This window comes from Acinetobacter sp. D009 (assembly GCF_038562025.1).
GTDB classification, from domain to species: Bacteria; Pseudomonadota; Gammaproteobacteria; order Pseudomonadales; family Moraxellaceae; genus Acinetobacter; species Acinetobacter pittii.
The window spans coordinates 2,592,546-2,649,103 of sequence record NZ_CP151886.1 but is presented as its reverse complement, the minus strand read 5'-3'; the positions used below and the strand labels follow the sequence as shown (position 1 = coordinate 2,649,103).

General features: G+C 34.7%; 69 protein-coding genes. 58 read left to right on the top strand and 11 right to left on the bottom strand.

Annotation, left to right across the window (positions count from 1 at the left end):
• Positions 1–431 precede the first annotated feature (431 nt).
• A complete protein-coding gene (locus AAC388_RS12705; protein ID WP_002163161.1) occupies positions 432–1,052 on the top strand; it encodes a TetR/AcrR family transcriptional regulator in 621 nt (206 codons plus the stop codon).
• 77 nt (positions 1,053–1,129) lie between these two features.
• Here AAC388_RS12705 and AAC388_RS12700 read toward each other — a convergent pair whose 3' ends face one another.
• Positions 1,130–1,852: a pirin family protein gene (locus AAC388_RS12700; RefSeq protein WP_014206180.1), complete on the bottom strand. Its 723-nt coding sequence runs from the start codon at positions 1,850–1,852 to the stop codon at positions 1,130–1,132.
• A gap of 604 nt (positions 1,853–2,456) precedes the next feature.
• On the opposite strand from AAC388_RS12700, the gene AAC388_RS12695 reads away from it, so the two are divergent.
• The 3 genes from AAC388_RS12695 to AAC388_RS12685 all read left to right on the top strand — a co-directional run bounded on the left by AAC388_RS12695 (position 2,457) and on the right by AAC388_RS12685 (position 5,441).
• Positions 2,457–2,684: a hypothetical protein gene (locus AAC388_RS12695; RefSeq protein WP_002163179.1), complete on the top strand. Its 228-nt coding sequence runs from the start codon at positions 2,457–2,459 to the stop codon at positions 2,682–2,684.
• Positions 2,685–3,006: 322 nt separating this feature from the next.
• Positions 3,007–4,326: an NCS2 family permease gene (locus AAC388_RS12690; protein WP_005070381.1), complete on the top strand. Its 1,320-nt coding sequence runs from the start codon at positions 3,007–3,009 to the stop codon at positions 4,324–4,326.
• Between the two features lie 116 nt (positions 4,327–4,442).
• Positions 4,443–5,441 (top strand): adenosine deaminase, encoded by a 999-nt coding sequence (locus tag AAC388_RS12685; RefSeq protein ID WP_069122646.1) that lies wholly within the window; start codon positions 4,443–4,445, stop codon positions 5,439–5,441.
• 44 nt (positions 5,442–5,485) lie between these two features.
• On the opposite strand, the gene AAC388_RS12680 is transcribed toward AAC388_RS12685, so the two are convergent.
• Complete coding sequence (locus AAC388_RS12680; RefSeq protein WP_005076999.1) at positions 5,486–6,043, bottom strand: cytochrome b; 558 nt, start codon at positions 6,041–6,043, stop codon at positions 5,486–5,488.
• 239 nt (positions 6,044–6,282) lie between these two features.
• Here AAC388_RS12680 and AAC388_RS12675 point away from each other — a divergent pair, with 239 nt between their 5' ends.
• Positions 6,283–6,672, top strand: coding sequence for a hypothetical protein (locus AAC388_RS12675; RefSeq protein ID WP_005076998.1), 390 nt, complete (start codon positions 6,283–6,285; stop codon positions 6,670–6,672).
• A gap of 70 nt (positions 6,673–6,742) precedes the next feature.
• Positions 6,743–7,309 carry a ribonuclease HII gene (gene rnhB, locus AAC388_RS12670; RefSeq protein WP_002163155.1) on the top strand — a complete coding sequence of 189 codons (567 nt, stop codon included), beginning with the start codon at positions 6,743–6,745 and terminating at the stop codon, positions 7,307–7,309.
• A 67-nt stretch (positions 7,310–7,376) separates the two neighbouring features.
• On the opposite strand, the gene csrA is transcribed toward rnhB, so the two are convergent.
• The 3 genes from csrA to alaS form a co-directional block, all read right to left on the bottom strand.
• The gene (gene csrA / locus AAC388_RS12665; protein WP_000906487.1) at positions 7,377–7,631 is read right to left on the bottom strand and encodes a carbon storage regulator CsrA; all 255 of its coding nucleotides are present in this window, start codon (positions 7,629–7,631) and stop codon (positions 7,377–7,379) included.
• A 246-nt stretch (positions 7,632–7,877) separates the two neighbouring features.
• Positions 7,878–9,158, bottom strand: a complete 1,281-nt coding sequence (locus tag AAC388_RS12660) for an aspartate kinase (protein WP_032004034.1) — start codon at positions 9,156–9,158, stop codon at positions 7,878–7,880.
• A gap of 65 nt (positions 9,159–9,223) precedes the next feature.
• Complete coding sequence (gene alaS / locus AAC388_RS12655; protein WP_069122647.1) at positions 9,224–11,860, bottom strand: alanine--tRNA ligase; 2,637 nt, start codon at positions 11,858–11,860, stop codon at positions 9,224–9,226.
• 269 nt (positions 11,861–12,129) lie between these two features.
• Between alaS and AAC388_RS12650 the strand changes: the two genes are divergently transcribed.
• The 6 genes from AAC388_RS12650 to AAC388_RS12625 all read left to right on the top strand — a co-directional run bounded on the left by AAC388_RS12650 (position 12,130) and on the right by AAC388_RS12625 (position 18,474).
• Complete coding sequence (locus AAC388_RS12650) at positions 12,130–13,149, top strand: type I glyceraldehyde-3-phosphate dehydrogenase (RefSeq protein WP_342370741.1); 1,020 nt, start codon at positions 12,130–12,132, stop codon at positions 13,147–13,149.
• A 165-nt stretch (positions 13,150–13,314) separates the two neighbouring features.
• Positions 13,315–14,400, top strand: a complete 1,086-nt coding sequence (locus AAC388_RS12645) for a hypothetical protein (RefSeq protein ID WP_342370740.1) — start codon at positions 13,315–13,317, stop codon at positions 14,398–14,400.
• Positions 14,401–14,589: 189 nt separating this feature from the next.
• Positions 14,590–15,756 carry an ATP phosphoribosyltransferase regulatory subunit gene (locus AAC388_RS12640; RefSeq protein ID WP_014206187.1) on the top strand — a complete coding sequence of 389 codons (1,167 nt, stop codon included), beginning with the start codon at positions 14,590–14,592 and terminating at the stop codon, positions 15,754–15,756.
• Positions 15,757–15,819: 63 nt separating this feature from the next.
• A complete protein-coding gene (locus AAC388_RS12635; protein WP_002121613.1) occupies positions 15,820–17,139 on the top strand; it encodes an adenylosuccinate synthase in 1,320 nt (439 codons plus the stop codon).
• A 122-nt stretch (positions 17,140–17,261) separates the two neighbouring features.
• On the top strand, positions 17,262–17,579 hold the full coding sequence (locus AAC388_RS12630; RefSeq protein ID WP_002121533.1) for a hypothetical protein: 318 nt from the start codon (positions 17,262–17,264) through the stop codon (positions 17,577–17,579).
• A gap of 115 nt (positions 17,580–17,694) precedes the next feature.
• A complete protein-coding gene (locus AAC388_RS12625; RefSeq protein WP_002121572.1) occupies positions 17,695–18,474 on the top strand; it encodes a M48 family metallopeptidase in 780 nt (259 codons plus the stop codon).
• A 54-nt stretch (positions 18,475–18,528) separates the two neighbouring features.
• Here the strand turns inward: AAC388_RS12625 and AAC388_RS12620 are convergent, their stop codons facing one another.
• Positions 18,529–19,578, bottom strand: coding sequence for an NADP(H)-dependent aldo-keto reductase (locus AAC388_RS12620; protein WP_342370739.1), 1,050 nt, complete (start codon positions 19,576–19,578; stop codon positions 18,529–18,531).
• A gap of 159 nt (positions 19,579–19,737) precedes the next feature.
• Positions 19,738–20,445: a cAMP-activated global transcriptional regulator CRP gene (gene crp, locus AAC388_RS12615; RefSeq protein ID WP_005070320.1), complete on the bottom strand. Its 708-nt coding sequence runs from the start codon at positions 20,443–20,445 to the stop codon at positions 19,738–19,740.
• Between the two features lie 240 nt (positions 20,446–20,685).
• Between crp and AAC388_RS12610 the strand changes: the two genes are divergently transcribed.
• The 3 genes from AAC388_RS12610 (at position 20,686) to AAC388_RS12600 (ending at position 21,826) form a co-directional block, all read left to right on the top strand.
• On the top strand, positions 20,686–20,805 hold the full coding sequence (locus tag AAC388_RS12610; protein ID WP_002121587.1) for a hypothetical protein: 120 nt from the start codon (positions 20,686–20,688) through the stop codon (positions 20,803–20,805).
• A gap of 78 nt (positions 20,806–20,883) precedes the next feature.
• The gene (locus AAC388_RS12605) at positions 20,884–21,306 is read left to right on the top strand and encodes an OsmC family protein (protein WP_005041936.1); all 423 of its coding nucleotides are present in this window, start codon (positions 20,884–20,886) and stop codon (positions 21,304–21,306) included.
• A gap of 94 nt (positions 21,307–21,400) precedes the next feature.
• A complete protein-coding gene (locus tag AAC388_RS12600) occupies positions 21,401–21,826 on the top strand; it encodes a GNAT family N-acetyltransferase (RefSeq protein WP_342370738.1) in 426 nt (141 codons plus the stop codon).
• On the opposite strand, the gene AAC388_RS12595 is transcribed toward AAC388_RS12600, so the two are convergent.
• A complete protein-coding gene (locus tag AAC388_RS12595) occupies positions 21,823–22,632 on the bottom strand; it encodes a M23 family metallopeptidase (RefSeq protein ID WP_017399357.1) in 810 nt (269 codons plus the stop codon). The two genes, AAC388_RS12600 and AAC388_RS12595, sit on opposite strands and share 4 nt — an antisense overlap.
• Before the next feature lie 299 nt (positions 22,633–22,931).
• Here AAC388_RS12595 and clpB point away from each other — a divergent pair, with 299 nt between their 5' ends.
• The gene (clpB, locus tag AAC388_RS12590; RefSeq protein ID WP_005070314.1) at positions 22,932–25,511 is read left to right on the top strand and encodes an ATP-dependent chaperone ClpB; all 2,580 of its coding nucleotides are present in this window, start codon (positions 22,932–22,934) and stop codon (positions 25,509–25,511) included.
• 50 nt (positions 25,512–25,561) lie between these two features.
• Here the strand turns inward: clpB and AAC388_RS12585 are convergent, their stop codons facing one another.
• Positions 25,562–26,056: a CinA family protein gene (locus AAC388_RS12585; protein WP_075382588.1), complete on the bottom strand. Its 495-nt coding sequence runs from the start codon at positions 26,054–26,056 to the stop codon at positions 25,562–25,564.
• A 268-nt stretch (positions 26,057–26,324) separates the two neighbouring features.
• Here AAC388_RS12585 and AAC388_RS12580 point away from each other — a divergent pair, with 268 nt between their 5' ends.
• The gene (locus AAC388_RS12580) at positions 26,325–26,741 is read left to right on the top strand and encodes a hypothetical protein (RefSeq protein WP_005070310.1); all 417 of its coding nucleotides are present in this window, start codon (positions 26,325–26,327) and stop codon (positions 26,739–26,741) included.
• A gap of 18 nt (positions 26,742–26,759) precedes the next feature.
• Here the strand turns inward: AAC388_RS12580 and rlmKL are convergent, their stop codons facing one another.
• Positions 26,760–28,970, bottom strand: a complete 2,211-nt coding sequence (rlmKL, locus tag AAC388_RS12575) for a bifunctional 23S rRNA (guanine(2069)-N(7))-methyltransferase RlmK/23S rRNA (guanine(2445)-N(2))-methyltransferase RlmL (protein WP_017399354.1) — start codon at positions 28,968–28,970, stop codon at positions 26,760–26,762.
• Between the two features lie 239 nt (positions 28,971–29,209).
• Here rlmKL and AAC388_RS12570 point away from each other — a divergent pair, with 239 nt between their 5' ends.
• The 5 genes from AAC388_RS12570 to AAC388_RS12550 all read left to right on the top strand — a co-directional run bounded on the left by AAC388_RS12570 (position 29,210) and on the right by AAC388_RS12550 (position 34,445).
• Positions 29,210–29,554 carry a hypothetical protein gene (locus AAC388_RS12570; RefSeq protein WP_309167601.1) on the top strand — a complete coding sequence of 115 codons (345 nt, stop codon included), beginning with the start codon at positions 29,210–29,212 and terminating at the stop codon, positions 29,552–29,554.
• A gap of 124 nt (positions 29,555–29,678) precedes the next feature.
• Positions 29,679–30,695 (top strand): aspartate carbamoyltransferase catalytic subunit, encoded by a 1,017-nt coding sequence (locus AAC388_RS12565; RefSeq protein ID WP_101663786.1) that lies wholly within the window; start codon positions 29,679–29,681, stop codon positions 30,693–30,695.
• A 12-nt stretch (positions 30,696–30,707) separates the two neighbouring features.
• Positions 30,708–31,943 (top strand): dihydroorotase, encoded by a 1,236-nt coding sequence (locus AAC388_RS12560; protein ID WP_342370737.1) that lies wholly within the window; start codon positions 30,708–30,710, stop codon positions 31,941–31,943.
• A 213-nt stretch (positions 31,944–32,156) separates the two neighbouring features.
• A complete protein-coding gene (locus tag AAC388_RS12555; RefSeq protein ID WP_342370736.1) occupies positions 32,157–33,572 on the top strand; it encodes an OmpA family protein in 1,416 nt (471 codons plus the stop codon).
• A gap of 93 nt (positions 33,573–33,665) precedes the next feature.
• A complete protein-coding gene (locus AAC388_RS12550; RefSeq protein ID WP_342370735.1) occupies positions 33,666–34,445 on the top strand; it encodes a DUF2520 domain-containing protein in 780 nt (259 codons plus the stop codon).
• Between the two features lie 13 nt (positions 34,446–34,458).
• On the opposite strand, the gene AAC388_RS12545 is transcribed toward AAC388_RS12550, so the two are convergent.
• A complete protein-coding gene (locus AAC388_RS12545; protein ID WP_342370734.1) occupies positions 34,459–35,085 on the bottom strand; it encodes a glutathione S-transferase in 627 nt (208 codons plus the stop codon).
• 282 nt (positions 35,086–35,367) lie between these two features.
• Between AAC388_RS12545 and AAC388_RS12540 the strand changes: the two genes are divergently transcribed.
• From AAC388_RS12540 to AAC388_RS12365, 36 genes are all read left to right on the top strand, one after another.
• On the top strand, positions 35,368–35,976 hold the full coding sequence (locus AAC388_RS12540; protein ID WP_342370733.1) for a hypothetical protein: 609 nt from the start codon (positions 35,368–35,370) through the stop codon (positions 35,974–35,976).
• Between the two features lie 82 nt (positions 35,977–36,058).
• On the top strand, positions 36,059–36,568 hold the full coding sequence (locus AAC388_RS12535; RefSeq protein WP_342370732.1) for an ankyrin repeat domain-containing protein: 510 nt from the start codon (positions 36,059–36,061) through the stop codon (positions 36,566–36,568).
• A gap of 240 nt (positions 36,569–36,808) precedes the next feature.
• Positions 36,809–37,234, top strand: a complete 426-nt coding sequence (locus AAC388_RS12530; protein WP_342370731.1) for a tetratricopeptide repeat protein — start codon at positions 36,809–36,811, stop codon at positions 37,232–37,234.
• Between the two features lie 20 nt (positions 37,235–37,254).
• Positions 37,255–37,806, top strand: a complete 552-nt coding sequence (locus AAC388_RS12525; RefSeq protein WP_342370730.1) for a DUF1629 domain-containing protein — start codon at positions 37,255–37,257, stop codon at positions 37,804–37,806.
• A gap of 149 nt (positions 37,807–37,955) precedes the next feature.
• The gene (locus AAC388_RS12520) at positions 37,956–38,360 is read left to right on the top strand and encodes a hypothetical protein (protein ID WP_342370729.1); all 405 of its coding nucleotides are present in this window, start codon (positions 37,956–37,958) and stop codon (positions 38,358–38,360) included.
• A 416-nt stretch (positions 38,361–38,776) separates the two neighbouring features.
• On the top strand, positions 38,777–39,616 hold the full coding sequence (locus tag AAC388_RS12515; protein ID WP_342370728.1) for an ADP-ribosylglycohydrolase family protein: 840 nt from the start codon (positions 38,777–38,779) through the stop codon (positions 39,614–39,616).
• A gap of 164 nt (positions 39,617–39,780) precedes the next feature.
• Positions 39,781–40,197: a hypothetical protein gene (locus tag AAC388_RS12510; RefSeq protein WP_342370727.1), complete on the top strand. Its 417-nt coding sequence runs from the start codon at positions 39,781–39,783 to the stop codon at positions 40,195–40,197.
• Between the two features lie 324 nt (positions 40,198–40,521).
• Entirely contained in the window at positions 40,522–41,046 is a 525-nt protein-coding gene (locus AAC388_RS12505; protein ID WP_342370726.1) for a DUF4303 domain-containing protein, read from the top strand.
• A 493-nt stretch (positions 41,047–41,539) separates the two neighbouring features.
• On the top strand, positions 41,540–41,818 hold the full coding sequence (locus tag AAC388_RS12500) for an immunity 22 family protein (protein WP_342370725.1): 279 nt from the start codon (positions 41,540–41,542) through the stop codon (positions 41,816–41,818).
• A gap of 100 nt (positions 41,819–41,918) precedes the next feature.
• A complete protein-coding gene (locus AAC388_RS12495) occupies positions 41,919–42,296 on the top strand; it encodes a hypothetical protein (protein WP_342370724.1) in 378 nt (125 codons plus the stop codon).
• Between the two features lie 363 nt (positions 42,297–42,659).
• Entirely contained in the window at positions 42,660–43,112 is a 453-nt protein-coding gene (locus tag AAC388_RS12490; RefSeq protein ID WP_342370723.1) for a hypothetical protein, read from the top strand.
• Positions 43,113–44,060: 948 nt separating this feature from the next.
• Complete coding sequence (locus AAC388_RS12485) at positions 44,061–44,516, top strand: hypothetical protein (RefSeq protein WP_342370722.1); 456 nt, start codon at positions 44,061–44,063, stop codon at positions 44,514–44,516.
• A gap of 105 nt (positions 44,517–44,621) precedes the next feature.
• The gene (locus AAC388_RS12480; protein ID WP_342370721.1) at positions 44,622–45,140 is read left to right on the top strand and encodes an ankyrin repeat domain-containing protein; all 519 of its coding nucleotides are present in this window, start codon (positions 44,622–44,624) and stop codon (positions 45,138–45,140) included.
• A 69-nt stretch (positions 45,141–45,209) separates the two neighbouring features.
• Entirely contained in the window at positions 45,210–45,644 is a 435-nt protein-coding gene (locus AAC388_RS12475) for a hypothetical protein (RefSeq protein ID WP_342370720.1), read from the top strand.
• 41 nt (positions 45,645–45,685) lie between these two features.
• Entirely contained in the window at positions 45,686–46,060 is a 375-nt protein-coding gene (locus AAC388_RS12470; protein WP_342370719.1) for an immunity 22 family protein, read from the top strand.
• Positions 46,061–46,193: 133 nt separating this feature from the next.
• Positions 46,194–46,481, top strand: a complete 288-nt coding sequence (locus AAC388_RS12465; RefSeq protein ID WP_342370718.1) for a hypothetical protein — start codon at positions 46,194–46,196, stop codon at positions 46,479–46,481.
• The gene (locus AAC388_RS12460; protein WP_342370717.1) at positions 46,469–46,630 is read left to right on the top strand and encodes a hypothetical protein; all 162 of its coding nucleotides are present in this window, start codon (positions 46,469–46,471) and stop codon (positions 46,628–46,630) included. Before AAC388_RS12465 ends, AAC388_RS12460 begins: the two co-directional genes overlap by 13 nt.
• Before the next feature lie 69 nt (positions 46,631–46,699).
• On the top strand, positions 46,700–47,188 hold the full coding sequence (locus AAC388_RS12455; RefSeq protein ID WP_342370716.1) for an ankyrin repeat domain-containing protein: 489 nt from the start codon (positions 46,700–46,702) through the stop codon (positions 47,186–47,188).
• 163 nt (positions 47,189–47,351) lie between these two features.
• The gene (locus AAC388_RS12450) at positions 47,352–47,756 is read left to right on the top strand and encodes a hypothetical protein (protein ID WP_342370715.1); all 405 of its coding nucleotides are present in this window, start codon (positions 47,352–47,354) and stop codon (positions 47,754–47,756) included.
• A 141-nt stretch (positions 47,757–47,897) separates the two neighbouring features.
• The gene (locus AAC388_RS12445; protein WP_342370714.1) at positions 47,898–48,452 is read left to right on the top strand and encodes an SMI1/KNR4 family protein; all 555 of its coding nucleotides are present in this window, start codon (positions 47,898–47,900) and stop codon (positions 48,450–48,452) included.
• 99 nt (positions 48,453–48,551) lie between these two features.
• Positions 48,552–48,899, top strand: coding sequence for an SMI1/KNR4 family protein (locus AAC388_RS12440; protein WP_342370713.1), 348 nt, complete (start codon positions 48,552–48,554; stop codon positions 48,897–48,899).
• A gap of 137 nt (positions 48,900–49,036) precedes the next feature.
• The gene (locus AAC388_RS12435; protein ID WP_342370712.1) at positions 49,037–49,462 is read left to right on the top strand and encodes a hypothetical protein; all 426 of its coding nucleotides are present in this window, start codon (positions 49,037–49,039) and stop codon (positions 49,460–49,462) included.
• Between the two features lie 94 nt (positions 49,463–49,556).
• A complete protein-coding gene (locus tag AAC388_RS12430) occupies positions 49,557–49,823 on the top strand; it encodes a hypothetical protein (RefSeq protein WP_342370711.1) in 267 nt (88 codons plus the stop codon).
• 284 nt (positions 49,824–50,107) lie between these two features.
• A complete protein-coding gene (locus AAC388_RS12425; protein ID WP_342370710.1) occupies positions 50,108–50,614 on the top strand; it encodes a hypothetical protein in 507 nt (168 codons plus the stop codon).
• Between the two features lie 80 nt (positions 50,615–50,694).
• Complete coding sequence (locus tag AAC388_RS12420) at positions 50,695–51,045, top strand: hypothetical protein (RefSeq protein WP_342370709.1); 351 nt, start codon at positions 50,695–50,697, stop codon at positions 51,043–51,045.
• Between the two features lie 442 nt (positions 51,046–51,487).
• A complete protein-coding gene (locus AAC388_RS12415; protein WP_342370708.1) occupies positions 51,488–51,631 on the top strand; it encodes a hypothetical protein in 144 nt (47 codons plus the stop codon).
• 245 nt (positions 51,632–51,876) lie between these two features.
• Positions 51,877–52,191 carry a hypothetical protein gene (locus AAC388_RS12410; RefSeq protein WP_342370707.1) on the top strand — a complete coding sequence of 105 codons (315 nt, stop codon included), beginning with the start codon at positions 51,877–51,879 and terminating at the stop codon, positions 52,189–52,191.
• A gap of 93 nt (positions 52,192–52,284) precedes the next feature.
• Entirely contained in the window at positions 52,285–52,608 is a 324-nt protein-coding gene (locus AAC388_RS12405; RefSeq protein ID WP_342370706.1) for a hypothetical protein, read from the top strand.
• A 94-nt stretch (positions 52,609–52,702) separates the two neighbouring features.
• On the top strand, positions 52,703–53,017 hold the full coding sequence (locus tag AAC388_RS12400; RefSeq protein ID WP_342370705.1) for a hypothetical protein: 315 nt from the start codon (positions 52,703–52,705) through the stop codon (positions 53,015–53,017).
• 93 nt (positions 53,018–53,110) lie between these two features.
• A complete protein-coding gene (locus tag AAC388_RS12395) occupies positions 53,111–53,425 on the top strand; it encodes a hypothetical protein (RefSeq protein ID WP_342370704.1) in 315 nt (104 codons plus the stop codon).
• Positions 53,426–53,521: 96 nt separating this feature from the next.
• The gene (locus AAC388_RS12390; RefSeq protein ID WP_342370703.1) at positions 53,522–53,836 is read left to right on the top strand and encodes a hypothetical protein; all 315 of its coding nucleotides are present in this window, start codon (positions 53,522–53,524) and stop codon (positions 53,834–53,836) included.
• A 46-nt stretch (positions 53,837–53,882) separates the two neighbouring features.
• A complete protein-coding gene (locus AAC388_RS12385; protein WP_342370702.1) occupies positions 53,883–54,179 on the top strand; it encodes a hypothetical protein in 297 nt (98 codons plus the stop codon).
• A 67-nt stretch (positions 54,180–54,246) separates the two neighbouring features.
• Complete coding sequence (locus AAC388_RS12380; RefSeq protein ID WP_342370701.1) at positions 54,247–54,651, top strand: hypothetical protein; 405 nt, start codon at positions 54,247–54,249, stop codon at positions 54,649–54,651.
• 235 nt (positions 54,652–54,886) lie between these two features.
• Positions 54,887–55,282, top strand: coding sequence for an immunity protein YezG family protein (locus tag AAC388_RS12375; RefSeq protein WP_342370700.1), 396 nt, complete (start codon positions 54,887–54,889; stop codon positions 55,280–55,282).
• 188 nt (positions 55,283–55,470) lie between these two features.
• On the top strand, positions 55,471–55,809 hold the full coding sequence (locus AAC388_RS12370; protein WP_342370699.1) for a hypothetical protein: 339 nt from the start codon (positions 55,471–55,473) through the stop codon (positions 55,807–55,809).
• A 318-nt stretch (positions 55,810–56,127) separates the two neighbouring features.
• Positions 56,128–56,520 (top strand): hypothetical protein, encoded by a 393-nt coding sequence (locus AAC388_RS12365; protein ID WP_342370698.1) that lies wholly within the window; start codon positions 56,128–56,130, stop codon positions 56,518–56,520.
• Positions 56,521–56,558 lie beyond the last annotated feature (38 nt).

The following is a 56,558-nucleotide window of genomic DNA, read 5'->3' as shown; positions in this document are numbered from 1 at the left end:
AGATGATTCTCTGCATTGACTACGGTGTTGTTGCTCCGTTATTTGTTTGATTATTTGGCTGAATAACGGAAGAAGAACCGAGACAGACTAGAGCTGCTGAATGACTCTTCTTTAATTTTTTCATATTAATCTGACATTATGTTCGGATTCAATTCGGGTAAATTCTTAAATATATAAAAGTATTTTATAGACATTTCTTGTAATAATTTTTCTAAATAAATTGATTTTATCTTTTTGAAAAATAATAAATTAAATTTATTTCTAATCTCTGGAAATAATGAATTAAAACATCAATTGATTGATAAATTGAGATCTATTTTTCTCAGTTTTTTCACTTAAGTTTGACAACTATTCGGATTTTGTTTTTTTATTTCTACCGAGTTAGATTACATGCTAATCTGACTTTATGTTCGGATTATTAATTAGATCGTATGACTACGCGTAAACCACGTCAAACTCGAGCTAAAGTCACTGTCGACACGATTATTGAAGCAGGTTTTATTGCCGTGGCACTTCATGGACCGAGTGGAACCACGACACGTCATATTGCAGAAATTGCAGGAGTGAGTGTCGGGTCTTTATACGAATATTTTAAAAATAAAGAAGAAATTTATGATGCGATGAATCACTTTTTTGTTCGCGAAATTCTGGACATGATTACAGAGCTTACACCGACAATTTTACAGTTGGAGTTAGAGCCTGTCATCGAAATGATTTTTTATACTTTTAGTGATTTATTAAAGAAAAATAACGACCGCTATTTGACTGTTTTACGTTATGCAGGAGAATTGCAGTACGACAAATACATTCCCAAAATTGAACAGGCTTTAATGGAAGTGATCATGAAATATATGATGCATAATCCAAAATACCTAAAAATCAATAATTTGCCTGTAATTACCTATATTTGTATCAATAGTGGAATTTTTAATGTCGCACGGCATCTTATTTTGCCAAACCCTTATATTAGTTTTGATGAAATGGTGCAGGGGCTAACTACTATGATTATGAGCTATATCAATACAGAGATGGCACGTTCAGAAGAGCATTGAGCAGAGTTAGAATTTTTATAAGTCCAAGTAACGATAAAAAGCCCTCACATAAAGTTTATGTGAGGGCTTAATTGATTTTATGGCATGGTTGGAACTTCTTCAGGACGCATATCGAAAATCAAAATTTCGGCGTTATCACCATTGGTAAACGATAAGCTTCCACCTTCACGAATACGTGCAGCATCGCCGGTGTTAAAGGTTTTACCATTTACATCAACACGACCTTTAGCAACGTGTAGGTACACATATCGACCATCAGGAATCACAAAGTCAGCAGTTTCTTCACCATCAAAAAGACCTGAGTAAATATTAATATCTTGTTTGATCGATAAAGTTTTCTCGCCACCTTTTGGTGAGATGATCAAATGCAATTTACCGCGTTTGTCTGCTTCATCAATATGAACTTGTTGATAGCCTGGCTCTGTATTCACTTCATTTGGAACAACCCAAATTTGCAAGAAATGAACGCCTTCTTGAGCTGAATGGTTAAATTCACTATGAGCAACACCACGACCTGCACTCATCAGCTGAATGTCACCCGGCACAATCACAGAGCCTGTACCCATCGAGTCTTTATGCTCTAATGCACCTTCAAGTACATAGGAAATAATTTCCATATTACGGTGAGGGTGAGTACCAAAGCCTTTAGATGGAGCAACGTTATCATCGTTAATTACAAGCAGATCCGAAAAACCAACTTGTTTAGGATCCCAATAGTTAGCAAATGAAAAGCTATGTTTTGATTGTAACCAACCATGATGTGCTGCACCACGCTCGTGAGATAAACGCATATCAAACATGATGTATTCTCCTGATTTAATTTTTTATCTGAATACAGTTTATCGTAGCGTTTATTGGAATGAAGCTATGAAAATAGAAAGCTTGGTGCGATTTATAGAACGATAAAACTTGGACGTAATTTTGCTAGTCAACCAATAGAGTTAAAGGAGAAAAATATTTTTAAATAAGATGAAGATTTCTTTGAGATGAATTTTTACTTTCCATGCTAAACATGCAACATAGAAATTAGTCGCTAAAGAAACAATTTTAAAGAAAAGTACATTAACGAAAATAGCTCCTTTTTATCTCATTTAAAGCTTAGCAAATAAAAAGAAATTTCAAGCCGTATACACATTTGTCTATGCTCTATCTTTAAAATAACTTAAGAGTTAAAACCGATAAAAAGATAATATTAAAAATAACTAAAATAAGCTCTTATTAAATAAAGTTACTTTTCAATGGAAAAGTTTAATATTTAGTAGGTTTTTTAATGATATTTTTAAAATAACTTTTATTTTCAATAATTTGAATAAGAGTGTGTTATTGTAAATAAATGTGAAAATATTCACAAAGCTATAATTTTTTGTTAAGATCATTAACATTAAAAACATAGAGATAATAATAATGATCAATAAAGTATTAATAGTGTTGTGTGTGGGTATTGTCTTTGTATTAGGGTATTGGGCTTATTTAGATACTCAAAATAAAAGACATCAAGAGCTAATGCAGATCATACAAGAAGCTGAAAAAAACCTGCAAAGTATCGAACGAAATCCGAATCATGCTCATCACAGCAATTTAGCTTCTTTTCATATGCAACAATATATAGGCGAGAAAAAAATTATTTTCTAGCAATAACGAGCTATAAATTTCTAACTTTTTACAGTGTCATTGGTCATATCTTTTCATAAATTTTGATCATGTTTCTGTTGAATCTGTTAAACTTATTGAACGTATAGTAAAAAAGCTGCATAGGGGTTATGCAGCTTTTTTGTGTTTCAAGAGGGGCTGTGGTTGTTTGCTATGTATAAAGCTAGAAATCAAATGAGTGGCATATTTGTTGCTTCTTAAATTTGAGATTCTTGTTTATAGGACTGAACAGAAAAACAATATTGTTCAGAGACCTACATAGACGTAAATATTCCACAGTTCAGATTTTGCATAGAGGCTACTTATGGCGGCGCCCAATTCTTCGGCAGGCTGGTTAGAGCGTTTATTTAAGCTAAGCGACAATAAAACCACTTTCCGAACTGAAGTTCTTGCTGGTGTAACTACATTCCTAACGATGTGTTACATCATTATTGTCAATCCACTCATTTTATCTGAAACCGGCATGGATCATGGTGCCGTATTCGTTGCGACCTGTTTGGCAGCAGCAATCGGATGTTTAGTAATGGGGATCATTGCTAATTATCCAATCGCACTGGCTCCTGGTATGGGTTTAAACGCTTACTTTACCTATTCGGTTTGTATGGGAATGGGCGTGCCATGGCAAACAGCTTTAGCCGCTGTTTTTGTTTCAGGCCTTGTCTTTCTTGCAATTAGCTTCTTTAAAATTCGTGAAGCGATTGTTAATGCAATCCCAATGTCTCTTAAATTTGCAATCGGCGGTGGTATTGGTTTGTTCCTAGCACTGATTGCACTCAAAAATGCTGGAATCATTGTTGATAACCAAGCGACATTAGTCGGTTTGGGTGATATCAAACAGCCTACAGTATTATTAGCGCTATTCGGATTTTTAATGATTGTGGTTTTACACCAGTTAAAGGTTCGCGGTGCAATCATTATTAGTATTTTAGTGGTTACGGCCATCGCTACTGCTTTAGGTTTAAATGAATTTAAGGGTGTAGTGGGTCAAATTCCTTCAATTGCACCAACATTCATGCAAATGGACTTTGAAGGTCTATTTACAGCAAGTATGGTCGGCGTCATTTTCGTATTCTTTATTGTCGACTTGTTTGACAGTACTGGTACTTTGGTTGGTGTTTCACACCGTGCAGGTCTTTTACAAGACGGTAAATTACCTCGTTTGAAGAAAGCATTATTTGCAGATTCTACTGCAATCGTTGCAGGTGCCGCATTAGGTACATCTTCAACTACACCATATATCGAGTCAGCTTCAGGTGTAGCAGCAGGCGGACGTACTGGTTTAACTGCTGTTGTGGTTGCAGTCTTATTTATCTGCTGTTTATTTTTAGCACCTCTTGCTCAATCTGTACCAGGTTTTGCAACGGCGCCAGCTTTATTGTTCATTGGTGTGTTGATGATCCAAGGAATCACTCACATTGATTGGGATGATATTACTGAAGCTGTTCCAGCATTTTTAACCATTGTATTTATGCCATTCACCTATTCAATTGCTGATGGTATTGCAATGGGCTTTATTAGCTATGCATTAGTTAAATTATTCACGGGTAAGGCAAAAACTGTACCGTACATGGTATGGATTATTGCTGCGCTTTGGGTATTTAAATTTATCGCGTTTGGCGGTTAATATGATTTTTTATAATTTTCTTCTTGAGCTATCTTAGACATAGTTTTCAATAAGAAGAAAATTATAAAAGGGTGTGATTTTGACCACACCCTTTTTTCTTTAGACGTGGAGTTAATATGAATCAAGTCGAGCTGATTCGCGCCTTACCAAAAGCCGAATTGCATGTGCATATTGAAGGGACTTTCGAACCTGAATTAATGTTTGCAATTGCCCAGCGCAATCAGATTCAGATTCCTTACAAATCTGTTGAAGAAGTAAAGCAAGCTTATAACTTTCATAATCTTCAATCATTCTTAGATATTTACTATGCTGGCGCGAATGTTCTTGTACATGAACAAGACTTCTATGATTTAGCATGGGCTTATTTTGAGAAATGTGCCGAAGATCATGTCGTTCACACAGAAATGTTCTTTGATCCGCAAACCCATACAGACCGTGGTGTTGCGTTCTCAACTGTGATTAATGGTTTAAAGCGTGCTTGTGTAGATGCCAAAGCTAAGTTTGGTATTAGCTCTCAACTGATTATGTGTTTCTTACGTCATTTAAGTGAAGAAGCTGCATTTGAAACGCTTGAGCAAGCGCTGCCGTTTAAGCAAGATATTATTGCTGTAGGCCTTGATTCAAGTGAAGTAGGGCATCCGCCAGCTAAATTTGAACGTGTGTTTGCTAAGGCGCGTGAAGAAGGTTTCTTAATCGTTGCTCATGCTGGTGAAGAAGGTCCTCCTGAATATGTATGGGAAGCTTTAGATCTACTTAAAGTGAATCGTATTGATCATGGTGTGCGTTCTGAAGAAGACGAACAATTAATGGCACGTTTAATTAATGAAAAAATGCCATTAACAGTTTGTCCTTTAAGTAACTTAAAGCTATGTGTTGTTAAGGATATGAAAGATCATAATATCCGCCGTCTTTTACAAAAAGGCGTACACGTGACGGTTAATTCAGATGATCCTTCATATTTTGGTGGATATATGAATGATAATTTCTTTGCCATCCAGCAAGCTTTAGACTTAAACAATGATGAGTTGAAACAACTCGCAATTAATTCTTTCGAAGCTTCATTCATTTCAGATGAAGAGAAACAAAAGTGGATTGCAGAAATCCAAAAAATATAAATAAAAAAACCGCCTATCTCGGGCGGTTTTTTTATACATCAGGTTTATTTAGGCTGCTTGGTCATACTATTTAAAATATTGTCTTTATCAATAAAGTGGTGTTTCAAAGCTGCAAGTACATGCCCAACAATGAGAAAACCGGCAAACCAAGAAATATAAATATGTAATGGTTTAACAACAGCTAAAAGCTCTGGGTTATCTTGCACTAAACGCGGAATTTCAAATAAATATAAAACAGGGGCAGGGTGACCAGCACTCCAACTAAACAAGCAACCAGTGACAGGTAAAGCCACTAAAATTACATAAAGGAATAGATGACCCACGTGTGCCAGAGTTTTCATCATCGGTGACATGGTGTCAGGTAGTTTTGGAGCTGGATGTGTATAGCGCCATAAAATCCGGATAATGACTAAAAAGATAATGGTGGTTGCAATATTCTTGTGCAACGTAATCACATCACCTTTAAAGCTGCCATCAACGTCATAGCTTAAAAAATTTCCACTATAAAAGCCAATAACCCATGCGACGATGAAAATAATTGCCATCACCCAATGCAGAATTTGTGCGGTACGGGTGTAATACTGAGAGGAAGCAGCAGGCATAAAAGACCCTTTTTTTGTCGTTTTGATTTGTGATTTTAGGGGAAAGCACAGATTTTAAGAAATGTTTTAAATGTGACAGAGCGTGCTAAAAACAGAACGTTTTACCCCAAAAAAAGCATTTGATGAGCTGAGTTTCGGTCGGCAAAATAGTTTGCATAAATGCATCAAATTATTTGTTTCTTCTAAAGTTGAGTTTAGGCACAATACGCGCTGCCAACGTTCAATCAAAGGAAAAAATGATGAAAAAATTGATGCTCGCTCTAGCACCAGTTGTTTTAGCTTTAACAGCATGTGCAACAACTACAGGCACTGGTACAGGTGCTGCTTCTGCACAAACCACAACTCAACAATTGGGAGTTGCTGCGTTAAAGGTTGCTGTAAATGCGAAATGTATTACAGAGATTAATAATGTCGCAGCTTGGAAAACAGCAACAAAATATATGACTGCTGAGCAACGTGATAGCATCCAAACCAATGTTTGTGGTTGTGTGAGCGAAAAGGCTCCAAACAGTGTGACAGCAGTAGAATTAGCTGCAGCTGCACTTGATGTAAATACACGTGCTACAATCGTAAACCAAGTGGTTTCTAAAACTGTAAACGCTTGTGTGGCAGAAGCTTTACAAAAGTAATTAATAAATTATGTGTTAAAGAAGGCTGATTACTATTGATCAGCCTCTTTTATTTAAAGGTAGTGAGTCGATGTTTATTGCTGGTGTAGATGAGGCAGGACGGGGGCCTTTAGTAGGTTCGGTTGTGGCAGCAGCTGTGATTTTAGATCCGAATAATCCAATTTTAGGATTAAATGATTCTAAAAAATTAACTGAAAAGAAACGTGAAAAGTTGTTTATTGAAATACAAGAAAAAGCCTTAGCTTGGTCAATTGCTGAAGCAACTCATGCTGAAATTGATGAGCTAAATATTTTACAGGCGACTTTTTTGGCTATGCAACGCGCTGTTGATGGCTTGAAAACTCAACCTCAAAAAGTGATCGTTGATGGTAATCAAATTCCGAAAGGAATTATTATTCCTTGTGAAGCCATTGTTGGTGGAGATGCAAGCCATGCTGAAATTAGTGCAGCAAGTATCTTGGCAAAAGTGACACGAGATCGACAGATGGCAGAATTAGATCAGCAATATCCGTTATTTGGTTTTGCCAAACATAAAGGATATCCAACCAAAGCACATTTTGAAGCGATTGCCGTGCATGGCGTGATTGATCAGCATCGTCGTAGTTATGCACCTGTTAAACGTGCTTTAGGTCTATAAATACAACCACTTAAAAAATTTAAAGCGACTATAAAGTCGCTTTAATTAGGGAGAGAACAACTTCATACTAACGATTGAAGTTTTTCTGTGCATAATTATCATCTTCATAAGAAACTTGATAATCTTGATCAAGATGTTGAAGGTGTTCATGCATTGCACGTTCATGTTGAATACGTTGATAAATTTCTTCGCGATGAACAGAAACCTCTTTTGGTGCATTCACACCAATACGAACCTGGTTTCCTTTGACGCCAAGCACAGTAACACTGACTTGATCCCCAATCATTAATGTTTCCCCGACACGGCGGGTCAGAATCAGCATGTTTATCTCCTTGCTAAACGCTTAAAACTGCAATATTGGTACCCAAATAAAAAGCTCAACCTCAGTTTTCAGTCAGATTCTAACAGAAATATGAGAACAAAGTCATATTTTGATAATCTCTGCCAAAAAACTTTCCGTTTAATATAACAGAGCCGCTATAAAAAAAACTATAGCGGCTCTGTGTTTTCTTTGATTATTGTCGGACAAGTAAACATTTTTTAATGAATTCTTGACCGGTTGGTAAAATTAAGCGCGAGCGCTGCTTTCACCATGTTCACGATCCAAACCAAAAGCGGTATGTAAGCAGCGAACAGCAAGTTCAAGGTATTTCTCGTCGATAATCACAGAAACTTTAATTTCAGAAGTTGAAATCATAAGAATGTTGATACCTTCATCAGCAAGGGCAGTGAACATTCTGCTCGCTACACCTGCGTGTGAACGCATACCTACACCAACGATAGACACTTTAACGATGTCATCACGTGTTGAAACTTCACGTGCGCCAATATTTTTAGCAGTTTCGTTTAAGATTTTTTCAGCTTTCGCTAAATCAACACGGTTTACTGTGAATGTGAAATCTGTAGTGCCATCTTCTTCAACATTTTGCACTATCATATCGACTTCGATATTGGCATCACTTACTGGTGATAAGATTTTAGAAGCAATGCCTGGTTCATCAGGTACACCTAAAATCGTTAATTTTGCTTCGTCACGGTTAAAAGCAATACCTGCAATAATTGGCTGTTCCATAGTATCTTCTGCCTCAGTAGTAATGAGTGTACCAACATTTTCTTTAAATTCGTCGTCAAAAACGCCGTCGTCGTCATTATCAAAGCTTGATAATACACGTAAAGGAACTTGATATTTCCCGGCAAACTCTACTGAGCGAATTTGTAAAACTTTAGAACCTAATGATGCCATTTCTAGCATTTCTTCAAAAGAAATACGGTCGATTTTTTTGGCTTTAGGAGCAACGCGAGGGTCAGTGGTGTAAACACCATCTACATCAGTGTAAATCTGGCATTCGTCAGCTTTTAAAGCAGCAGCAAGAGCAACACCAGAAGTATCTGAACCACCTCGACCTAGTGTTGTGGTATTTCCATTAGCATCAAAGCCTTGGAAACCAGCAACCACAATAACACGGCCTGCATCTAGGTCATTGGTCATGACATCTGTATCAATAGACTCGATACGCGCCTTGGTAAATGCACTGTCAGTTTTAATACCGACTTGACGTCCGGTATAGGATTTAGCTTCCACACCAATCGAATTAAGTGCCATAGCTAACATGGAAATCGTCACCTGTTCACCGGTTGAAACCATTTGGTCTAACTCACGTGGGTCAGGTGTTTCGGTAATGGCTTTAGCGAGAGCAAGTAAGCGGTTTGTTTCACCACTCATTGCAGATACGACCACAACAACTTTGTGACCGTGATCATGCCAACGCTTCACACGACGAGCAACATTTAAAATGCGCTCGGGGGTACCCATAGAAGTACCGCCATATTTTTGAACGATTAATGCCATAGTTGTTCCATATAAGCCATGACCCTGAGAGGCTTTTCAGGGTCAGTTACACAAAAAGTGAAGTCTTATTTTTGTTCAAGCCATGCAGGTAATGCTGCGATAACTTGTCCAAACTTCTCGTTAAGTGGCGCGCCACCTTGTGCTAAGTCAGGTTTACCACCACCTTTACCACCTAACTCTGTTGCTAGATGTTTGATGATGTCACCTGCTTTTAGAGTTGCAGTGTATTGTGATGCAACTGAAGCAAGTAGGCTAACTTTGTCACCCTCTACACCAGCTAAAACAATAACTGCATTCTCTAATTTCGATTTAACACTGTCGTGTAAGTTGCGAAGTGATTTTGCATCTACACCTTGAACAGTGGTAATAAGCGTTTGACGATCAGCAATGGTTTGTACCTGATCAATCAATTCTGACGCTTGGAAGTTTGCTAATTTCTGATTGAGCTGTTCAATCTGCTTTTGTAATGCAGAAACCAATTCAACATTGGCTTGTACACGCTCAACAGTTTGGTCTTTCTGTGCTTTTAATAAGCCATTAATGTGCTGGATATCAGCATCAGTTTTTTGTACTACATCTAGCGCTTTAGTACCTGTAACAGCTTCAATACGACGTACACCGGCAGCTACACCACCTTCAGAAGTGATTTTGAATAAACCAATATCACCTGTACGCTTAACGTGAATACCACCACAAAGTTCAATTGAGAAGTTTTTCTCATCAATAATTGAACCCATAGAAAGTACACGTACTTCATCACCATATTTTTCACCAAACAACATCATGGCACCTTTAGCTTTTGCAGCTTCGATATCAAGAAGTTCGGTTGTTACAGCACTATTTGCAATAATTTCTGCATTCACTAAGCGCTCAACTTGTTGTAACTGTTCAAAAGTTACAGGTTGGTCATTAGCAAAGTCGAAACGTAAGATATCGCTTGCAACTAAAGAACCTTTTTGTTGTACATGTGAGCCTAAGATTTGACGAAGGGCAGCATGTAATAAGTGAGTTGCAGAGTGGTTACGTGCAGTTGCTTCACGAATGTCTGCTTTAACAATCGCTTCAACGTTTTGATCTGCTTTAAGGCTACCAACGGTCACAATACCTTGATGAACAAAGGCACCGCCTGACTTTTTAGTATCTTGAACTTCAAAAATACCAGTTTCGTTTTTGAAGATACCAGTATCACCAATCTGACCACCACTTTCAGCATAGAAAGGAGTTTGGTTTAAAACGATAAGCGCTTCATCACCTTCAGAAACTTCATCAACTTGTACGCCATCTTTATAGATCGCTACAATTTGACCTTGACCAGTGGTGTTGATGTAACCATCAAACTGAGTTTCGCCATCAACTTTTACAATATTGTTGTAATCAACTGCAAACTTACCAGCATCACGAGCACGTTGACGCTGTGCTGCCATTTCTACTTCAAAACCAGCTTCATCAATAATAAAGTCACGTTCACGTGCAATATCAGCAGTTAAGTCTGTCGGGAAGCCGTAAGTGTCGTAAAGTTTAAATACAGTCGCACCAGGAATTGTCTTATCTTTTAATTGAGCAAGCTCACCCTCGAGTAGTTTCAAGCCTTGCTCAAGTGTTTTTGCAAACTGTTCTTCTTCACGAATTAAAGTTGCTTCAATCACATCTTTACGAGCTGCAAGCTCTGGATATGCATCACCCATAACTTCAATTAAAGGTTGCAACATTTTGTAGAAGAACGTACCAGTTGCACCAAGTTTATTACCGTGACGCACAGCGCGACGGATAATACGGCGAAGTACATAACCACGACCTTCATTACTTGGGTTTACACCATCAGCAATGAGGAAACAGCATGAACGCGCATGGTCTGCAACAACACGTAAAGAAGGCTGACCTTGGTCTTCAATACCGATAATGTTGGCAGCAGCTTTTAATAAGTGTTGGAACAGGTCAATATCATAGTTTGAATTAACATGTTGCAATACAGCAGAGATACGCTCTAAGCCCATACCTGTATCAACAGACGGAGCAGGAAGAGGGTGAAGCACGCCATCAGCAGTACGGTTAAACTGCATGAAAACGTTGTTCCAGATTTCAATGAAACGGTCGCCATCTTCTTCAGGAGAACCAGGTAAGCCACCCCAAATGTGATCACCGTGGTCAAAGAAAATTTCAGAACATGGACCACATGGACCAGTATCACCCATTGCCCAGAAGTTATCAGATGCGTATTTTTCGCCTTTATTATCACCAATACGGATAATACGTTCTGGTGCTAAACCGATTTCTTTGTTCCAGATGTCGTAAGCTTCGTCATCGGTGTGGTAAACCGTGGCATAAAGTTTATCTTTTGGTAAAGCAAGCCATTGTTCGCTGGTTAAAAATTCCCATGCGAATTTAAGCGCATCACGTTTGAAATAATCACCGAATGAGAAATTACCTAACATTTCAAAGAATGTATGGTGACGTGCAGTGTAGCCAACGTTGTCTAAGTCATTGTGTTTACCGCCAGCGCGTACACATTTTTGAGATGTAGTTGCACGCACATAGTCACGTTTCTCAAGACCTAAAAAGCAGTCTTTAAACTGGTTCATCCCAGCATTTGTAAATAATAAAGTTGGGTCGTTGGCAGGAACAAGAGAACTCGACGCGACACGTGTATGCCCTTGCGTTTCAAAGTAGCGCAAAAATGCTTCACGAATTTCAGCAGATGTCATTAAACGAGTACTCACAACCAAGTCACTCCATATTTTCGAATTTGGCTAAATGTATCAATGCCTGTTTGTTTTATGCCAAACCTTGCATGTGATACGGGGCTTATTTTTTAAAAACGCTAAATTGTAGCGGAAAAACCCCACCGAACCAACGATTTTAAAAGGAATATCTTACAAAACTGTGATTTGGCTAAAAATCTATATTCAATTGGCCTTGACGTGCTTTACTATATGCTTTCTTTAGTTTGTAGTTTTGTTGATAAGGATAGGTCATGCAACGTATCGCCATTAATGGGTTTGGTCGGATTGGACGTAATGTTTTACGCGCCTGGTTCGAAAGCCCAAAACAATTTCATTTTGAAATCGTGGCGATTAACGATATAGCAGATGTCCAGACATTAGTGCATTTATTTAAATATGATTCTACGCACGGCCGCTTCAATGGAAATGTAGATATATTCATTGAAAATGAAAAAGTTTTTTTGAATATTCAATCAAATCAACGAACGCTAAAAGTTGAGGTTTTAAAGCAGAAACAACCTGAACTTTTACCATGGTCTAGTTTAGATATTGATGCGGTACTTGAGTGTACAGGACTGTTCCGTTCTCATGCGGATGCAACGCGTCATCTACAAGCAGGGGCGAAGCGGGTCATTATTGGAGCAGCACCTTTTGATCATGTTGACGCAGCCATTGTTTATGGTGTGAACCATAATGAAGTCAAAGTGACTGATCAGATCATATCAAGTGTTTCATGTACTACGCAGGCTTTGGTTCCATTAGTCAAAATCATTGATGATGCTTTTGGTATTGAAACTGCACTTATGACAGAAATTCATGCAGTGACAGCAGATCAATCTGTTCTTGACCACGCACATCGTGATTTACGTCGTGCTAGAGCTTCAGGGCAAAATATTATTCCGACTACATCTAGTGCACTCGGCGCATTAAAACGTGTTATGCCTAAAATGGAAGACCGTATTGATGGTTATTCAATTCGGGTACCGACTATTAATGTGGCAGCAATTGACTTAACTTTTATCGCGCAATCTCCAATTACTGTGCATCACATTAATGAAATACTAATTAAAGCATCTCAAACAGATTATGCAGAAATTATGGCGGTAACAGATGAGCCATTAGTTTCGAGTGATTTCAATCATTCACCTTATTCACTCATCGTTGATTTAACTCAAACTATGGTTGTAGGGCATCAAGCTAAAGTATTCGCTTGGTACGATAATGAATGGGGCTATGCAAATCGATTATTAGATTTGTGCGATTCTTTCTAAATATGATTTTAAATCATTTAAGGGTGTTAAATTAACACCCTTTTTATGGTTGTTAATTTCTAATATGAAAAGTTCAAATAATTAAAATTCTAAATATTAGTATTGTGTAAAATTATATCTATTTGTATGATTCGCAAACATTAAAATTTTAATTATAGAGTTCATATGAAATTTAACTCAAAAAGAATAAGTGGTTTTTTAATTTTTACATCTACTATTATTTTAGCTGCTTGCGGTGGTGAAGGCTCAGATCAGAATACCCATGATCAAGCCGAAAATAATTTAGAAAAAGAAGACAAAATTTACCAAGTCTATTATCAACCTTCTGATATTTCTTCAAGTATCTACAGTGATTCTTTTGAAATTACTCAATATTCAATTAAGAATAATGAAATCTTTTTTGCAAAGTCATATAACCAACCGCTAGAAACTGAACTTTTAACTGAACAGAAAGTTTTAAATAAAGGGACCTTACAAACACATACTGTGAAAAGGTTAACACCGAGCAGTTGGACGTATGAATTAACGCCTGATTTGAAAGAAAATTTAAAATTTGAAATTGTGAATTTAGAGGGTGAAAATATCTTTGATCGTGTATTACCGGGCTATAAAGAAAATAAAAATTTAGAAACGGGCCTTCACAATCAACTTGATAAAAATTTAATAGACTTCTACCAAAATTATAAGAATATTAGGTTTCCAAAAAATAGTTATTGTTATCGTTTAAAAGAAACTCAATGGAGTCAATCTTATATTTCTTATATATCTAGTTTTAATTCAAATCCTTCGTTTAGTGAGAAAAAGCAGTCAATTGTCGAAAGATATAATAACTTAGGCCAAGATAAAAAGTATTTTAGACTTCTAAATTCGCAGTGGTATGGTTATAACTTAACTGTTTTAGAAAACTTAGAGACTGGTGATATTCAAAGCGCATTGGGAAATAATAATAACCAGTCTGCTTTTTTTATTAATTTTATATCAAGTAGTCGGTGGGATGCTGATAGAAATTTAGCGTATGAAAAGTCTCATCTGTATTCTATAGAAGATAACCCGCTTAATAATATGCATTCATTAATTGCTTTCAGACAAAAGCTAAAAATAGCAAATCTTGAAAAAGGTTGCTTTGCTTTTAATACTCAAGCAGCTCAAGCTATTCAGAGATTAAATCTGGTTAACTGGCAACAAGGAGATAGCTCAGATATTGGCCCATTCTTTGGTCGAAGAACTTTTGTCTATGGTATGAGTGAATGAGAATAAAGTATTGAATATTATTATTAATTCATAAAATCTTCTTTTTGACTTTAGAGTTTATTAAGAAAGATTTATGCAAATTGTCAGGTGCATGGCACAAAGTATCATGCTACACTAAGAGAAATCGGGTGTGTTCCCGATTTTTTTATGTGGTGTCGTTCCACGTTGATCAGATTTTAGGCTTGAAATATGACCATTTCAGAGACATGGTTGCTGCCTGACGGGGTAGCAGATGTATTGCCGGAACAGGCGCAAGTCATTGAAAAACTTCGCCGTGAAGCTTTAGATTTCCTCGCGGTACGAGGTTATCAATTGGTATATACACCATTTATCGAATACATCGAATCGTTGTCTTCATTATCAGAATCAAATCAAGACTTGGATTTAGTAACTTTTAAGGTCATTGATCAGCTCTCAGGCCGTTTACTCGGTGTTCGTGCTGATATGACGCCACAAGTTGCACGTATCGATGCACATGTAAGACCAGTTGAAGGCGTTGCACGTTACTGTTATTCAGGGACTGTATTACATACTAAACCACAAAATTTCAATGCCACACGTGCACCTCTACAATTAGGTGCAGAGTTATACGGGCATGACAGTATCGAAGCTGATGTCGAAATGGTCGATGTTATGCTGGGGTTGATCGAGAACATCTATACTTTACAAGGCGCGCATTTAGATTTGGGTCATGTAGGGTTGTTCCGCAGTTTAGTAAAATGTGCTGGACTGTCAAAAAATGAAGAGCATGAGCTTTCAGATCTTTATCAAAGAAAAGCGTTACCAGAGTTAGCTGAATTTACTCAAAACCTCAATATGGGTTCTGATTTCTATGCACTTGGCCGCTATTCTAGTGATCTAGAAGCATTGCAGGCGAATTTAAGTGCAAACATCTTACAAGATGCTGAGTTTAAATCAGCATTAGATGCACTTAAAACGACACTTGCGCAAATTAAAGGCCGTTGGCCAAATCTCAATATCGGTATTGATGTTGTAGAGCTACGTAGTTATCACTACCACACTGGCTTAATGTATGCGGTCTATGCACCGAATCGTGCCGCGCCTTTAGCGCAGGGTGGTCGTTATGATGGTATTGGTGAGCACTTTGGCCGCGCACGTCCTGCTACTGGCTTTAGTTGTGATTTATATGCCCTAGGTGCAAATCAGTTCGCCGAAATCGAAACTGTTGTTGCTCCAAAAGGCTCAGAACAGGATTTACTCTCAGCAATTTCGAATGCACGTGCTCAAGGTTTACGTGTAGTTCAATTGTTAGGTAATGATGATTTAAGTTCTATTCCATATGCGACCCATCAACTCGTGTCGCAAAATGGACAGTGGAATATTGAAAAGATTTAATTGCCAACGGTAAATTTTTACTGGTGGTTTCCAATTTTAACAGCATGATGTAATGAGGCTATTATGGGCAAAAATGTTGTGGTACTTGGTACCCAATGGGGCGACGAAGGTAAAGGTAAAATCGTCGACCTGCTCACAGATCAGGCGGCTGCGGTAGTACGTTATCAAGGCGGACATAACGCAGGTCATACTCTTGTCGTAGGTGGTAAAAAGACTGTATTGCACCTCATTCCATCAGGCATTTTACGTGAAAACGTATTGTGCTTAATTGGTAATGGTGTAGTACTTTCACCAGCCGCGTTAATTGAAGAAATGGGAATTTTGGAAGCAGAAGGTGTTCCTGTTAAAGAACGTCTACGTATTTCTCCAAACTGTCCACTCATTTTGCCTAACCACATTGCACTTGATCAGGCACGTGAGAAGAAACGTGGTAATGCTAAAATCGGTACTACAGGTCGTGGTATTGGTCCTGCATACGAAGATAAAGTGGCTCGCCGTGCAGTGCGTGTTGCTGACCTTGTTCGTGGTGGTGCAGCGCTTGAAGAAAAACTCCAAGAAATGCTTGAGTTACATAACTTCCAGTTAACTCAGTTCTACGGTGTAGAAGCTGTTAAATTTGAAGATGTATTGGCTCTTTGCAACCAATGGCGTGAAGTGCTTGCTCCATTAGTTATTGATGTGACTAAAGTATTGCATGACTATCGCAAAGAAGGTAAGGCTGTTATGTTTGAAGGAGCTCAAGGCTCACTTCTAGACATCGACCACGGTACTTATCCATATGTTACGAGCTCAAATACAACTGCTGGTGGCGTAAGCTCTGGTTCAGGTATGGGACCTTTACATCTTGATTATGTATTAGGTATTACTAAGGCTTATACAACACGTGTAGGTGCTGGTCCATTCCCAACTGAATTGGTTTACGATGCAGCTGCTGATTCTGGTGATCCGATTGGTAAACACCTAGGTACAGTTGGTCATGAATTTGGTGCTTCTACTGGCCGTCAACGTCGTTGTGGTTGGTTTGATGCTGAAATTCTTCGCCGTTCTGTAGATGTAAACTCACTTTCAGGTATTTGCTTAACTAAACTTGACGTTTTAGATGGTTTGGAAGAAGTAAAAATCTGTGTGGGTTATGAAAATACAGATTCAGGTTGTGTAGGTTCTTCAGATGCGGTTTCTTTTGAATGCTTGAAGCCAATCTATGAAACTATGCCTGGTTGGAGCGAGTCGACTGTTGGTTTAACGAGTATCGATCAATTACCAGCAAATGCTTTGGCTTATGTTAAGCGTATTGAACAATTAATCGAATGTCCGATTGATATCGTTTCAACTGGTCCAGATCGTGCAGAAACAATTGTTTTACGTCATCCATTCTCTGCTTAATTAGCAAAGATTAAAAAGGCCTCCTGAAAGGGGGCCTTTTTTATACCCGACTAAAGTGCAGTTTTCGTTTTATTAGATTCAGATTAAAACGTTATATATAGATAAGGAAGGATGGGCTCAGGATGAAGCTGCAACCAACTATTTCAAAAACAATTTTTTATTCTTTTTTATTTGCTATTGGTGGTTCACCCACGCTGGCGATGTTGGTTATTTATGGGCAGGAATATCATGAAGATTTCTTTATGACCGCTTTTATGAGCTTGTCGGTTTTGTTCGCATGTGTGTTAATTCCTGTTGTACTCATACAAAATAGTTATTTACTCTGGAAAAGGGAAAGTCCTAATCTTGAAGAGAAAGTTAAAACCTTAAGTCATGTTTATTTGGGTTTAAATGTAATCTGTTTAATTTTCTGGATTTATTTGATGACTTTATCTACTTGATCGTTACATAAATACTATGATCATGGAGAAATGAGACATTCAAAGCATGAGTGGTATTTCTTATAATAAGTGCAAAAGAATAAACAGCTTTTTATCGATTTAGGTGATCCGTGTTATGAATAAAAAACTCTTTTTAAGCTTGTGTGCAGCAAGTGTGATGACCATTTCTGGCTGTGCAACAGTAGCGGACATGGCTGGTGCAGATACTGCAACCTTAAATGCTCAATCTGCTCAAGGTTTTAATAAGATGGTGCAGGAAGCACGTGGTAAGGGTGCTCTCGATACAAGCTCTAGTACATATAACCGTATTAATGCTGTATTCAACCGTTTAAAACCATATGCCAACCAGATGAATCAGACTGGTCAACCATTTAGCTGGCAGTTAGCGGTGTTGAAATCAGATACGATTAATGCTTACGTTGCACCTGGTGGCAAGGTCGTGTTCTATACAGGTATTGTGAATAAATTGAACCTGACAGATGCTGAAATTGCAGCTGTTATGGGACATGAAATGACACATGCTTTAGAAGAGCATGCAAAAAGTAAAATCGGTGCACAAGCTTTAACTGATTTAGCTCTAGGCATCGGTTTAAGCTATGCGGGTAATAATGTAGGCCAGCTTGGTACTGCTGCCGCTCAGTTAGGTACACAAGTGGGTGTGGGTTTACCATATTCTCGTAGCTTGGAAAGTCGTGCTGACCAAGGTGGTTTAATGTTGATGGCGCGTGCAGGCTATAATCCAAATGCAGCGATTACGCTTTGGGAAAAAATGAATAAGCTTGAAGGTGGCGGTGGTTCATCATTCTTGTCTACTCACCCATCTAACTCACAACGTATTGGTGATATGCGTAAAAACTTACCTGCGGCAATGGCAGTTTATAATAGCCGTAAATAAGATGTAAATTTTATATAGATAAAGAAAACGGATGCTTAAGCATCCGTTTTTTATTTAAGGAGCAGGGTTGGGCTGTTGGGTATGGATGGCCTCAATACCTTTTAGAACTTCACTTGGTAATTCAATCTCAAATGCCTGAATATTTTCTTTGAGTTGATCTAAATTAGTGGCACCAATAATTGTGCTGGTCACAAAGAACTGTTGTTTAATAAAAGCTAAGGCCATCTGAGTTAAGCTTAGTCCATGCTTTTCTGCTAGCTGTGCATATTGTTCAGTTGCCCACTCACTTTGAGGGTTACTGTAGCGGCTAAAGCGAGGGAATAGTGTCACACGAGCATTAGCGGGACGTGCACCATTTCTAAACTTGCCAGTTAGGTAACCAAAAGCCAGAGGAGAGTAGGCGAGCAAGCCGACATCCTCATATTTAGCAATCTCTGACATACCTATTTCATAAGTACGGTTAAGAAGACTATAAGGGTTTTGAACACTTACAAATTTACTGACACCTAGCTTTTCGGCCAAATGTAAAAATTTCATGGTGCCCCACGGGGTTTCATTTGATAAACCAATATAGCGAATGCGTCCGCGATTAATCTCTTCTTGTAGAGCAAGTAATGTTTCTTCTAGAGGTGTTGTGTCGTAATCATTTTCAGCTTGCTGATTACCATAAGCGAGCGTACCAAAAAAGTTGGTATGACGTTCAGGCCAATGCAGTTGATAAAGGTCGATATAGTCCGTTTGGAGGCGTTTAAGTGAATCATCTAGAGCTTTGGCAATATGGTCACTGTTAAAGCGCGTATGGCCTTCTCGAATGTGTGTTCCTCCAAAGCCCGGACCTGCAATTTTAGATGCGAGAAAGACTTTGTCACGTTGTCCATGCTGGGCAAACCAATTACCAATAATCGTTTCAGTTGCACCATAAGTTTCAGGTTTTGGTGGAACGGAATACATCTCAGCCGTATCCCAAAAATATAAACCATGGGCCAAGGCGTAATTGAGTTGTTCAAAAGCTTCTTGTTGGGAGTTTTGCTCACCAAATGTCATGGTGCCTAAACAAATTTCTGGAAGTTTAAGGCCTGTGCGACTAAGTGGGTTAAATTGCATACAGCGGAATCCTTGGAAATTTTGAGTTAGCCTAACGGAGAATATGTATTCAACTTAAATCATAAAATTAGAATAGTTTGTAAGTTTTGTGTATTAACTCATTGTTGCATATAAAAAAAGCAAACCGAAGTTTGCTTTTTATTAAAAATTTAATGAATATTATTCTTCATCGTCGTAGTCATCATCAGAAACAGTGTTTTCTTCTAATGATGCATCAAAAATAAGAATGGCTTTACCATCAGTTTGGATCATACCTTGATCTTCTAAGGTTTTGAGTACACGGCCAACCATCTCACGTGAACATCCAACAATACGGCCAATTTCTTGACGAGTAATACGAATTTGACGACCATTCGGCAAAATCATTGCTTCTGGTTGAGAAGATAGATCGATTAAGCAACGTGCAATACGACCAGACACATCAATGAACGCAAGATCTGTCATTTTACGAGTCGTATTTTTTAGACGGCGAACTAATTGTGCAAAAACAGCATAGCTTAAGTCTGGGTATTGTTTGCTAAGTTCGTGGAAGTTGTCATAAGAGATCTCTGCAATTTCACAGACATCACGAGTTCGAACTTCGGCTGTACGTTGAGGGTTCGGTTCGAAAAGCCCCATTTCCCCAAAGAAATCGCCCGGGTTTAAATACGCAACAACAATTTCACGTTCATCATCTTCACGCAAAATAATTGAAACTGAGCCTTTTAAAATTAAATATAAAGATTTTGACTCTGTTCCGGCATCAACAATTGTGGTTCGTTTTGGATATCTGTTGATGTGAGCACGTTTTAACAATGCTTTAACGGATTCAGGTAGTTGCCCCGGAGATAAAGCATCTGTGCTGAGTTGTGAAAAATTTGAAGTCATGCTTAATATGTTCCGAATAGGGTAAACAATTCACACAAGCTCGAGATGAGCTATTACACAGAAGAGATGAAATTCCTTATCAACTCATTTTATGTTAGTGTACAAAACAAGGGCCTGTTGACATTTCACAGATGGTTGCAACATAAGACAATTCTTTTAGACGTACCAAATAAGAACTATGAAATTTAGCCATTCTAAATAAATAGATCTTAACAATGGAACGTACAAAATAACTTGGTCTTGCGCTATGCCTGCGCTGCTTTAATTGCAACTCAGATTATGGCTGAAATTTCACAAACTTTATTACAAAACTGGACAAAGGATTGCCATTGTCTGGGTTTTGCGTCTTATTTGGATTAATTTTTAGCTATAACGCAATCCATAGATGAAATGTCAACAGACCCTGCTTAAATTTATAATTTTTTTTGGGTAGTTGCAATGCAAACAAGTGTACATTGGCTAGAGAATGTTGCTTTTGAAGCGAAATCGGATAGTGGGCATAGTGTCATCATGGACGGCTCACCTGAGTATGGTGGTGAAAACCGTGGTCCACGTCCTATGGAGCTGTTATTAATGGGACTTGGTGGGTGTGCTTCGTTTGATATTGTGACTATTTTAAAGAAATCTCGCCAAGATGTGACGAATGTTGTATGTAACTTAAAAGCTGAGCGTGCTGACACAATTCCGGCTGTCTTTACTAAAATTCACCTACATTTTGTGGTAACGGGTAAAGCCGTGAAAGAAAAGCAAGTTGCAAAAGCAGTTGAGTTGTCTGCCGAGAAATATTGTTCAGCAAGTAAAATGCTTTCTGATGGTGGTGTAGAAATTACACATGACTTTGAAATTATTGAAGCTGAATAAGGCACTTGTTTGATAGCTAAAAATTAAAAGAAGCTGACATAGAGTTGGCTTTTTTATTATCAAAAATAACTAAAAAATAAGAGGAACAATGAAAGTGCATATTCGTTCTGCTAAATCGGAAGATATTCAAGCAATATGTGATCTACTCAAACAGATGGGATACTCACAACCTCTCGCTCTTATTCAAGAAAAATTTGAATTACTAAATCATGACTCTAATTCACAAATTTTAGTTGCTGAAGAAGAAGGTAAAATTTGTGGTTTTTTATCCCTCTACTTTATTCCACAAATAGCCTTAGATGGCGACTTTGCCAAAATATGTTATTTGTGCGTTAACGAGAATATGCGTAGCAAAGGTGTAGGACATTTACTCGTACAAGAAGCAGAACAATTAGCCAAGCGTCGTGGTTGCGATCGAATGGAACTGCATTCAGGAGTGCAAAGACCTTTGGCACATCAATTTTACCTCAGAGAAGGTTATGTCGAGGCACCAAAGTATTTTCGTAAAGCTTTAAATTAACGAGCTGTATTTAGGAAAAGCTGAGGATCTACCCGAGCATTATTAAGGCTCATGCCCCAATGCAGATGAGGGCCTGTCACGCGTCCTGTTTTGCCTACTAAACCTAGTGTTTCTCCTTGGCGGATATGTTGGCCTTTCTCTACTTTAATTGCGCTTAAATGGCAGAACATGCTGACTAAGCCTTGGCCATGATCAATCAACACGGTTTGTCCATTAAAAAAATAAGATCCAGTTTGGATAACCACACCATCTGCGGGAGCAACAACTTTTTGTCCTACTGGCGCAGGAATATCTAGACCTGAGTGAGGCGCGCGTTCCTCGCCGTTAAAGAAGCGTTTTCTTCCAAAAGAGTTGCTAAATTTCCCTGAAGTCGGGCGTATAAATGTAGGTAGGATTTGCCATGAGCTCTGTGTAAATGAGGTATACACATCATTTTGTTCTTTTGCTTCTTGAGCGTAGCGGTCTAATTGACTTTGATTAGGGTTCACATAATCTTGGTTCGTGACTTTAATCCGTTGTTCTGCGTAAGGATAAGACTTAACTTCTATTTGAATCGGGGCTTTATTTGTGTCGAGTTGAATACTGCCGATTGGAGTAGATAAAGGAATACCAAGCACGGCATAACGCTGCTGACCTTCTTGGCTAATTAAAACAGGCTTTTGTTGAAAAGTGACCTGAGTAATATCAGTACTTAGAGGAACAACTGCAATTCCACCAGGTCGTCTGGAGTCTTGTGGAAGCTGAGCGATTGCTAGTGCCGAAGTAAAAAGACAAGTTGTTGTTAATATAATGTGTTTAAAGTGCATTTTCATTTCAAAACGAGTAGGAAACTAGCAAGATAAACTAAAGCTTAATCACTACATTCTCAATGAGGACTTTGTGAAAAGCGTAGTAAGAATAAGCATGAATCTAAATATTCAAGCATTTTAATAAAATGTAGCTGAACTGTACTTGAAATATATACAAAACAATCCCATATTATAATGGAGTTTTACTCATTGTTGTTTTTATAACATTATGAAAAATATATAAAAATTTATTTGAAATCCGAAGAAGTGTTCCCATCTATTAGACAAGTACAAATTTGTTGTGAGGAATAACAAGAATGCGTTTTGAGAAATTTACAAACCGCTTGCAGCAAGCCCTCTCAGATGCTCAATCTTTAGCGATGGGTAAAGACCATACCGCTATCGCAGGTATTCATATTTTGTCTACCTTGTTAGAAGAGCCATCAAATATTAGTTTGTTGCAACAAGCAGGTGCACGGTTACCTGAACTTAAACAAAAACTTGAACAGGCTATAAAAGATGCGCCGACAATTGCCAACCCAACGGGTGATGTCAACTTAAACCCAGAAGCCGTTAAAGCGCTTAATTTGGCAGACAGATATGCGCAAAAGGCAGGTGATGAATTTTTATCAACTGACTGGGTTTTATTAGGTTTGGCAGAGACAGGCGAAACTAAAAATATTTTAAGTGCGGTAGGTGTAACTCCCGACAGCTTACGCAAAGTAATTGAACATATTCGAGGTAATGACAAAGTCATGAGTAATAATCACGAAGACCAACGTGACTCACTTAATAAATATACGATTGATTTAACAGAGCGTGCTTTATCTGGAAAACTTGATCCTGTCATTGGGCGTGACGATGAAATTCGCCGTACCATTCAGGTTTTATCGCGTCGTACCAAAAACAACCCTGTTCTTATTGGTGAGCCAGGTGTAGGTAAAACCGCTATTGTTGAAGGTTTGGCACAGCGTATTGTGAATGGTGAAGTGCCAGAGGGATTAAAAAATAAACGTGTTTTATCCCTCGACTTAGGTTCATTACTGGCTGGTGCTAAATATCGTGGTGAGTTTGAAGAACGTTTAAAAGCTGTTTTAAAAGACTTGGCAAAACACGAAGGCGAAATCATCCTGTTTATTGATGAGTTACATACACTCGTAGGTGCAGGTAAAGGTGATGGCGCGATGGATGCAGGTAATATGTTAAAACCTGCGTTGGCTCGTGGTGAATTGCGCTGTGTGGGTGCGACGACCTTAGATGAATATCGTCAATATATTGAAAAAGATGCAGCTTTAGAGCGTCGTTTCCAAAAAGTGCTAGTTGATGAGCCAAGTGTTGAAGATACGATTGCAATTTTACGTGGACTCAAAGAAAAATATGCCACTCACCATGGTGTGCAAATTTTAGACTCTGCGATTATTGCTGCGGCGAAAATGTCTCATCGTTACATCACTGATCGTCAATTACCAGACAAGGCAATTGATTTGATTGATGAGGCAGCTTCTCGTATTAAAATGGAGATTGACTCTAAACCTGAAGCACTTGATAAGCTCGATCGCCGTTTAATCCAGTTGAAAATGCAATTGGAAGCTGTGAAAAAAGATGAAGATGTCGGCAGTAAAGCTGAAGTCACTCATCTTGAAAAACAGATTGCTGAAGTCGAGAAAGAATACAATGATCTTGAAGAAATCTGGAAGTCTGAAAAAACTTTGGTAGAAGGTACTAAACAGGCTCAGGTGGAACTTGATAAAGCGCGTATTGCTTTTGAGAAAGCTCAGCGTGAAGGTGATTTGGCTGAGGCAGCACGTTTACAGTATGGCGTAATTCCAGAGTTGCAAAAACAACTGGAGCAAGATGAAGTTGCAGAGGAGAACGAAGAGCCAAAACTCATTCGTACTAAAGTAACTGAAAATGAAATTGCTGAAGTTGTTAGTGCTGCAACAGGTATTCCGGTTGCTAAAATGATGCAAGGCGAACGTGAAAAACTTCTTAATATGGAGGAGTTTTTACATGATCGGGTGGTTGGGCAAGATGAAGCAGTTGTTGCGGTATCGAATGCTGTTCGCCGTTCACGTGCCGGTTTGTCTGACCCGAATCGTCCTAGTGGATCATTCTTGTTCTTGGGTCCAACAGGTGTTGGTAAAACTGAGTTGACTAAAGCTTTAGCTAACTTCTTGTTTGACAGTGATGATGCCATGATTCGTATCGACATGAGTGAATTCATGGAGAAACATTCTGTTAGCCGTTTGGTTGGCGCACCTCCAGGATATGTCGGTTATGAAGAAGGTGGTGTTTTAACTGAAGCTGTTCGCCGTAAGCCATATAGCGTGGTGTTGTTTGATGAGGTTGAAAAAGCACATCCAGATGTATTCAATATCTTGCTCCAGGTATTGGACGATGGCCGCTTAACCGATTCACAAGGTCGAGTAGTAGACTTTAAAAATACGGTAATTGTGATGACTTCGAACTTAGGTTCACAAGATGTACGTGAGCTAGGTGAGGGTGCAACAGACGATGAAGTGCGTACCATTGTAATGAATGCGGTAAGTCAGCATTTCCGTCCGGAATTTATTAACCGGATTGATGAGCTTGTGATTTTCCATTCACTCAAAAAAGCACAAATTCGTGGTATTGCCGATATTCAGTTGGATCGATTACGTTCGCGTCTTGTTGATCGTGACATGAGTCTAACTGTAGATGATACCGCTTTTGATTTATTGATTGATGCTGGTTTCGATCCTGTCTATGGCGCGCGTCCATTAAAACGTGCGATTCAACAACAGATTGAAAACACATTAGCACAAAAAATCTTGTCGGGTGATTTTGTCGCAGGTGATACTATTCTAGTTAAAGGCGAAAATGGGCATTTAGTCTTCGATAAAATGAAACTCAGTTAAGCTTTTTCTGCTAAAACCGAAAAGAGAATATGGAAACATATTCTCTTTTTTTATGTTGAATCAGTTTTTATGGTTGATGTGAGTAAAGCAATTATGGCATCTGAAACTTTCTGAGTTAATGTCTTTAACTTTTGTTCTGAGTGACCAGATAAAAAATAACGATAATGATAAATATGCTGTTGGTAAGAAATGCAAATAAAAAAGGTGCCCACAGGTTTTTCTGGGGTTTCACTTCCGCCAGATTTTAATAGCCCAGTACAACTGACAATAATATCAGCTTGTTGAAATAAGCTTTGACCCAGCCTACACATTTCCTCTGTGACTTGCGGTGACTCTGCTGTGTAAGTCTCTATTAACTTTGGATCGATATTTAAAATACTAATTTTAATGCTTGGGTCGTAGCTAACTAAGCCTCCTAGTAAAATATCTGCACCACTATTTTTGTGAATAGAAAACTGACTTGTTAAATAACCCGAACTCGCACTCTCAATAAAAGCAATTTTGAGCTGGCGATCTTCTAATAGTTGGCAGCACTGCTGAAGCATTATTTCACCTCGAATGGTGTTTATTTATAAATAAAATCAATTTACAGATAAATTATAAAATTACAGTAAGTGATTTAGCAGTGTCGTACAAGTCTGAGATAAAAATCTATAAAACAACTTGAATATTCACTAAATGCTTGTGTAATAGTTCAGGTTTTAAAATGATCAATGTTAATTGTCGGGAAGTCTATTTATAACATTGCGACATGTTTAAAAAATTGTTAATTTTGTTCGATATAACGAACAATAACAATTTAGGATAAATGCAATGAACAATAAACAAGGACCTGCGCTGTGTATTTTAGGTTGTATTATACTGATACCAATTAACGTATGGGCTGCCCAGCCTCTAAGTGAAGGGGCCTTAGCAACGCAGACAGGGGCAGTAAATGCAGCTTTACCTGTGATTATTGCGAAAGCTCAAGACGATGCTAAGAAACCAATGATAGAACAACAACAAGCACGTCAGGTGTTAGGGGATAATTATTTACAACAAGTTCGATGGGATGCACTTAGAACAAGTGTACTTTCACCTTATCAAGAACAAAAACAAAACCATGTTATCGATAGTAAAGAAAAGAAGAAACTGGAAATGATGGCATTACCCGAAAGAGCAGACCGATTTACCAAATATGATTTTGAATCAAAAAATGTTCATGGCGAGGTTATTATTACCGTGAAGTAATAATAACCTCTAATCTTATTAATATTGATCTAGACCAGGATGCTGGATTTTCCATGCACGGTGGATTTTTTGATTACGTTTAAAATCAGGGCCAATAGTTTCAGAAGTGATTTCTTCAACCTGAAAAATAGCTTCGATCTCTTCGTCCATCTCAAAACCACGATAGTTGTTTGAGAAATAAAGCGTTCCTTCACTGTTTAAACGGTTCATTGCACGTTTAATCAGTGAAACATGGTCACGTTGGACGTCGAAAGTACCATAGAACTTTTTAGAGTTTGAGAATGTCGGTGGATCGATAAAAATAAGGTCATATTGTTCGTGACCTTCTTTTAACCACTCAAAACAGTCACTCGCAAAGAACATGTGCTGTTCATCTGCGTGATCTACAGTCAGGCCATTTAAAACGAAGTTTTCTTTTGACCAGCTTAAGTAAGTATTAGATAAGTCTACACTTGTCGTACTTGCAGCACCGCCTAAAGCAGCATGTAAGCTTGCTGTAGAAGTATAACTATATAAATTCAAGAAGTGCTTACCACGAGCTTCTTGTGCGATACGTAAACGCATTTGACGGTGGTCAAGGAATAAACCTGTATCTAGGTAATCTGTCAGGTTAACTAAAATTTTAGCTTTACCTTCCTGAACGATAAAACGTTTTGAGGCTGTGCTTTGTTTCGTATATTGATTTGTACCTGTTTGGCGCGCACGTGTCTTAATAAAGATGGCATCGCGGTTTAAACCAGTAACAGCACGAATTGCAGCGAGTGCTAAATTAAAACGTTTTTTTGCTTTTTCAGGATCGATTGTTTTTGGTGGTGCATATTCCTGCACATGTAAGCGATCGCCATATAAATCTACAGCGACATTAAAGTCAGGTAAGTCTGCATCATACAAACGTAAGCAATAAACATTTTCTTTCGTTGCCCATTTTTTCAAGGCAGTCATATTTTTTTGTAAACGGTTAGCAAAATCTTGAGCTTCTTCCATTTCAATAGGTTGAGCTTGCCAAGTTGCTAAGAATGGCTGAGTTACTTTTTCTGGCTTAATTGAACCAAAGCGAATGTAAATTGGTAACTTACCATTCATTAAACGTAAAGTTTCAGGTGCTTCAAATGCTAAAACATCGGCTTGCTCAATTTGCGCTGCAATAATTGCGGCATATTGATTAGGGAAATGTTTTTGTAGAAGTGCAGATAGGCCTAAGTAAAGAGAGCGGTTAGATGCTTTATCACCTAAACGTTCACCATATGGAGGGTTAGTCACAATAAATGCAGTTTTGCCTTCAGCTGAAAAATCAGGCCAATCCGCTAAAGTACGTTCTTCAATCTGAATTTGACCTAATACTTTTTCAAAGCCAGCCGCAATAATATTTTCACGGGTTGCTTTTACAGCTTCCCAGTCTGCATCGTAGGCATAAAATTTAGGTAAAGGTAATTCAAGTGCCTTTTCATGACGTTCTGCTGCTTCAGCTTTGAGTGAAAGCCAAAGCTCGCGGTCATGACCATGCCAACCATTAAAACCAAAACGGCGAACAAGGCCTGGTGCACGGTCAGTCAAAATCATTAATGCTTCAATAATAAATGTACCTGAACCGCACATCGGGTCGAGTACAATCTCTGGCTTACGTTGCTGAAGCTGAGCTTTTTGTAAAATTGCCGCAGCAAGGTTTTCTTTGATTGGTGCATCCGTCATATAACGACGATAACCGCGTTTATGTAATGAATCACCTGATAAATCTAGGCAATATGTATGCTCAGTTTTACCTGCTAAAACATATAACGTAATTTCTGGTTGTTTAGTATCAATGCTCGGACGACGACCTACAGCTTCCATAAAGGAATCGACAACACCATCTTTTGCTCGAAGTGTTGCAAATTGAGTATTAACCTTAATTTCACGTTCTGCATGTAAGCGAATTGCGAAGGTACTTTGTGGTGCAAAAATAAGTGACCAGTCAAAGCTAATCGCACCTTCATAAAGCTCTTCTGCTACATCACGTGCATCGTGTGTATGTTCAAGTTCATAAGTATGAATAGGCAATAAAACACGAGAAGCAAGACGCGACCACATACAGATACGGTAAGCATGTTCAAGCGTTCCTTCAATGATTAAACGTCCTGCTTTACGTTCTGTCACTTTGGTGCCAAGCTGTTCTATTTCTTCTTGTAAGAGGGCTTCTAAACCATCAGCACAAGTAATCCAATAGTGGTTTAAACGTAAAGAGGTATTCATAAACTCGATTGACCAAAACATATAAATATTAACGATGCAAAGTTTAACTTATTTTGATGTGTAAAGGTTTTTAAATTATTGCAACCTATCATAATCCAACCAATAAACTGATTTTTAAAGATTAAAACAATTAAAGTGGTATGTATTTTGCTAACTCAATCCTATCAATGGTTATTTAATTAACAAACATAGCCAGTTTTTAACCATTTTATTATTTTAAATTGATGGGGTAATTATAAATGAAAGACATGATGGGGAATGGTTTTATTGCTAATGCGGATGCTTTCTCAGTAGCGACACAAATATATGTACGCATGCGTAGGGTGACGGGGCGGGTAATAGATGCAATGTACGTTGTCCAAAATAAAGATTATGCAAAATATGTCATTGCGCTTGCACTAGAAACAGAGGATGACGAATTAAAACGAAGTGTTGAGCGATTGAAATTGTTGGTTGATACAATACCAGAGCCTTCTCAAAAAGAAAAAATCGCTGTTGTTAAAGTCGATGAAGAGTCGGAAATTACCGCTGAGGATATTTATCGGGCTCAAGTTCCGCATCATTACATTGGTGCATTAAGGTAATTGCCAATAAGGTTCTAAATTTTCTGGTCAATTTAGGGCCTTATTCTGTAAAGTTCTTCTGCGAAAAGAGCGGAATTCAGCTACACTATGCACGTTTTCGCGATTCGACCCATAGGAATCCATTATGCATATTGCAGCGTTGCATCAACCGAGCCAGGTTCAGCTCAATCAAGACGGAAATTTAAAACATTTTTTAACGATTGAGGGACTTTCAAAAGAAAACCTCACCAAGATTTTAGATACCGCACAAAGCTTTTTAGATGATAATAATAATTTAATTAACCGTCCGCTCTTAGAGGGATTGACGGTTATGAATCTCTTCTTTGAAAACTCCACACGTACCCGTACTACTTTTGAAGCAGCAGCAAAACGTTTGTCTGCCAATGTACTAAACATTGATATTGCACGTTCAAGTACTTCAAAAGGTGAAACTCTGCGCGATACGCTCTGGAACCTTGAAGCAATGGCAGCGGATATCTTTGTTGTTCGCCATTCATCTTCGGGTGCTGCACATTTCATTGCTAAAGATGTATGTCCAAAGGTCGCGATTATTAATGCAGGGGATGGACGTCATGCGCATCCAACGCAAGCGATGCTTGATATGCTCACCATTCGCCGTGAAACTAAAAAACCATTTGAAGATTTAAGCGTTGCTATTATCGGGGACATTAAACACTCTCGTGTAGCACGTTCGGATGTAGCTGCATTACAAACCCTAGGTTGTAAAGACATTCGTGTGATTGCACCGAATACATTATTGCCAGTGGGCTTTTCGGAATATGGCGAGCACGTTCGCTTGTTTAACAAGATGGATGAAGGCATTACTGATTGTGATGTGATTATTGCCTTACGTATTCAAAACGAACGTATTGACTCTCCAGCGTTATCTTCACAGTCTGAATTCTACAGAATGTATGGTTTAAACAAAGAACGTCTTGGTTTAGCTAAACCAGATTGCATTGTGATGCATCCGGGACCAATGAACCGTGGTGTAGAAATTGATTCAAGTGTTGCTGATGGAGACCAGTCGGTTATTTTGAAACAAGTAACCAATGGTATTGCAGTTCGTATGGCCGTATTGGCGTTATCAATACAAGGCCAACTCCAAGAGCAAGGTTTAATTGAAGCGATTACGTTGTAAGGAATGGATCACATGAGTATTGTAAAAATTGAAAATGTACGTGTGTTAAACCCAATCCAAAAAACAGACAGCGTACAAACTGTATATATTGAAAATGGCAAGTTGGTTGCTCCAGTTGAGCAAGTTGAACAAACCATTGATGGTCAAGGTAAATGGTTAATACCAACCATGGTTGATTTGTGCGCGCGTTTGCGTGAACCGGGTCAACAGCAACATGGGACATTGAAATCGGAAGGTAAGGCAGCACGTGCCAATGGTATTTTGCATGTGATTACACCACCTGATTCAAAGCCGATTGTGCAAGACAATGGCGCTCTCATTCATGGCCTGATTGAAAAGGCTTGGCATGATGGTGGCATTCACATGCATATCATTGGTGCTCAGACCCAAGGTTTAAATGGTAAGCAACCAGCAAATATGGCGGGCCTGAAAAAAGGTGGTTGTACTGCTGTTTCTAATGCGAATGCCGCTTTTGAAAATGATGATGTAGTTATTCGTACCTTGGAATATGCAGCGGGTCTTGGTTTAACAGTCGTATTTTATGCTGAAGAGCCGCAGATTGCTAAAGATGGATGTGCACACGAAGGCTTTATTGCTTCTCGCCAAGGTTTGCCGATGATTCCTGCAATTGCTGAAACTGTAGCAATTGCAAAGTATCTGCTTATGATTGAAGCAACTGGCGTAAAAGCTCACTTTGGTTTGTTATCTTGCGGTGCATCGGTTGAATTAATTCGCGCAGCAAAAGCAAAAGGTTTACCTGTGACTGCCGATGTAGCAATGCATCAGTTGCATTTAACTGAACACTTAACTGATGGTTTTAATTCACTTGCGCATGTTCGTCCACCATTACGTTCTGAGCAAGATAAAGAACTTTTACGTCAAGGCTTAAAAGAAGGCGTGATTGATGCAATTTGTACGCACCATGAACCTTTAAGCAGTTCGGCAAAAATGGCGCCATTTGCTGAAACTCAGCCGGGTATTACCGCTTTTGATACTTATGTCTCTTTAGGCGTTCAACTCATTAATGAGGGTTTATTTGAACCTTTAGAATGGGTTGCTAAAGTTACTAGTGTGCCAGCACAGGTTGCGAATATGACCTCGCGTTGGGAAGATGAAGCTGGATGGGTATTGGTTGATCCTGCTTTAAGCTGGACAGTAAGCAAAGACACTATTTTATCGCAAGGGAAAAATACCCCATTGTTGGGTCAAACCTTGACGGGTAAAGTACTTCAAACTTTTGCTAACTGATAAAGTTCTTAGTTAAAGTAAATTTAAAATATGAACAGGTAGATCAATATGATCTACCTGTTTTGTAAATACTAGATGGAAAATTGTATATAAATTATATAAAAAACAACAAAAGATTGAAGGAAGATTAGAATAAAAAACTATCAGCAAAGAGAAGTATTTGAATAATCAAAAATTGCTGGTTACGACGTATAAGATTCGGGAGAATAACCAATGTCGATAAACCCTATAGAATTGCTTAAAGAAAAAGTATCTTCAATATTATTAAATGAACAGGATGGATACCTAGGCGAAAAATCGAATGCTTTATCTAAGTTTTATCCAATTTTACTTTCATTATTAGCTGCTAAACCTGATCTTATCGGACAATTGAAAAATAGTTTGGCTCCTTCCTTATCAGACCTTTTTTCTCATAATGACCAAATCAAAAATACTGTACTTACCCATTTAAGTGGTACAGCACCAAATAATGAAATTGAAAGTACGCTCAACAGTGCAATTAAACCCAGCCTTAATGCAATTTCAGATGTTGCCGGAAATGACCAGCAAAGTATTGTGAATTACTTGCGCCAACATGCAGATACTATTCGTTCATATTTACCAGCATGGGCAGTGGGTCTATTAGCTCCGCTAGGACTTGGTGCAGGTTTATCTTCTGTCACACCATCAACTGCACCTCCGCTTGCAGCAGCAACTGAAAATACAGGTAAGTCTCGTGGATTCTTACCGATTATTGCCCTCATTATTCTGGGTCTGATCATTGCTTGGTTATGGCGTTCTTGTCAGCATAAAGAAGCTGTACCAGCACCAGAACCGACGGCTGCCAGTGGTGTTGAAGCTGCTGCTGCACCCGCTAGTTTAACTTTAAGTACCGATGATAAAGGTACAGTGAGTGAGTGTCAGGCTGGAATTGGCGATCAAGGCTTCTTGGCAACGCTACAAACCAACGTTAAAAAAGTTTTTTCGACAACTCAAGATTGTAAGGTGGATACAAGCCAAACTTATGCAGCCTCATTTACCGACAAAGATGCGCTTGCAGGTGTGTTAGGTGCGTTAAAAGGTGTACCAAATGCATCTTTAGAATGGGTAGGCGATAAAATTACTTTGAAAGCGGGTGATGCGGCAGCATTAGAAGCTTTAACTGCAAAAGTAAAAGCATTGGTGCCACATACAGAGGTTGTCGGTACAGCGCCAGTAACAGCTGAGCAATCTGTAAGCAATAGCTTAACTGCTTCGCAAACTGCTCTAGGCTCAATTGATCCGAACAATGTCGATGTAAATGCTTTGGTGAAAGCACTTAACTTGCAAATTATTAATTTTGCGAGTGGTTCAAGTGACATACCTGCCGATAACAAAGCCATTCTTGACCAAGCTGCAACACTTTTAAATAAAGTGACTAGCATCAAATTAAATGTGGGTGGTCATACCGACTCAACTGGTAATGCTGCTGCAAATAAAGCTTTGTCTCAACGCCGTGCTCAAGCAGTTGTAGATTATTTAAAATCTAAAGGTGTGGATGCTTCTAAATTAGTTGCAGAAGGCCATGGTTCTGATCAGCCAGTTGCAGAAAACACGACAGAAGAAGGTCGCTTTAAAAACCGTCGTATTGAGTTTTCAGTAGCCCAATAATCGACTGATTTATGAAAAATTAGTTATTTTAATTTGAAAAAAGCTTCTCATTTTGAGAAGCTTTTTTGTTGAGACAAATAATGTTGGATTGATATGAAAATCAGTTTGGTGGGAAGTGGGCGAGTGGCCTTTCATTTGGCAAAGGCTTTATTGGGCCAAGGTCATAACATCGTACAAGTCTATGCGCGTGATTTTGATAAAACCCAAAAATTTGCAGAGAAAACTCAAGCAAAAGCCTGCCAGTCTCTTCAAGAATTCCAATCAACCGATCTTATCATTCTTGCGGTTTCAGATAGTGCAATTGCAGAGCTTGTAAAACAAGTTCATGAATTCTTTCCTGACACGCTCATTGTCCATACTTCGGGTAGTACTGATATTGAAGTCATCAGTCATGTACATGAAAAAGCAGGGGTGTTTTATCCATTACAAACATTTAGCTTAGAAAGAGATGTTGATTGGTCTGCAACGCCGTTATTTGTTGAAGCCGTAACAAATGTCGATCAGAAACTACTTTCAGATTTAGCAAATAGCCTAAGTAACCGAGTATATCAATACACCTCAAAACAACGTTTAACTTTACACTTAGCGGCTGTATTTGCCTGTAATTTTAGTAACTATTGTTTTGATATGGCAAAGCAGGTTGTAGATAAAGAGCAGGTGGACTTTGGCTTGCTCTATCCTTTAATTTTGGAAACAGCTAAAAAAGCGACTGAAAATGATCCAAAGCAAATGCAAACTGGGCCTGCGGTAAGGGGAGATCAGAATATCTTGGCAATGCATCAAGACTTATTGGCTCAAGCAAATCGAGATGATTTAAAACAGGTTTATCAACTTTTAAGTGATGGCATCGTGAAACGCCATCACTCGGGCTAAAACTGATTTAAAGTTAAGGTTCGCCGTTATTTCCCCATTTTAAGAAACCAGCACGTTGATTTAACAGTTCAAAATATTGGTCGACATGCTTAAGCGTTGGATGGTCAAAAGGAGTGGCCTTCCAGCGCTGTACAGATAGACCAATTGGAATATCCGCTAGAGTGAACTCAGTACCTGCAACATAGACCTGAGTTTTTGCGAGTTGTTGATCAAGAATCTGCATATGATGATTCCAGTCATCAATACCTTGCTCTAACAACTTTGGATCTTGATGATCTGGTGAGTGTCTCAAGAGAGACATAATTGTATAAGTCCAACTGTTATTCAGCTCGATCGCTTGCCAATCAATCCACTGGTCGACAAAGAATCTTTCTTTCGCTTGAGTAGGGTAAAGTTGATGCTCTTTGTCATAAGCATTCGCCAGATAACGGATAATGCTGTTGGATTGCCAAAGGACTAAATCGCCATCTAAAACAACAGGAATTTGCCCATTTGGGTTTAATTGTAAATATTCAGGTGATTGTGCTGAGCGAAAGCCTCGTCCCCAATCTTCTCTTTCATATTCAAGATTTAGTTCTTCACACAGCCATAAGACTTTGCGAACATTAATGGAGTTATCGCGCCCTAAAATTTTTAACATGTGTTGTTGTCCTTAGCAATTTTTAGTATGGCAAGTACCAGTTTCTATAAATAGCTAGATTTGGCTCGATTGGCAATCAATAGTTAAAAAAATATATCTATTAGGACATATATCCTAAATAAAAATCTAAAAATTTGATTAATAAGAATATATATGAATTTTTAAGGAGAGTTGTTTGATAATATAGGAGTAATACTTTTAACCAGAATTGAAAAGATAAACTATTCAAAATAAGTGTGGAAATGAGTTGGTCTATATAATTTAATTAATAAAAGGTTATTAATGGAAGAGAAAGTTATTGAATTAAATGAGAAGAATATCCTAATGAGATATTCCTCTCGATTAAGTGAGCAAGCAAAATGGTTGGCAGAACTGATTGTAGATATGAGTCGGAAGGGTGTATCTATTGAAGATGGTGTAAAAATACAGTTTGGTTGGTCTTTTTTGATATTTCGAACTTTTGATGATAATCAGTTAATATTGTGTGAACCAGATTTTTCACGTAATCCATTTAGTGAAGAAAAAAATAGTATTGATTTTACACTTGAAGTTCAGGCACTACAAAATAGTTTTGCAAAGCGTTGCGGGGTAGATCCTATAGCTACGTTATTTCAGGATAAAATTATTTTAGTAAAAGGATGTTTGGATAAAGAAAAACTATTTATGGAGCGTATAGAACCAGACTTAGAGAAAGGTGATTCTGGATGGTTCATTAATACACTTGAAGATGATAGCGAAAACATTGAATATGAAGCAATATATGCTTTTCAACTACTTTACTTAAGACCTGAAATTATGTCTGTACTGATACTACCACCAGAATTTATAGTTCTAGTGGATAAGAATACTATTGAAAAAGTAATAAATGAAAAAAATGAAGTTGTTTTATGAATTATTAGCGAATATTTACAGTGAAAAAATTTATATAAGTAAACTGACGGTTGGGTAGAAAAGGAAACATAGAGAGCGAAAAGTGAATGATTTGAAATCTATTGCTAGAGAAATACATTATGCTATTAAAGGTAATGATATTGATTTAGCTATAAAGCTATTAAACGTTAATGAAAAACTAGGCATTCTTAGCTACAAGACCCCTTTTGGAATATGGTTGCATGATGCTTCTGCTCATGGTCGTCAAATTTTAGTAGAGTATTTGGTTAATAAGGGAGCTGATATAAATGAAAGAGGAGGGATTTTAGGAGGAAATGCTTTAAATGAAGCAGTAAAAAATCAGCATATAGATCTTATTAATTATTTATTAGACTTAAATGTTGAAATGATAATCGATGAGTCCGAACATAATTCGCTCTTTACGGCAATTTATGTGGGAAATTTAACTATAGTTAAGATTTTAATATTTCGGGGTATAGATTATAAAATTTCTTATACGAGTGATTATATGAATAATATGGATGCTGAAGCATTCGCCTTGGAACGTGGAGAAAAAGAAATAGCTAGTTATTTGAATTTTTTGAAGCAGTAAGATTAGATGCAATAAATTAAAAAGTATCTCATATTCAATAGTAATATATTTAAAGTATATATATCTTCAACTGAGCTTAAAGTGATAAAATTAGATGTGTTTATTATTTTTTGAAATAGATATCAGTAAAATTCATTAAAACCCAGTTAATATTTTAGATTCAGTGTTTGCAAGTGGAAGAACTTAAGTAGGAAATTTTCTTTAAAATAAACCCGGTGGTTAAGATAGTAAGTAGTAATTATGAAGCAGTTACCAAATGAAATTCACGAAGAAATCACTTTTTTATGCAAACGAGGCGATGAGCTTGTTAAGCACGGAAATGTTGAGGAAGCAAAGAAAAATTATATTGATTCTTTAAAATTACTTCCAAGCGACCATAGCGAGTGGGAAGCAGCGACGTGGATATATGTTGCAATGGGAGATATGTATTTTCACCTTAAAAATTATGAACAAGCCTTTAAGTGCTTTTACAATGCAGTTCAGTGTCCACAAGGGCTGGGAAATCCTTATATTCATCTTCGTCTTGGACAGCTTTATTTTGAAGAAGGTAGCTTTGATGAATCAGCTGATGAATTAACACGAGCTTATATGGGAGGAGGGTTAGGTATACTTTTGGAAGATGATCCTAAGTATTTAGACTTTTTAGAAACAAAAATTGTTATATAATATAACCTTAAGGTCAAAAAATGTATAGCGTTTGGAAAGCAGATTTTGATAATGAAATTTATTATACGCGTGGAACCATTAGAGATATTAGTGTATTAAAGGAAATTAAACTTACAAAGGGTGAACCAATCTCTGATAAAAATATCAAGATAAATATTGATTTAATCGAAGAATATGAACCAGCAGACTATTTTCATGTAGGTTCACTTTTTATAGTTTCTAGTAAGCTAAAAGATATTTTAGAAACAAAACAGGTAAGTGCAGAATACTTTCCAATAAAGCTATATAAACCAAATGGTATTCCTATACAAACTAAATACTTTTTTGTAAACTTATTAAAAAAAATTGATTGTATTAATAAAGAATATTCACGATATATAGAAGAAGAAGGCTATATTGATGAAATTTATAAACTTGTTGTTGATGTAGGTAAGGCTAAAAATGAAGTCTTATTTAGAGTTGATAAAACATTTAATAACATAATCTTAGTACATGATTCATTAAGTGACTTAATAAAAAGTTTAGGTTGTACAGGGGTGAGATTTATTAAGATTGATGATTGGAAATGGTAGGATTGAAAAGTCTCTCAGTGTGAAACTGTGCAGTACTTATTATGCATATTTATAAAAAGTATTGAGTAGTTAGCTTAGAATTAAGAGATAATTTAAATATCTTCTTATTAAGTAGAATTGATGTGATATTCGAGAATAATAGGCTAAATATGAATTTTTTAAAAATATCTGAATTGGTCAATATTGTTGTGAATGAAATTATTTATTCAGCTCCAGCTAATTGGTCAAAGATTGTATATTATACAGAACGATTACGTGATATGGAAATTGGTTTGCGTGATGCTTCGATTAGTAGATGTTGGGTAGGACAGGATGAAAAGCTTTATGATGCTTATAATGGTCCAGCTTTAAGTATATCTGTTGAGTTAGATGATGCAGTAGATGAACTATTCGTTGATTCTGAAAAAAATAAAGATATATGGACTGGTTTTAGTGTGGTTGTTAATAAGGATGGTAAATATATAACTCAATTCTACTATAAAGACACACCACTTCTAGATAATAAAACGGATGAATATAGAGCAAAATTAGATGCTTTATCTGAGCTGAATTAAATATGATAATGGATTTTAATTATAGGTGTAAAGCTCGTATAACCTTTTAAGGTTGATTAAAGTAATTGGTTGAATTTTTCTGATGCTTTAGAGAATAGAGTTAAGTTAGACACCCTATTTTATCAATTATCTTTAACTAAGCTCTTAAAGAAATTATTTATACAAATTTTTATAAATACGAATTAAATGAAGATCGATATCTTAAAAATATTTTCAGATTAATGCATAAGATAGGTTATTATAACTGAAAGTATTTCTATCTAAGAAATTATTTGAATCGCTCTATTATGACAACGAGTTCAGAACAGTACTTTTAGAAGTCTAGATACTTAAAGAAAGTGCAACACATGAACCAGTATCTATGGTTTTTCACAATTTAATCAAAGACTATTTTCACTTAAAGAGACTTAATCCTTATGTTGATTGAAATTGCTATCGCGGATGCTTACGGTGCTGGTTTTGAATTTTGCAGCCAAGATAAGATTATTTCACAGAATAATTTAGAATTATACAGCAAACATGAGTTATACGATATTTTAGGCAAGTATACAGATGACACACAGATGTCGATTGCGATAGTGGAGTTTATATTATCAGGTCAAGAATGGACCAAAGAAAATATAGCTTCAAAATTTTTAGAATGCTTTAAAAGAGATGTGAGATTAGGATATTCAGAAGGTTTCTTTAATTTATTAAGTAAAGTTGAGTCTAGCAAAGAGTTACTTGAATTAATAATACCAACAAGTGAAAGAAATGGGGCGGCAATGCGTTCAGTTCCAATTGGTTTTCTAAAAAATAAAGAAGATGTAATTGCTTTAGCAAAGTTACAAGCACAAATTACACATGATTCACCCATAGGAATTCAATCAAGTTGTGCTGTCGCATTAGCTGCTCATTTTGGAGTTCATCAAAAAGGTTCTATTAAGGATTTAGAGAGGTTTCTAAAATCAGAGCAATATGGAAACTGGGATTATAATTGGACAGATAGAGTATCTTTAAATGCATATGATACGGTCAGTGCAGCATTAACATGTTTATTGCAACATAGTTGTTTAAGTGAGCTTCTAAAGTCATGCATTAATTTAGGTGGAGATACTGATAGCGTTGCAGCGATAGCTGTTGGTTTAGCTACATGTTTTATAGAATACAAAAAAGATTTACCTATTCAACTTTATAATAATTTAAATGAAGATAAATACGGAATATCTTTTTTACAAAATTTAGAGAAAAAGTTTTTTGAAGAAAATTTAATATAATCAAAAATTTATGTTGTTGTTTTTTGAAATTTAAAGTTTTACTTTAATCGAAAAATGCATTCTTTATTTAATTTTTTGAAGATGAGATCGTTAATTTTATGATCTGATCCAAATACGGTGTTCAAACTTAGTTGCTGGCACCCGTATGGACTTTTATTGAAAAAATGGAAAAGGTTGATGAAGTGACAATTGATAAAACAGAATTATATTGGTCTTCACTATGTAGGTTAAGATCGGAATTTGATTGTTGGGTTCGTATAGTCCAGAAGCAAGATTCTTCGGTTGAGAAAGGTAGATGGGGGCAAATGTTAACAATCTCTATCGAAAATTATTTAGAAGGGCCTGATGGTTTTGTTTCTTTTAAAGATATAGAGGCAGTAGAGATTTCAATTTATTGTCTTATGGGAGGAATGGCAAATCGACCATTACACATGATTAATATAAAGAATGAAATCTTAGAAGCTTTACAAAAGACTCAGCTGCGTTGGGAAATACGTGAGAGTGCTTGGTCTGTTGGTAGAATTTTCGAAGAGGAGTCTGTAACAGTGATCGCTATCCTAAATCCTTTAAATTATGGTTGAGTTATTGTCTAATTTAATATGTAGTTTTCTTCTGTAAAATTTCATTTGAAAGGTATTACTGAGTTAAAGTAATTATTTTTAAAGATAAGGTCTTTAATTTTATAATCTGATTTAAATCACGATGTTTAAACTCATTTACTGGAGCACAAGGCTAGAATTTTTTAAAATATTAAATATTCATTTACTGGCTAAGTCAGATATAAATCATGATTCTAGCTGGAATTTAATAGATGCTCTTTTCTAGAGTAAAATATACTTGAAAAGTGGTATTGTTAATATTCTTTATAACAATCGAATTCTAACTTTTATATATTGGAGAATATATTGGATAAAAAATTTGTTATAGAAAAAATTAAAGAAGCAGCAATAGAGGCTTTTAACTCTGTAAGACAAGAGCAGCCTGATATAAATTTTTGTGCTTATGGCTTATATTCTGATACAGATGCAATCACAATCTGTCCAGCACAAAATAGCTGTATTCATTTAAATAAAATGATAGAAAATGATCCTGATGATAAAGAATATTATCGATGGAGTCCAAGTGAGTGGAGCCATGAATCTAAGGGTGGTGAGAGTTTTAACGAGATTTCTACATATTTAAGAGCTAAATCTAAATTAATTAAGTCTTCAGATGAATATGATCAGTTTAAGTTCGATGTATATCAATCCTGCATATTGGCACTTAAGAGTTTGAAAGACGAGGGATTTTTTTGTGATATGGATAGGAATGGTGTCATAGTCTTTACTATTTCTGATGCGATAAATAGTAACGAGCATGAATGGATAGAATTGTTAAATAATAATGATGCTTCACAGCAATTTAATGAGTGGATAAAGACGTTACAATAACAACATCTATTTCGTCGATTCTACTGTCCAATAATATAGTGTTTTTTATCAAAACAATAGGTTAGTTTTACAATTGCTGAGAAGAACACTCTGTACAGCTTAGTGTAGTGGCTGTATGCCAATTCACTAAAACCATTACATGCTAAATTGAAAAGCGAATTAGGAATTCAACGGCAGGGTCTATCATTCTTGTTTTAGAATTAACTGAGTTACTTTGATGAGGCACCTCTGAATTTTTTTAGACTTTATATTGTCAGGTTTCAAATGATAACAGATTTGATTGTAGGAAATTTTATTATAATTAAATACATTTATGATAGATATTCATCTGCTTTTTGAGTCTTTCTTTCATTATTATTTAGGGGATATTTTAGTGAGTATAAATGATTATTCTGATGAAAATGATTACTACAGTCAAGAATTTGAAAAAGAGGGAACTGTATCAATTTAGGCAGGAATATTTGGTGAAGGTGTAGATACAGATTTAGATATCTTGCAAGATTTATGCGGGGTCGGGTATTATCGTCTTGACGATCAGGAAACTAATAATTTTAATTTTGAGATGGTGAGTTTAAATAAATTACTTGAAGATTTATCTTATTCAAAATCTTTTATTAATGAGGTAGTGAGTGCTGCTTTTGAAAAAGGGATATTAGATTGTAGGTGGGTTATTGCACAATATGATTTTTCTTATAAACCTTCTAAAGTTAGGAGAAGTATTGCAAAAGATCCTATTTTTATAGGTAGCTTTAAATATTCAGTAGAGAGTTGATTGGTTAATTTTACTATCAGATATACACAAGGTGTGGTGATTCATTTAGCCGGCTCTTTAATAATGCTCCTCAGCAAATTTATATTAGAAGAATGAAATTATGATTAATGATGATGCAAGTTCACTAGTTGTTGAGATTGCAAAAAAATTTATAATGCTCATGATGGGTGTTGAACCACAGTGGGAAAAAGCATACTTAAGATTTTCCTGTAATAATTCAGTCGCAGAACTTAAAGCATCATTCGTGTCTGAAACTGGCGTAGAAATAATAGATGTCTTGAAGTATAAAGATTTCTTTCATCCTATGAATATGCAAGGTCAAGAATTACTAGCAGCCTTAGGTAAAATTAAAGGAGTATTTCTACTGGTGATAGATGCAAACTTTGACTATGAAATTAATTTTGAATACCAAGATATGAATCGTTGGAAAATTAGTAAATTAGCAGGTGGGACTGGAGTACCTGAAGGCATTATATAGTTGTGCAAAAATATTACCTTTAGCATCAACTAGAAGAAATTGGTTAGGGTGGTGCTTTGGACGATGTTGGTTTCCATTTTATTGTGTGAAGTTTGAGAAAAACTAATCAGCAAGCTCTTTGATAAATTTATTTAGCACATTGGCTAATATTAATTTTTTCAAAAGGTGAATAATTTTTGTTATTTTTAAAATCCCTTTTACATGGTACTAGGTACATACTTAACGTGCAATGAGTCTGACGAAAGTGAATGTAAGTTTTAGAGCCGGAATCACTTCTATGAAGGCGAGACTAGAAGTATAATAAAATTTTAAACTAAATCATAAAATTATGACTTTGTGGCGATTTTGTTCTGAGTATACACTATGAAGAAAATAGTAGCAGAATTAATTCTATTAAGTAATAAATCTATATATCCAAGAGTCTATTGTATTGATGAAACGGGACATGAACATGAAGCCATAACCGTGACACTTTGTGATGCTATATGGGAGTTACGTGGTAAACCTCTTTTGGAGTTAAAAGAGTTAATAAATAATTTTATTTTGGAAAAGTATTACCCAATTGATCAAGAATTACCGGATATGTTAATTAATGATAAATTTATTTGGGTGAGACCACCATTGGCAAATAAAAGTGAGATTTGTATATCAAATGAGAATATCCCAGAGTATTCCATTGATGATGGATTACCTCAATATTTTAATTTCGAGCAGTTTAATACAGTATGTAATGTTGTAGAAGAGTTTGACAATATAATAATTAAACATGGGAAAGAAAATTTACTTGGTATTAAAATTGAGATTGATTTTCCTTAATTTTGAATCAGATCTAGTGACTAAAATTATTTATCGATATTGCGGTCTAAGCATGATTAAAAAATTTTATAGTTAAAAATAATTGGAACAAGCCAAGGCGAGGGTGTTAGTTATTTCCTAATAAATGATACTTTAGTGGGTAAATTAGAATGTTATTAATATTGTTTTACAAGCGTTAATAAATCTATTATATAACAGCTCTTACATTGACTAAATAGGTAAATAGTGTAGACAAACTTGATCAGTTTAAAATTATTCAAGAGATAGTAAATCAGGCGATTTCGGTAGTAGACTCAGGATGGATTGAATTAAGACTTACTTATCATGTAGAAGATAATTATAGCGAATTTGGTAATAGTTACTTAATAAATCAAGCTGGAAAGGTTTATGAGAAAGCATTGCCAGTTACAAATGATCTCAATTTTTAGTTTAGAAAGTTGCAATTTGAATTGCTACAAGTAGATAAACACCTTTTCACTTCTTGTAAATTTCATTTGTGGGCTGATGGAAAATTTGAGGCTTCGCATAGATATGGTGCAGTAGATTGGGATAAGCTAATGAGAGCCGGATGGAATTTTCCTTCAGTTACTTCTCTGCACTAATTAAGTTTTTAAAGATACCAACTAGCTTAAACTATCGATAAGATAAAATATGATAGTTTAATTCAGAATTTTGTAGAGTTTATCTCAGCTCAATGATATTCCAATTAGTACTACAATTGGCAAGAAGAAAACGGCATCCACGTCAGATTATTCCATTACGTTATGTTAGCTCAGCATGAACACAAGTTAAATTCTATTTATATCTAACATAAATTGATTAGCTGGTATCTTGACAAAGATTTTTAAATGAATACATGTCAAACGGTAAATATTTTTTAATGTAAAATATGGAAATTTAGGTGGATTCTCAGAAGTTAAAAAACTGAAATAATTGCGGGTGTAGAAAATGGGTTTACAAAGTATAGAACCATTTGGTTTTATGGATTCTAATCTGAATTTAATCGAGCATAAAAAATATATAATTTTTGGAGAGTCAAAAGAAATTACTTTTACTCTTGCTGGTTATGGAGTTGATGATATTACAAATGCTCAAGAGCGAGCTTACAATGAATTTCTTGGTAATTCTTTAGACTATATTACGTTAATAGAGGGAGCTCTATTTAATTGTTATATATTCAATAGAGATAAAATATATCAAGATTTACCTTATGATGAAATGGTGCCCCATGTCCAAATTGTTTCTGATTTGAGGAAAGTTTTTGATTGGAATCAATTATATTTTTTACCTAATGGCGAAATAGTTTTTATGTTTGAAGCAACTTTCGAACCAGAGTTGGGGATAGGCGTCTTGATAGTTGATAAATGTGTTAAAACTATTAATGTACAAGAATATTTTATTTGAATGATGAAATGCTGGTATTTTATCTGTAATGCAACAGCACCGGCTGAGATGAATCAGTTTTCTCTATTACATAACACTTTTTCAATAATTCGTAAGTGAAGTTATATGCATAAGTCCAATATCATTCGACAAAATCAAGAGAATAATATTTCAATTAGAAATGCTATTAAAAATCATAATTTGATTAATTTAAAAAAGATATTTAACGAATTTCCTAGTTTAATATTTATAGATACACCATTTGGTAGTTGGCTTCATGTAGCTGTTAGTAGTGGAGCATTAGAAATAGTTAAATATCTAATTTCAGAAGGGTTGGACCCTAATAAAAAAGGGGGAACTTTTGGGGGCAATAGTTTAAATACAGCAGCATCAAGTGGACATATTGATATAGTAGAATACTTATTATTGTTAAATGTTGAAATGGATACCACAGAACCAGAAAAAAATCCTTTATTTGGTGCCATAATGAAAGGAAGTTTGCCGATCGCTGAAAAATTAATTTGTCACGGTATTGACTATAAAATGTCTTATACTGGAAATTATATGAATAATATGGATGCTGAAGCATTTGCTTTAGAGCGTGGAGAAATAGAAATAGCAAACTATTTAAATTCCTTGAAATGAAAGTCTGATAACTTTAATAAGTATGGTATCCGATAGCTTATGTGTAACTTTGGGAGTTGAATAACTTATATGAATTTGAAGCATCTAGATTCAGATATAGATTTCGTAGTAACACCTGCAGCATTTTTAGGTGTTTTTGATATATATGATCGTGAGGAAACATGGGGGGCCTATTTAGACCAATTTGATCCCAATAATCCAAAAGAACTAGATGATTTGTTAGAGAAATACTTTTTTAATAACGGTAGAGTTTTGAGGTTTACAGTTGATCATAAAATTGAAATGATAAAAGTTCTTATTAATGCTTTAAATGATAAAAACTTTAACTTTGGTGCATTATTAGTAAATGATGAAGATCCTTATGATACATTTTCTCTTCCATATACTTGGGAATTCAAGCGACCTAGATTCTATTTTGAAGAAGTTTATAAGTTGGCGTATAAATATTGGGGAAATGACCTTAAAGAAGCTGGTTTTAATATGCCTTGTTTAAATGATTTTTAACTTTTTTCTATATGCTATTTAAAATAGACAGGATTTGTTAAATGCAGCAAGATAATTCTATATCTATTTGGGTGGGGAATTTAGATTCTTCTTGTGACTTAGATAACTATGTCTTAAATCGATATTCATTAGATGGTGATTTTGAAGGATCTTCTTTTACAGATGAATTCCAGATTGATTTTATTGATGAGGATCTTGTTGAGAAAAGTTTCTTTGATTTTACCAATAATTTAGAATTAGTTTTCAATGGGTTTTCCTACGATGAACAAATTTTGAAAGAACTAAAATTAAAAGATATGAAATTATTGTTTCCCATTAATTGTATAATTCTAATTTATAATTTTGCATATAAATTAAATCACAAAAGTGTAGGGGAGGTACAATTTTTAGGTACATTGCCTTATAAAAAACCATAATTTTTTATTTAATATAGATGCTATATTTTGAGGTTTTATTAATTCAAAATAAAATAGATATAGCGTGGTAATTAAAAGTTACTTTTGTATTTGCGCTGAGATATTAATTAATGGATATAAATGGGGTTTTTAAGTGGGAACTTTAAATGATAAAGTTTTTGGAGAGTTATATAATAAGGAGCTTCTTTGGATGCGTCTATATGAAATAGAAATATTTCATACATTATATCCAATTGAATTAAATGTTTATACATATGAAGATGATGGTAGTGATATCACTCAAAATCAAAGAGATACTTTTATTCATTTTGAGTTAAACAAAAAAAATATTTTGGATAATGTTGAAAAAGAGATCAATAAGTATTGTTATGAAAACTTTCAGATTGCTGAATTGGAAAGTATAAAAAAATGGTTATTTTAAAAGGTTTGAAAATTATACATACTGAAATAGGGGAGGATAGACAATTAGGATTTATTTTTGATTCTATATTTGATCCAGAGCTTGGTATAGGTGTCTTAGTTATAAATGAGCAAGTTGTTGCGGTAGGAGTGCAAGATATAGTGCTTTAATATAATTTGGGAAGTAATAGAGTTAAAATTTAAAATAGTAGATATGACAGCTAATAAAAGAGTCAAGAAATGGATGAATTAAAGATAATTGCTAAGGATATCCATAGTGCTATTAAAGATGGTAATAATGAGTTAGCTATAAAGTTATTAAAAGATTATAGGCATTTAGGAATTTTAAATTTTAAAACTCCTTTCGGTACATGGTTGCATGATGCTGCTTTACATAATCGTAAAGATATTATTGTATACTTGGTCTCAGCAGGAGTTGATATTAATGAACAAGGTGGCCCCCTCCGTGGTAATGCTCTAAGTCAAGCAGTTAATAAGGAAAATATTGAAATTATTGAATATTTTTTGAATTTAAATATGGAGATAATAACATCAGATTCTATAAAAAATCCTTTGTTTACTGCATTTTATCGTGGAAATCTTGATATTGTTAAAATTTTGATTAAGCATGGTGTAAATTATAGAGTGGCATATACTGGAGATTATGCAGAGCATCTTGATGCTGAGGCGTTCGCTTTAGAGCGAGGTGAAAGAGAAATAGCTAACTAGTTGCACTCTTTGAAGAAACAAGATCATTTATTATAATGTAGTGTAAATTTTCTATATTTTTTAAATTTACTTGTTTTGAATAAAAATAAAATATCTAATTGTATCTTAGTTTATAATAATATTTAATATACATGGTTTTTATATTTTTAGATAAAATTTTATTATGAAAAAATTTGATTACTATGGTGTGAGTTATGATAATGAAAAAGATATGATTTCAAAATTAAGTAAAATTTTGGGAATTGTATATATACCTCATGATAGTTCCTTTTGGGGAGATTATTTTTTAGCAAAAATTGGTGGTAATGGTAAGTGTAGGCTTTTTCAAAATTTTAATCCATGTGAAGATGATTGGAACTACCCGGATCATAAGCATGTTGAGTGGATTATGGAAATAAATGGAACACCTGAAATGGATAATATATTTAATAAATTGTTAAATGAAGCTGAATCTAATATTTTTTTATTATATCGATCAGAGGTAGAAGCTTTAAATTATATAAAAGAGTATGAATTTAAAGATGGTGATTTTAAGTTGGTAAATGAGGTTTTTTATAAGAAAAAATAATTTTATTGTTTTGATTGGAAAAAACAGCTCTAAATAAATTTTTATGATTTCTTCTGTTATTCATATTTTATAATTTGTTGATAGCTTATCTTTAACATTTTAAATGAAATTATTTTATATTTTAATTGATAGAGAAATGTAATGGATTGGACTCAGAAAATAGCGAGATTGGCTCTTGTGAAAAATTCTTTGTATGAGGCAGATACTAGGAAAATTTGGCCTTATTATTTACCTGAATTAGCTGCAACAATAGATGATATTATAAAAACTGAAATTATATTGGGTGAGGAAATTGATAAATTTTATAAGAGCTTTCTTTTATATGCAAATGGATGGAAAGGATTTTATCAATATGTAGATTTATTTGGTCTGACAGATTTGATAGAAGGAGAAAAAAAGCAATATGCATTGGATTTATTAAATATAATCGATATTACATATCTTTCTAAAAAAGGTATTCGTAGAACTGATTTGATGCCAATAGCAGCTACTTTAATTGATAAAGATATTTTTTTAATAGGTAAACCTAATTCATCAATAGCTGGGGAAGTAATTTGGTATGCTGGAGAGGAAATTGAAATTTTTAAAAATTTTAATAAATTTTTTTTAGCAATGATTGATTATAATATTGAAGAGGTTAATGATCTTAAAAGTGGATTGGTTGATATTTACCTAAATAATAAGACTATATATTGATGGAGAATAAACTATGAGTTTATCTAAGAGTTGGTCTGATTTCGGTTAAAGGGATCTAAAAATTTAAATTTAGATGAAATTTTAAAGATTGAATCTATTTTGAATATTGAACTTCCTTTCTTGTATAAAAGTTTAGTTGAATATGCAAATCCTGCATATATTGAAGTTGGTTCTTTTTATTACGGTGATGATGAAACATGTATAAGTGATTTTTTCCCTCTAACTCAATCAAATGAGTATGGTTCATTTTTATGGTACGCACTTGATAATTCTATAATTCCTAAAGGTATTTTACCATTTGCAAGAGATGCTGGGGATTTCTTGATTTGTTTTGATTATCGAGAAACAAAAACATTGCCTAAAATAATTTTACTTGATAGCTTCTTGTCGGAAATATATCCAATTTCAAATAATTTTGAAGGTTTTTTAGAGCTTTTACATGAGTGATTAATATATTAATAAATGTTTATTTACCTTTGTAATTGATTTTAATATGCTAAAAAATCTTAAAATAAATATAAAGTTTGAAATTATTGTAGATATAATTAAAACTTTAATTTCGTAAAAACAGAGAAATATTTCGTATGTCATTAAAATATCCGAATAGTACTGTTAATTTTTCAGCAAGTCCTGCACATGCTTTGACTCCCTTTCAGGTGTATGATCGGGATGAATGGGAAAATTATTTATCTAAATATGACCCCAATAATTTTTTAGAAATAGAACCATTATTTAATGAATACTTTTTTAAAGTAAAAAATAAAAAGTATAATGTTCATCATAAAGCAGTAATTATACTCTCATTAGAGAAAGCTTTGCTGACTGAGAATTATAACTTCGCTGAATTATTAGAGTCTGATGATGAAACATGCTTTTATTTTCCTTATAATTGGAAAATTGAAAAACCTAGAGATTTTTTTAAGAGTATTTATGGTTTGATGTTTGAGAACTGGGGTAGTGAAGTAATTAATTCGGGATATAAAATTTTACCACCAAACCAAATATTATAAGCTTGGGGTAATTATAATATATTTCATTTATACTGGGCTCTTTTGATTTTTTAGCTATTTTTTAACGTATTGTTAGGTGTGGGAAAGTATTACCATGAATGAATATTTTAAGACGTACACAGAATCGCATGATGGAATAGAAGGAACGTTCTATTGTGAAGTGGAAAAAGGATTGATAATCCGTCATATTAGTGTTTTTGAAGGAATTTTTTATTGGGCAACTCCTAAAGAATATTTTCATGAACAATATGATTTTACAGATCAGCCAGAGTTTGGAGAGGCTGATGAGAGTGCAATTTCTATATCAAAAGCTGAGTTTGATGTGACATGGAATCATGCAGTAAGGCAGAATTTAATTTGAATATCATCAATGGTGATCTTATTGATCTAGCAAAAAATGGAAATTTTGATGTAATTATTCATGGATGTAATTGCTTTTGTAGAATGGGTGTGGGAATAGCATAAAGTAATTAAACAAGATTTCTATTCTTGTAAAATAGCTTACCCTATGCTCGGAACTAGTCTTGCTGGTGGAGACTGTAATAAAGTATTGTAAGTTTTAGGTAATTATAATATATTTTATTTGTAAGTTTTGTGAACTTTAAATATTTCTTAACTTTAATGGTTTTAAATTAATAAGGTTATATGATGATAAAAAGAATTGTTAATCCTTTTTATATCTGCTTTTTTTTATCAAATATATTATTTTATCGAGATTTTGATGAAGTTCAGACTCAAGGTGTTATATTTAATAGTATAGATTTTACTAGTTTAAAACATATTGATATTTTATTAGAAGAATTGGTAAAGCCTGAATTTATGAGATTAGATGATTCGACGAAAGAAAGGGTGATGCATTCGTTGTATTATATGAATATATCAAATAATCAAAAATTTATTTCATTTGTTTTGGGTTATTTTGATCTTTTAGATTTTTCTGAAATTGCAGTTGATTATTTTTTGAAAAAAATGTGGGAAATATTTTTTGATGGTATTCAGTTGAATTTATTAAAAGAAGATTTTAATGTTTCTTATAAAATTTTAAATGATAATAATATAAATTACATTCTTCAAAGTGAAAGTAAAGATATGAGTGGAGTATTGGATGAAGTATATGGAAAAATATTTAAAATTTATATAATGTTTTTATAGTGTATTCAAAAGTATTATATTTTTTATGGAAATCAAAAAATTAAGACTAATTTTCTACAAGTTTTTTAAAAGGAACTAAAATGAGGAAGTTGTTAATCTATTTAGAAGAAAATAAAACTTTTGATATTAATCAGATAGTAGAAAAAATTTCAAGTATTTTAGGAGTTTCAAATTTAAAAGTTGGAGATTTCATTGGTGCTATTTTGGAATGTGAGTATTCATTAAATGGAAGTTCAACTATAGTTAGAATGAGTAAAGATGCTGAAACTTTAACAATAGAAGGCGTTGGAGATGAAGCTATTGATTTTGCTTTAAAAATTCAAAAATTATTGCCTTATCCTTTATTCATGATGGATATGGAATATAACTTTAATATTAGATTGTTGGATTATAATTCTCTTGATGAAATTAGAAAAACGACCTTAATTTAATTTATTTTTAAAATTATAATTATAGTCTTGTTTTTTTATTAAATGTCCTGATTTAATGAATAATCTTTAAGATATAAAAATTTGAATGCTTAATATAGTAAATTTAATCAAAAATTATAAGTTCGTCACTTAAAATTCTTAAAGTTAAAGTCATTAATGTTATAATCTGATTTAATGCTAAGGTGTTCAAACTTAGTCATCGGATGCTAGTTTTTAAGTAATTTTTTTGGCGTTTAAGCCCACATAAATTATAGTTCAAGTGTTAAATACTTAACTCATCTAAATGAATATTATTGAAAAATGAAAAATAGGTTAATGACATGACAATTGATAAAACAGAATTATATTGGTCTTCGCTATGTAGTTTAACAGCAGAGTTGCGTTGTTGGGTCCATATAGTTCGGAAGCACGATTCTTCGGTTGAGAAAGGTAGGTGGGGCAAATGTTAACAATCTCTATCGAAAATTATTTAGAAGGGCCTGATGGTTTTGTTTCTTTTAAAGATATAGAAGTCGTAGAGATTTCAATAAATCGTCTTAGGGGAGGAATGGCAAATCGCCCATTGCAGATGATTGATATAAAATAATATAATTATTACTCATATCGAATAATAATAACTTAAATTGATAATATTACTACGAGTGAATTATAGTAATTCACACTTCATTATTGATGATACTGACTCATCCTATTTATCAAAGAGATGCATTATTTTCATCGTTAGTATTTAAATAATCTTCTAGTGTGCCTATTAATATTTTACACTATACTAATCTCATGATTGAAAATTCAATTTATAAATTAAGTAAATATTCCTAGAGGATTACAAAAATGACATTAAAAGAAAAATTAAGTGAATTTGATGACGCGATAGTAGCAGTCGCACTACATGCTCCGGATGACTATGCTGAGTGGCAGCTTGAATACTTTCCTACCCAAGCTGCAATTCATGAAGATACTATGAGTGATTTAAAAGAGCTATGGAATGAGATTAGATCACAAATTAAAAAAGATTTAGCTAAAGCCGACTATGTTGGAGTTAAACTTCAAGAAATGTTTGATGCTTATGATAAAGGAGATAAAGTGGAAGGAAAAAAAATAGCTTGGGAGCTTGCAGATTTATACGATATTAATAAATTGAGATAATATTATAGATGCTCGATGTATTTAATAAAGATAACATTTTAAAAGCACAAAAAATGATATGTACAATATTTATGAATTTAGGTAGTGAGAAAAATGTCTTTAAAAGAAAAATTAGGTGAATTAGAAGATTCATTAGTCACAGTAGAGTACTGTGCTCCAGATGACTATGATGAGTGGCTTCTTGAGTACTTTCCTACTCAAGAAGCCATTCATGAAGAACGAATGAAAGATTTAAGAGAGTTGTGGTCTGAAATTAGGCCAAAAATAAAAAAAGATCTTGTGAAAGCCGATTATGTTGGAGTTAAACTTCAAGAAATGATGAATGCCTTTGATAAGAGCGATAAGAGCGATAAGAGCGAAGGACAAAAAATTGCTGGAGAGCTTGCTGATTTATATGATATTACCAAGTTAAAATAATTTTTTGAGATATTTGATGTATTCCACCGCGATGATATTTTAAAAAAGAAAAAACTCATATGTATAGTATTACTGAATTAAGGTAATTAATAAGATGTCTTTAAAAGAAAAATTGGGTGAATTAGAAGATGCCCTTATGACACTAGCGCATTGTGCTCCAGATGATTATAACGAATGGCGACTTGAGTACTTTCCTACTCAAGAAGCCATTCATGAAGAAGAAATAAAGGACCTAAGAGCATTGTGGTCTGAAATTAGACCAAAAATTAAAAAAGATCTGGTGAAAGCCGATTATGTTGAAATTAAAATTCAAGAAATGATTGATGCTTTTGATAACGGGGAGAAGATTGAAGGGCGAAAAATTGCTAGAGAGCTTGCTGATTTGTACGATATTACCAAGCTAAAATAATTTTTTTAGATATTTGATGTATTCCACCGCGATGATATTTTAAAAAGAAAAAACTCATATGTATAGCATTACTGAATTAAGGTAATTAATAAGATGTCTTTAAAAGAAAAATTAGGTGAATTAGAAGATTCATTAGTCACAGTAGAGTACTGTGCCCCAGATAACTATAATGAATGGCTTTTTGAATACTTTCCTACACAGGAGGCTATTCATGAAGAACAAATGAAAGATTTAAGAGTGTTGTGGTCTGAAATTAGACCAAAAATAAAAAAAGATCTTGTGAAAGCCGATTATGTTGGGATTAAACTTCAAGAAATGATGGATGCTTTTAATAAAGGTTATAAGGATGAAGGAAAAAAAATTGCTGGAGAGCTTGCCGATTTATACGATATTACTAAATTGAAATAATATTTTAAGATGCTCGATGTATTTAATGAAGATAATATTTTAAAAGCACAAAAAAGATGATCTGTACAATATTTATGAATTTAGGTAGTGACTAAAATGTCTTTAAGAGAAAAATTAGGTGAATTAACAGATTCTCTTGTTACTGTAGCACATTGTGCTCCAGATGATTATGATGATTGGCTTCTTAAATACTTTCCTACTCAAAAAGCTATTCACGAAGAACGAATTAAAGATGTAAGAGAGCTATGGTCTGAAATTAGACTAAAAATTAAAAAAGACCTAGTGAAAGCTGACTATGTTGGAGTTAAACTTCAAGAAATGATGGATGCCTTTGATAAGGGCGATAAGAGCGAAGGGCAAAAAATTGCTAGAGAGTTGGCCGATTTATACGATATTACTAAATTGAAATAAGTTTTAGAGTTACTAAGTAAATTCACTTAATGAGAGATATATGTAAATGTTATTACAAGATAAATTAAAATGGATAGAAAATAAATTATCCTTAATCTCAAACAATACTCAAGATAATCAGTTATCTGAAAGTGAAAAGAATGAGTGGGACGGTATTTTTGTTGAAATAAAAAGATTGTGGGAAGAAATAGTTTTTGAAGTTCAAAAAGACACTGTAAAGGCGTTACAAATTGAAAGAAAAACTATTGAAATGATTGATGTATTTCATCAAGATGATATTTTAAAAGCAAAAAAAATAGCTTGGGAAATAGCTCATATGTATACCATTACTGAATTGAAGTGATTAATTTTTATAAGAAGGTATTCATGGTTGTACAGAAAATTTATATTTTTGGAGATAAGATTCCATTATGAATAAATATGATTATTATGGCGTGAGTTATGATAACGAAGAAAATATGATTTTAAAGTTGAGTGAAATTTTAGGAGTTGTATTTATACCTCATGATAGTTCTTTCTGGGGGGATTATTTTTTAGCAAAAATTGATGGTAAGGCAGAATGTAGGCTTTTTCAAAATTTTAATCCGTGTGAAGATGAGTGGAACTATCCAGATCATAAGCATGTTGAATGGATTTTGGAGGTAGATGGAATATGTGAAATAGATAATATATTTAATAAATTGTTAAATGAAGCTAAATCTAATGTTTTTTTATTATATCGGTCAGAGATTGAAGCTTTAAACTATTCAAGAAGGTATGAATTTAAAGAAGGTAATTTTAAGTTGATTAGTGAATTCTTTTTTAAGAAAAATTAATTTTTGTCTAATTTATTTTAAGTTATATATTTATTTAAGTAATAATTTTTACATTTAATTTAATGAGGATATCGTTGAAATATATCTATATTTAGGAAGGTGTATTGATAAATCTTCAACTTTAAATGAAATTAATATATAGCTTTGATGGTAGGTTGATAGTGTTTTGAAGTCGAATACCAAAAAGATGTCTATTAGTTAACAACTTTATATGAAAATAAATCTGGGGGATAGAATGAATTTTATTGAAAAGTCTCAACTTATTAATGTAATAGTTAAAGAAGTAGTTGAGGCTATAATTCCTGCCAATTGGAATTATATTTATTTTTATACTGAAAGTTTAAGAGATAAAGAAATTGGTCTAAGAAAAAAAACAACTGTTGAATGTTGGATCGGAGAAAAACCAGTTTTATATACTAAAGATTATGCATTAGATACAAGTGGTGAGTTATTAATGGAAATTAATAAACTTTATTTGGTGTGTGAAAAAAATAATGATATTTGGACTGGATTTTTACTAAAAATAAATAATACAGGAAAATATTCCTCTAAGTTTTATTATGAAGGTACACCTCTTCTTGATGGTAATGAAAAGGAATTAGATAAAAGAATAAATGATTTAAAATCTTAATTTATTAAATTTAGCCTAAATGTTTTTTTAAAATTTTTAGATATTTAGGCTGCTTTATATTCCATAATTTAATTATTTTATGAAAATAAATAGTATTTTGCTACTCAAACCTACGGGAAGTCATATTCTGTACTGGTTTAGTTCTAGAATGGCCAAATAAACATGGCTTTTCCTATTTGGGGTAAATAATGAAAGCAAAACAGGAAATATTCGATTTACTTAGTGTGCTTAAAGTGTTTGATGTCAACTATGTAAGCCATGAGGATTGTTTGAAACTGCATGGGTTGAATATGAATCAGCCTGAGGATGTAGTTAAAGCTGTCAGAACTTTGCTTTTGCCAGAATTTAATACATATCCTCAGGGCTCACGACAACGACTAATAGCTTTACTCAGCGCGACAATTTTGGATTCCAGTGAGGATTTTAGTATGCTTTTTGATCGAATTGAGCTGGCATTTGATAATGAGATTATTGATAAGCGTGTTTTTATGTCTGCTTTGTTGGTTGGGATTGAATCAGCCTCTTAACCTGCCATTCGGAATATCATGTCTACCTAGGTAGTGGACTTGATCTCAAAAATATCAAAATATTGAGTTTAATCGAGTGATTGATGTAATTCTAAATTCAAGAAAGAAGTAGAATGACTTCTTTCTTTAATGATTCGTCATAATTAATGAAGATGATTATCTTCATCAATAGTATCTAAGTAAGCGCCCAAAAATCCTGTTAAGATTGAGGCAATTTATGATAGTAACACAATTCGTCCATAAGGTTTTGTAGTTAAATATCAGAAAGCAGATGGTACGTGGTTAGAGTTCAATTTGAAAATAGAGTAGGGGGATAAAATGGATTTTTTAAGGAAATCAGAATTAATTAATTCTATACTTGAAAAAATTGAATCTTTGGCCGTAAATGATTGGCGAAATATTGTCTATTATACTGAAAGACTTAGAGACAATAATATTGGATTGAGAAATAAGGATACAGCCTTATGTTGGGTTGGTGACAATCTAAAATTATATACGGCTGATTATCCTTTACGTTCTTCTATGGAACCTTATAAAACAATAAATATTCTTTTTGAAGAGTGTGAAAAATCTGGTGATAATTGGTGTGCTTTATTTTTATTTTTAGATCATAATGGTAAATATTGTTCTAAGTTTTATTATGAAGGTACACCTCTTCTTGATGGTAATGAAGAAGAGTTAGATAAAAGAATGAATGATTTAAGATCTTAATTAATTAAATTTAGCCTAAATATCTTTTTAAAATTTTT

Bases quoted from the DNA above. Each gene is read 5' to 3' on its own strand.
- AAC388_RS12705 (WP_002163161.1), top strand. From the start codon at position 432: ATGACTACGCGTAAACCACGTCAAACTCGAGCTAAAGTCACTGTCGAC.
- AAC388_RS12700 (WP_014206180.1), bottom strand. From the start codon at position 1,852: ATGTTTGATATGCGTTTATCTCACGAGCGTGGTGCAGCACATCATGGT.
- AAC388_RS12695 (WP_002163179.1), top strand. From the start codon at position 2,457: ATGATCAATAAAGTATTAATAGTGTTGTGTGTGGGTATTGTCTTTGTA.
- AAC388_RS12690 (WP_005070381.1), top strand. From the start codon at position 3,007: ATGGCGGCGCCCAATTCTTCGGCAGGCTGGTTAGAGCGTTTATTTAAG.
- AAC388_RS12685 (WP_069122646.1), top strand. From the start codon at position 4,443: ATGAATCAAGTCGAGCTGATTCGCGCCTTACCAAAAGCCGAATTGCAT.
- AAC388_RS12680 (WP_005076999.1), bottom strand. From the start codon at position 6,043: ATGCCTGCTGCTTCCTCTCAGTATTACACCCGTACCGCACAAATTCTG.
- AAC388_RS12675 (WP_005076998.1), top strand. From the start codon at position 6,283: ATGAAAAAATTGATGCTCGCTCTAGCACCAGTTGTTTTAGCTTTAACA.
- rnhB (WP_002163155.1), top strand. From the start codon at position 6,743: ATGTTTATTGCTGGTGTAGATGAGGCAGGACGGGGGCCTTTAGTAGGT.
- csrA (WP_000906487.1), bottom strand. From the start codon at position 7,631: ATGCTGATTCTGACCCGCCGTGTCGGGGAAACATTAATGATTGGGGAT.
- AAC388_RS12660 (WP_032004034.1), bottom strand. From the start codon at position 9,158: ATGGCATTAATCGTTCAAAAATATGGCGGTACTTCTATGGGTACCCCC.
- alaS (WP_069122647.1), bottom strand. From the start codon at position 11,860: ATGACATCTGCTGAAATTCGTGAAGCATTTTTGCGCTACTTTGAAACG.
- AAC388_RS12650 (WP_342370741.1), top strand. From the start codon at position 12,130: ATGCAACGTATCGCCATTAATGGGTTTGGTCGGATTGGACGTAATGTT.
- AAC388_RS12645 (WP_342370740.1), top strand. From the start codon at position 13,315: ATGAAATTTAACTCAAAAAGAATAAGTGGTTTTTTAATTTTTACATCT.
- AAC388_RS12640 (WP_014206187.1), top strand. From the start codon at position 14,590: ATGACCATTTCAGAGACATGGTTGCTGCCTGACGGGGTAGCAGATGTA.
- AAC388_RS12635 (WP_002121613.1), top strand. From the start codon at position 15,820: ATGGGCAAAAATGTTGTGGTACTTGGTACCCAATGGGGCGACGAAGGT.
- AAC388_RS12630 (WP_002121533.1), top strand. From the start codon at position 17,262: ATGAAGCTGCAACCAACTATTTCAAAAACAATTTTTTATTCTTTTTTA.
- AAC388_RS12625 (WP_002121572.1), top strand. From the start codon at position 17,695: ATGAATAAAAAACTCTTTTTAAGCTTGTGTGCAGCAAGTGTGATGACC.
- AAC388_RS12620 (WP_342370739.1), bottom strand. From the start codon at position 19,578: ATGCAATTTAACCCACTTAGTCGCACAGGCCTTAAACTTCCAGAAATT.
- crp (WP_005070320.1), bottom strand. From the start codon at position 20,445: ATGACTTCAAATTTTTCACAACTCAGCACAGATGCTTTATCTCCGGGG.
- AAC388_RS12605 (WP_005041936.1), top strand. From the start codon at position 20,884: ATGCAAACAAGTGTACATTGGCTAGAGAATGTTGCTTTTGAAGCGAAA.
- AAC388_RS12595 (WP_017399357.1), bottom strand. From the start codon at position 22,632: ATGCACTTTAAACACATTATATTAACAACAACTTGTCTTTTTACTTCG.
- clpB (WP_005070314.1), top strand. From the start codon at position 22,932: ATGCGTTTTGAGAAATTTACAAACCGCTTGCAGCAAGCCCTCTCAGAT.
- AAC388_RS12585 (WP_075382588.1), bottom strand. From the start codon at position 26,056: ATGCTTCAGCAGTGCTGCCAACTATTAGAAGATCGCCAGCTCAAAATT.
- AAC388_RS12580 (WP_005070310.1), top strand. From the start codon at position 26,325: ATGAACAATAAACAAGGACCTGCGCTGTGTATTTTAGGTTGTATTATA.
- rlmKL (WP_017399354.1), bottom strand. From the start codon at position 28,970: ATGAATACCTCTTTACGTTTAAACCACTATTGGATTACTTGTGCTGAT.
- AAC388_RS12570 (WP_309167601.1), top strand. From the start codon at position 29,210: ATGAAAGACATGATGGGGAATGGTTTTATTGCTAATGCGGATGCTTTC.
- AAC388_RS12565 (WP_101663786.1), top strand. From the start codon at position 29,679: ATGCATATTGCAGCGTTGCATCAACCGAGCCAGGTTCAGCTCAATCAA.
- AAC388_RS12560 (WP_342370737.1), top strand. From the start codon at position 30,708: ATGAGTATTGTAAAAATTGAAAATGTACGTGTGTTAAACCCAATCCAA.
- AAC388_RS12555 (WP_342370736.1), top strand. From the start codon at position 32,157: ATGTCGATAAACCCTATAGAATTGCTTAAAGAAAAAGTATCTTCAATA.
- AAC388_RS12550 (WP_342370735.1), top strand. From the start codon at position 33,666: ATGAAAATCAGTTTGGTGGGAAGTGGGCGAGTGGCCTTTCATTTGGCA.
- AAC388_RS12545 (WP_342370734.1), bottom strand. From the start codon at position 35,085: ATGTTAAAAATTTTAGGGCGCGATAACTCCATTAATGTTCGCAAAGTC.
- AAC388_RS12540 (WP_342370733.1), top strand. From the start codon at position 35,368: ATGGAAGAGAAAGTTATTGAATTAAATGAGAAGAATATCCTAATGAGA.
- AAC388_RS12530 (WP_342370731.1), top strand. From the start codon at position 36,809: ATGAAGCAGTTACCAAATGAAATTCACGAAGAAATCACTTTTTTATGC.
- AAC388_RS12525 (WP_342370730.1), top strand. From the start codon at position 37,255: ATGTATAGCGTTTGGAAAGCAGATTTTGATAATGAAATTTATTATACG.
- AAC388_RS12520 (WP_342370729.1), top strand. From the start codon at position 37,956: ATGAATTTTTTAAAAATATCTGAATTGGTCAATATTGTTGTGAATGAA.
- AAC388_RS12515 (WP_342370728.1), top strand. From the start codon at position 38,777: ATGTTGATTGAAATTGCTATCGCGGATGCTTACGGTGCTGGTTTTGAA.
- AAC388_RS12510 (WP_342370727.1), top strand. From the start codon at position 39,781: ATGGAAAAGGTTGATGAAGTGACAATTGATAAAACAGAATTATATTGG.
- AAC388_RS12495 (WP_342370724.1), top strand. From the start codon at position 41,919: ATGATTAATGATGATGCAAGTTCACTAGTTGTTGAGATTGCAAAAAAA.
- AAC388_RS12490 (WP_342370723.1), top strand. From the start codon at position 42,660: ATGAAGAAAATAGTAGCAGAATTAATTCTATTAAGTAATAAATCTATA.
- AAC388_RS12485 (WP_342370722.1), top strand. From the start codon at position 44,061: ATGGGTTTACAAAGTATAGAACCATTTGGTTTTATGGATTCTAATCTG.
- AAC388_RS12480 (WP_342370721.1), top strand. From the start codon at position 44,622: ATGCATAAGTCCAATATCATTCGACAAAATCAAGAGAATAATATTTCA.
- AAC388_RS12475 (WP_342370720.1), top strand. From the start codon at position 45,210: ATGAATTTGAAGCATCTAGATTCAGATATAGATTTCGTAGTAACACCT.
- AAC388_RS12470 (WP_342370719.1), top strand. From the start codon at position 45,686: ATGCAGCAAGATAATTCTATATCTATTTGGGTGGGGAATTTAGATTCT.
- AAC388_RS12460 (WP_342370717.1), top strand. From the start codon at position 46,469: ATGGTTATTTTAAAAGGTTTGAAAATTATACATACTGAAATAGGGGAG.
- AAC388_RS12455 (WP_342370716.1), top strand. From the start codon at position 46,700: ATGGATGAATTAAAGATAATTGCTAAGGATATCCATAGTGCTATTAAA.
- AAC388_RS12450 (WP_342370715.1), top strand. From the start codon at position 47,352: ATGAAAAAATTTGATTACTATGGTGTGAGTTATGATAATGAAAAAGAT.
- AAC388_RS12445 (WP_342370714.1), top strand. From the start codon at position 47,898: ATGGATTGGACTCAGAAAATAGCGAGATTGGCTCTTGTGAAAAATTCT.
- AAC388_RS12435 (WP_342370712.1), top strand. From the start codon at position 49,037: ATGTCATTAAAATATCCGAATAGTACTGTTAATTTTTCAGCAAGTCCT.
- AAC388_RS12430 (WP_342370711.1), top strand. From the start codon at position 49,557: ATGAATGAATATTTTAAGACGTACACAGAATCGCATGATGGAATAGAA.
- AAC388_RS12425 (WP_342370710.1), top strand. From the start codon at position 50,108: ATGATGATAAAAAGAATTGTTAATCCTTTTTATATCTGCTTTTTTTTA.
- AAC388_RS12420 (WP_342370709.1), top strand. From the start codon at position 50,695: ATGAGGAAGTTGTTAATCTATTTAGAAGAAAATAAAACTTTTGATATT.
- AAC388_RS12415 (WP_342370708.1), top strand. From the start codon at position 51,488: ATGTTAACAATCTCTATCGAAAATTATTTAGAAGGGCCTGATGGTTTT.
- AAC388_RS12410 (WP_342370707.1), top strand. From the start codon at position 51,877: ATGACATTAAAAGAAAAATTAAGTGAATTTGATGACGCGATAGTAGCA.
- AAC388_RS12405 (WP_342370706.1), top strand. From the start codon at position 52,285: ATGTCTTTAAAAGAAAAATTAGGTGAATTAGAAGATTCATTAGTCACA.
- AAC388_RS12400 (WP_342370705.1), top strand. From the start codon at position 52,703: ATGTCTTTAAAAGAAAAATTGGGTGAATTAGAAGATGCCCTTATGACA.
- AAC388_RS12395 (WP_342370704.1), top strand. From the start codon at position 53,111: ATGTCTTTAAAAGAAAAATTAGGTGAATTAGAAGATTCATTAGTCACA.
- AAC388_RS12390 (WP_342370703.1), top strand. From the start codon at position 53,522: ATGTCTTTAAGAGAAAAATTAGGTGAATTAACAGATTCTCTTGTTACT.
- AAC388_RS12385 (WP_342370702.1), top strand. From the start codon at position 53,883: ATGTTATTACAAGATAAATTAAAATGGATAGAAAATAAATTATCCTTA.
- AAC388_RS12380 (WP_342370701.1), top strand. From the start codon at position 54,247: ATGAATAAATATGATTATTATGGCGTGAGTTATGATAACGAAGAAAAT.
- AAC388_RS12375 (WP_342370700.1), top strand. From the start codon at position 54,887: ATGAATTTTATTGAAAAGTCTCAACTTATTAATGTAATAGTTAAAGAA.
- AAC388_RS12370 (WP_342370699.1), top strand. From the start codon at position 55,471: ATGAAAGCAAAACAGGAAATATTCGATTTACTTAGTGTGCTTAAAGTG.
- AAC388_RS12365 (WP_342370698.1), top strand. From the start codon at position 56,128: ATGGATTTTTTAAGGAAATCAGAATTAATTAATTCTATACTTGAAAAA.